Consider the following 54,987-nt stretch of genomic DNA (forward strand, 5'->3'; position numbering starts at 1 on the left):
TGGTTGTAATAAAAAACTCGATAAACATTACTTTATAAAAACGTTGGCGCTTTGATAAAGTGACAGTACAAATTTTTATTGTTACTTATCGTTGGTTAGATCTTGATACTTGCGTTAATTAATAATATCAAACAGTTTATTGGATATGAGTTTAACGAGCGCAACATTATAGCAGAACTCTTATGATTTGCACTTAGAGTTAAGAGTCAAAATCGTCTCATTGTTATGTGACGTAACGATGATGATTATGCTGAAAAATAAAAATAAAGTATTGTTATTTATCAAGACTTGAAGGGTTATTTAATATTGTCTTTAGACTGTAACATATTCTGTTGTGGTGAATAATTATCAAAGTAATTGATGAAATCACAATAATGGCTTTTGTGATCTGAATCTGAAAGACTGTAGATAAAACAAAAGGCAGAGAAGGATTAACCTTTTCTGCCTTTCTATGTTTGGTGGCCCCTCCCAGACTTGAACTGGGGACCAAGCGATTATGAGTCGCCTGCTCTAACCACTGAGCTAAGGGGCCAATATGGGGCAAATTATAGGGGATGGATTTGCCCTTGTCTAGCGATTAAGGCTAGGATTTTGTTTGCTTTTTCAACAGTTAGTCTTCTATTCGAAATATTTGCAGGATAAATCAAATAAGTGACTTTGTTATTTGATTGTATGCATTGTTTTAGATACAAAAAAGCGAGCGCTAGGCTCGCTTTTTTTAATGCTTAAGTTTACTCGTCGAGGAAACTGCGTAGCACATCAGAACGGCTTGGGTGGCGTAACTTACGTAACGCTTTTGCTTCAATCTGACGAATACGCTCACGCGTTACATCAAACTGTTTACCCACTTCTTCTAACGTGTGGTCAGTATTCATATCAATACCGAAACGCATACGTAGTACTTTAGCTTCACGTGGTGTTAAGCCTGCAAGTACATCGTTTGTCGCTGCACGTAGATTGGTTGCTGTTGCTGCATCCATTGGTAATTGAAGCGTGGTATCTTCAATGAAGTCACCAAGATGTGAATCTTCATCATCACCAATTGGGGTTTCCATTGAGATTGGCTCTTTAGCAATCTTCAATACCTTACGGATCTTGTCTTCCGGCATTTGCATGCGTTCAGCCAATTCTTCTGGTAATGGCTCACGCCCCATCTCCTGAAGCATCTGACGAGAGATACGGTTCAGTTTGTTGATGGTTTCAATCATGTGAACAGGGATACGAATGGTACGTGCCTGATCTGCGATTGAACGTGTGATTGCCTGACGGATCCACCATGTCGCATAAGTTGAGAATTTGTAACCACGACGGTATTCAAATTTATCAACGGCTTTCATCAAACCAATGTTACCTTCTTGGATTAGATCCAAGAACTGCAGACCACGGTTGGTGTACTTCTTCGCGATAGAAATAACCAGACGTAAGTTTGCTTCAACCATCTCTTTTTTCGCACGGCGCGCTTTTGCTTCACCGATAGACATACGACGGCTGATGTCTTTAATACGCTCGATAGAAAGACCCGTTTCTTCTTCTAGCATGCGTAGTTTAAGAGAAGAACGACGAAGATCTTCTTCGTATGCTTTTAAGCGCTCAGCATAAGGTTTGCCAGAATTTAGCGCTTCATCAATCCAATCTTGGCTTGACTCGTTACCTGCAAATAAGGAAACGAAAGTTTTCTTCGGCATTTTGCTGTTATCAACACACATACGCATGATAAGACGCTCGTTGGTGCGTACTTTATCCATAGAATCACGTAGTGAGCTAACCAAACGGTCAAACTGCTTAGGGATCAGACGGAACTGCTTGAATACTTCAGATAACTCTTCAACTGCAACTTCAGTCGTCGCATTTTGACGACCGTTTGTTTCAATTGCTAACGCCATTTTATCGTAGGCTTGGCGTAGCTCTAAGAATTTTTCACGAGCAAGTTCTGGATCGATGCTGCCGTCATCTTCTTCTTCATCGCTATCTTCAGCGTCTTCGTCATCTTCAAGATCTTTATCTTCGTCTTCAAGATCACTTTCGCTTAGCTCTGAACCAATGTGCGTTGCAGTTGGTGCAGCTGTTGCTTCTTCGTTAGGATCAACAAAGCCTGAAATAATATCAGTTAGGCGAAGCTCATCAGCTTCAACTTTATCGAATTGCTCAAGTAAGTGAGCAATTGCAGACGGGTATTCAGCGACAGAGCATTGAACTTGGTTAATACCATCTTCAATGCGTTTTGCGATATCAATTTCGCCTTCACGAGTAAGTAGTTCAACCGTACCCATCTCACGCATGTACATACGTACAGGGTCTGTCGTGCGGCCGATCTCGCTTTCTACGCTTGATAATGCTTGCGCCGCTGCTTCAATGGCGTCTTCGTCGGCATTATCTTCAGTCATCATGAGTTCATCGGCATCAGGGGCAGTTTCAACTACCTTAATACCCATGTCATTAATCATTTGAATAATGTCTTCTACCTGATCAGAATCAACAATATCTTCTGGTAGGTGGTCATTTACTTCGGCGTAGGTCAGATAGCCTTGTTCCTTGCCTTTCGCAACAAGTAACTTTAGCTGTGACTGCGGATTTTGCTCCATAGACGGTATCCAACTTCGGGTCTGAGTGATAATTTAGTATGCAGAGTTGCAAACCGTTAATTATAACAAATTTCTTAATTGTTGACTACTTATTAAACAGGACGATTCAGTAATAGTAACTGTAATTCCTGCTTTTCTTCGACTGATAAGCCGACAGTTCTCGATTTAGTCTGCAACTGTTCAATTTGTTGTTTGACGCACTGATCAATAATTTTGTCCATTGCGTCTAAAAATACATCTAAGCTGTTGTCTTCATCTTTCGACAACGGTAATACCCACGCAGCAAGACGAGCCATTGTGGCTTCATTCTTGGTACCGCGCCAGTGTTCTAAAAGCTGTCCAGTGCTAATATTGGGATTACTTCGGCATTTATCAACTATCGATAGCAATAAATTTAAGCCTGATAATTCAATATTTTCAAATGCACCCATGTCAAACTCAAGGTGAGTGACAAAATGAGGGTGCTGAATCAATAATGCGATCACTTCTCGCATTGGTGTTCGCTTGATTTGTACTTGGCCCACAGGTTTTGATGTTTTGCCATGCATTGATATTAGTTGCTGAAGCTGGGCTTCGTCAGGCAACCCTAAATTTTTGCCAAGCAGTTCACGTAAGTATAGCCTGAGCGTGCCACCAGGGACCTTATCGATCAGGGGAACGGCGAGGGTGCTAAGTTTCGCTTTCCCTTCGCGGCTGGTGGTATCGACTTGTCGCATTAAACTGTTGAAGAGAAACTCTGATAATGGCATCGCTTCATCAACACGTTGTTCAAAGGCGTCTTTGCCTTCAGCACGAATACATGAATCAGGATCTTCGCCGTCAGGCAAGAACATAAATTTAAGTTGGCGACCATCTGTTAAATACGGCAGCGCTTGCTCCATTGCTCGCCATGCAGCGTCTCGTCCTGCTCTGTCGCCATCATAACAACACACAACCGTGCTAGTTTGACGAAACAGACTTTGAATATGATCGCCTGTGGTTGATGTACCGAGTGACGCTACGGCGTAATCAACACCAAATTGCGCTAACGCGACGACATCCATATAGCCTTCAACCACCATGATTTTATTTGGTTCACGATGAGTTTGTAACACTTCATATAAGCCGTATAACTCACGACCTTTATGGAAAATATCGGTTTCTGGTGAATTGAGGTATTTTGGGGTGCCATCGCCTAACACACGACCGCCAAAACCAATGACTCGTCCACGTCGATCATGGATCGGAAACATCACTCGGCCACGGAAGCGATCATAACGACGACCATTATCGTTTTCGATCAGCATACCTGTGTTGACAAGTGCTTTTTGCGATTCATTATCTCTGCCAAAACGACTACGTACCATGTCCCATTGATCAGGAATAAACCCAATCGAGAATTTCTTTACGATTTCACCGGATAAGCCACGACCTTTGAGGTAATCGATAGCAATTTCACCTTCTTTGGTACGAAGTTGAGATTGGTAAAACTGTGAAACTTGGCCCATCAATTCATAATAATTACGTTTGTCAGCGGCTTTTGGACCACGTTGGGTGTTATTGCCATCGTTTTCACGTGGCACTTCCAAACCTAGCTGTGAAGCTAATTCTTCAATCGCATCAACAAAATCAAGGCGATCAAATTCCATGACAAAATCAAGGACGTTACCGTGCACACCACAACCGAAACAGTGGTAAAACTGCTTTTCTTGGCTGACAGAAAAAGAGGGTGTTTTTTCATTATGGAAAGGACAACAAGCACCAAAGTTTTTGCCTTGTTTTTTGAGTTTTACCCGCGCATCAATGACATCGACAATGTCATGTCGAGAAATAAGATCATCAATGAATGAACGTGGTATTTTTCCTGCCATAAGAAAGCAAATAACCTGATAGTGAAATGAAAGAAGATTGTTGTTGGAGTGTGTGGAGTTCTCGCTCAATCAGATACGAACAAGCCGTGCATCCCAAAAGGATAGCACGGCTTGTCGCTGAATAGGAGAGTGATTAACCTAGTTTAGTTTTCACTAACTTGCTAACAATCCCCATATCGGCACGACCCTGAATTTGCGGTTTCAGTACGCCCATCACTTTGCCCATGTCTTGCATAGTGGCAGCGCCAGTCGCAGCAATAGCTTCATCCATTAACGCAGAGATTTCCTCTTCAGTTAGTGGTTGAGGCATAAACTCGGCTAGAACACTGATTTCAGCATGCTCGACATCAGCTAAGTCTTGACGGCCTGCAGCTTCATATTGAGCTACAGAGTCACGACGTTGCTTAACCATTTTTGTTAATACAACCAACACGTCGTCGTCGTTAAGAGTGATCTTTTCGTCAACTTCACGTTGTTTAATTGCTGCAAGAACTAAACGGATAGCGCCAAGACGAGGTTTATCCTTCGCCTTCATCGCCGCTTTTTGTTCGTCTTTAAGACGTTCAATTAGAGTCATTACGCGATCCTTCTGTATTAAAATCTAAAGATTAGTACAGACGAACGCGACGCGCGTTTTCGCGAGCCAATTTCTTCAGGTGACGCTTAACTGCCGCTGCTTTAGCGCGCTTACGTACAGTTGTTGGCTTTTCGAAGTGCTCACGACGACGAACTTCAGAAAGGATACCTGCTTTTTCGCAAGAGCGCTTAAAACGACGTAGTGCTACGTCAAACGGTTCGTTTTCACGTACTTTGATTACTGGCATGTAATACTCACCTCAGAGTGATTCTATTTAAAGCTGACGTTCAAAGTGTCAGCTGATTAAAAATGGTGCGAAATTCTAATCTGATCTGGGGGCATTTGTAAAGCATTCTACGTCTATGAACTGGTTAATTTATGTCAACAACGGTAACATGCCCCTTAATTAGTACTTCCTAACCCTATTTGAGTTATCGGTTGTTATTGAAACTATACCGATTTTTCATTTAAACCCCCTAATAGTATAGAGGTTGTTATGCGTATACTGGGCATCGAGACTTCCTGTGATGAAACAGGTATTGCGATTTTCGATGATGAAAAAGGTCTCTTGGCACATGAACTTTACAGTCAAGTAAAGCTACATGCGGATTACGGTGGTGTTGTGCCTGAGTTGGCATCGCGTGATCACGTTAAGAAAACGATTCCATTGATTAAGGCTGCGCTTGCTTCTGCCGGACTGACTCATGACGATCTTGATGGTGTTGCTTATACCGCAGGCCCTGGTCTTGTTGGTGCATTATTAGTGGGTGCAACCATTGGACGCAGCCTAGCGTACGCGTGGGATTTACCTGCCGTTGCGGTGCACCATATGGAAGGACACCTTCTCGCGCCAATGTTAGAAGATAATGCACCTGAATTCCCATTCGTTGCCTTGCTGGTTTCTGGCGGTCATACCATGATGGTTGAAGTTAAAGGTATTGGTGAATACCAAATCCTAGGCGAGTCGATTGATGACGCGGCTGGTGAGGCTTTTGATAAAACAGCGAAGATGATGGGTCTTGATTACCCTGGCGGTCCATTACTGTCTAAAATGGCAGAAAAAGGGACTAAAGGACGTTTTAAATTCCCTCGTCCAATGACAGATCGTCCCGGTCTTGATTTTAGCTTTTCTGGTTTAAAAACATTCGCGGCGAATACCATTCGTGCTAACGACGACGATGAACAAACCAGAGCTGATATCGCGTTTGCATTCCAAGAGGCGGTAGTCGATACCTTAGCCATTAAATGTAAACGTGCACTAAAACAAACAGGTTTAAAGCGCTTAGTGATTGCTGGCGGCGTTAGTGCTAATAAGTACTTACGTCAAGAACTTGAAAGCATGATGAAGAATCTAAAAGGTGAAGTGTTCTATCCTCGTACAGAATTTTGTACAGATAACGGTGCAATGATCGCTTATGCAGGCATGCAGCGTTTGAAAAACAAAGAGACGATGGATTTAGGTGTTAAAGCCTTCCCACGCTGGCCGATTGATCAACTTAAACCGATTGCTGACTAATAAAAGCTGGCATAGCAATAGAAAAGCGAAGCAAAGAGCTTCGCTTTTTTTGTTTAAGCGTCTTTGTTTTTCTTGGAAAACTTATCCCAAATCTTAGTTTCTTGTCCATCGAGTAGGCGACGAATATTTTCGTGGTGTCGCAAAATGATTAAGCAAGAGAGCATGGAGACGGGCATGGTGTATTCAGGTTTTACCAGCCAAGTGAGCATCGGTGCAGCAAGGGCTGTGATAAGTGAAGCGAGTGAAGAGTAGCCAGTTACAACCAGTGTGAGTACCCATGTTGTAATGAGCATGCCGCTTAAATCCCATCCAATAGGCGCTAATGCCCCAAGGGCTGTTGCAACCCCTTTCCCACCTTGGAAATGAAAAAACAGCGGGTAGATGTGGCCTAGACAAGCCGCAATACCGATGATACCGAGTAAAAAAGGATTAATACCTAAAAAGTAGCTTAGCCACACAGGTAACATACCTTTTAGAATATCTGACACTAAGACTAACGCTGCTGCACTTTTTCCACCTAAACGAAGCACATTAGTGGCGCCAGGATTACCGGAACCACTTTTTCGAGGATCGGGAAGTCGATACAACCGTGAAATTAATACGGCGCTAGAAATAGACCCAAGTAAGTAGGCGGCAATGATCATCAGTAGCGCTAGTGGTGTCATGCATTTTTCCGGATATCTAAGGTAAGTGCCAGTCCAACAGGAATTGAAATGTTAACTGGATCTTATCTGCGTCAATATTACGGAACAGTAATTTTGACTCGTTCATGGCTGTGGTATAGTTCCAGCCAAGTTAACAGTGATTATGTTGCATTGTTACTAACAACACTCATGTTAACGAATATTACCTGATAATACGCGCTTTTGCTGACATTGGGTATCCGACCTCTAACAAAATTAGCGATTGAGCATGGATACGGTATTTATCGAAAAACTAGAAGTTATTGCCACTATTGGGGTATATGACTGGGAGCAAGAAATTAAGCAAAAATTAGTGCTTGATTTGGAAATGGCGCATGATAATCGACCTGCAGCTAACAGTGACGATGTTACTTATGCGTTGGATTATTCAACGGTAAGTACCGCTGTCACTAACTTGATTGAACAGGGACGATTTCTGTTAGTTGAGCGTGTAGCTGAAGATGTGGCAAATTTAATCATGACAGACTTTAATGTGCCTTGGATCAAAGTACGGGTGACTAAACCTGGTGCTGTGGTGAATGCGCGTGGCGTTGGAGTGCAAATAGAGCGAGGTAGTAAGTGATCACCGCGTATATCAGTATTGGTAGTAATATTGAACGTGAATATCATTTAAAAGCTGGCTTAGATGCGGTAAAGACACTGGCAAGCAAATGGCGAATGTCTCGCATTTTTGAAGCTGAGCCTGTGGGTTTTGATGGCGATAATTTTTTTAATGCAGTGATCGAAATACAGACATCGTTGTCGTTATCTGCATTACAATTTCAACTTAAAGAGATTGAACGCCAATTAGGGCGTCCGGCACATGCGGTTAAAAATCAAAGTCGTACAATTGACCTTGATTTGTTGTTGTATGGCGATGCTGTGAGTGATGCTTTACCGTCGTTACCACGTTCTGATATTTACCGTTTTGCTTTTGTTCTGTGGCCGCTCAGTGAGTTAAATCCTGATTTAGTGATACCACAAGAGACTCAAACATTAGCGCAACTTTGGCAAAATTTTTCTCAACAGCAAATATTATGGCCTGTTGAATGAGTCGTTTAGTAGAAAGTTAGTTATTACTCACTTTTTATGCTGTGTTTAATTAAGGACAATTAATGAGTCATTTTGAAGCATTTATGTTAGCCCTTATTCAAGGACTGACAGAGTTTTTACCCGTCTCTAGCTCCGCCCATTTAATATTACCGTCTGAGATCTTAGGTTGGCCTGATCAAGGCTTAGCGTTTGATGTCGCTGTACACGTCGGTACGTTGATGGCAGTTATTCTTTATTTTCGCAAAGAAGTGGTTTCATTATTAACCGCTTGGATTAACTCCATTTTTAAACGTGAACATAGCGCTGAATCGAAATTAGCATGGATGATTGTGATAGCAACAATTCCCGCCTGTATATTCGGTTTGGTGATGAAAGACTTTATCGAAATGTACTTGCGTTCAGCATGGGTGATTGCGTGCACCACGATTATCTTTGGTTTGTTGCTATGGTGGGTTGATAAACGCGCCAAGCAAACCGATAACGAGTATCAAGCGAATTGGAAGAGTGCGTTGTTTATTGGTCTAGCGCAGGCGGCGGCTATTATCCCTGGAACTTCTCGCTCTGGCGCGACGATGACAGCTGCACTGTATCTTGGCTTTACGCGTGAGGCTGCAGCGCGTTTTTCATTTTTAATGTCGATCCCGATTATTCTGCTTGCTGGTAGTTACCTTGGTTTAAAATTGGTGACGGGCACAGATCCAATTGATTTCGGTAATCTAAGCATTGGTATTGCTGTTTCGTTTATCAGTGCTTATGCGTGTATTCATGTGTTCTTGAAATTAGTAACGCGTTTGGGAATGACACCGTTTGTTATCTACCGCTTAATTTTGGGTATTGGTTTGTTCTTATTCTTGATGTCCAAGTAATTTTAACGCGCTATTTACGATCAAAAAAGCCGACATTAAGTCGGCTTTTTTGTGTCTTTTGTTTTAAAGCTAATACTTAGCTACTTTGGCGTGTCGCTGTTAAATGTAGAGCAACTGCCTCTATACGTTTTGCCGCTAATTGCTCTCTGATCTCTGCGCCTTTAAACCCTGCTGCAACAATTGCTTTTACATCCACTTGTTGTGCTATAGCAAATACAGTTTGGAAAATATCAGCTTGTTGGTACGGTGTTTGCTCAAAGTGGGTGCGTCCACGAGCATCAGCACGGCAGCACGTTGCTAGTTGAGCAACACGGTCGGGTTTTCGCCATGCGTCAATTTGATCAAAGATTTTAATAAAGGTATCAGCACGCATTTCTTCGGCATAATGGATTTTGGTGTGCTGTTCACAGACCAATAATGCCAGATCGCGATAGTCATTCGGTATACGTAAACGTTGGCACAGTGCTTTGATAGGTTTAATACCATCTCGACAGTGTGTCTTGTGATGAGGTAGATCCTCCTTTGGGGATAAGGCTTTCCCCAAATCATGTACCTGTGCGGCAAAACGAATGGTTTTATCGGTCGTTAACTCAGCGGCTTTTTTAGCCACTAATAAAGTATGGATACCGCAATCAATTTCAGGATGCCACTTTTCAGGTTGTGGTACCCCAAACAGCGCATCAATTTCAGGCATGACAACCGATAAAGCACCACATTGGCGCAGTACCGTAAGAAATACTTGTGGGTCATCACTAGAGAGTGATTTTTCCCACTCTTTCCATACCCGCTCAGGTGTGAGGCTTTCTAATTCACCACTGATCACCATCTCTTGCATTAACGCGATAGTTTCAGGCGCGACAGTAAAACCTAAATGGGCAAAACGTGCGGCAAAACGCGCGACACGTAAGACACGCAAAGGATCTTCACTAAATGCAGGGGAGACGTGACGTAAAATTTTATCGTGAAGATCTTGTTGTCCATGGTAAGGATCAATTAACTCACCCGTTGGTGATTGGGCCATCGCATTGATGGTAAGATCACGGCGCTGTAAATCTTGTTCAAGCGTTACATCAGGTGCAGAATAACAAGTAAAGCCAGTATAACCATGCCCGGATTTTCGCTCAGTTCGAGCTAGAGCATGTTCCTGTTTCGTCTTTGGGTGAAGAAAAACAGGAAAGTCACTGCCTATTTGTTCAAATCCTGCAGCTAGCATTGCTTCAGGTGTTGTGCCAACCACCACCCAGTCTTTATCTGTTACCGTAAGGTTTAATAAGGTGTCACGAACGGCACCACCAACAAGATAGGTTTGCAATGAAAGCTCCTTATATCTGAAACTAATGAGATGAATCTCTACCGATTTTAGTTAAAAACTGACCATAATACTGTATTCAGTGTGAACTTGGTCTATGCGCTACTGCTTGGCAGTATACAATAACCCAATCAATACCCATGATAATAAATACCGCAATGTTGACGGGTATTTTAGAACAAAAGAGCATTTAACCTCGTTAAACGGTTATCACTTATTTTAAGCACTAGAGTATTTCTATGTATCAAGACTTTTTCGGGATCACTGAAGCGCCTTTTTCTATCGTCCCTAGCGCACGTTTTTTATATCTCAGTGAACGACATCGAGAAGCATTGACACATATGTTGTCAGGATTAACCGATGGTGGTGGTTTTGGTTTATTAACGGGAGAGGTGGGTACTGGTAAAACCACCGTACTACGTGCGATGATTTCCCGGTTGTCACACCAAACACAAGTTGCTGTTATTTTAAATCCAGCGTTATCTGCTCATGATTTATTAGCTGCGATTTGTGATGAGTTAGGTTTACATTATCAATCTGACGCGAGCTTTAAACAGTTAACAGATATCATTTATCGCCACTTAATTGCGAATCATGCTGAAGGTCGACAAACATTGCTGCTGGTGGATGAAGCACAGCACCTTATGCCTGATGTATTAGAACAATTACGCTTATTGACCAATTTAGAAACGGACAGCAGAAAATTGCTTAAGGTCGTGTTAATTGGTCAGCCTGAATTACAGCAATTATTGCAACAAGAGCGTTTACGTCAGCTTGCTCAACGTATAACTTCTCGTTATCACCTGTTGCCCTTAACCGAAACTGAAGTGAGTGAGTATATTCACTACCGTTTAACTGCTGTCGATTGTTTATACCCTGTATTTGACGCAAGTAGCATCAAATATATTGCGAAAGCAACTCAAGGTATTCCGCGCTTAATTAATCTTGTGTGTGATAAGTCGATGCAATTGGCTTGTCAAGCCGGCACGCATCAAGTGACTAAAACAATGGCGGTTCAAGCGTGTGAAGATATTTTAAGTTGGCAAGTCCCTGTTCAGTCAAAAGCGCGCTTAAAAGGGGCTAAAACGGCGGCATCATGGCTCCCATGGGGAGTTGCTATGTCATTATGTTCAACATTAGTGATGGGGGTATGGCATTATTGGCCATTACCTGTCGCGCCAGTTGCATCACCGATAGCACCGAACCATTCGTCATACGCTGCGGTAAATTTGTCTGCCGTTGAGACATCGAGTGAGTTAAATAATCAGAAAATAACAACAGCCTTAAATCACCCAGAAAATACCCAAGAAAGGTTAGCGAAACTGATTGATGCGAGTCGTAAAGAGCGAACTTCGATGCAAACGTTATATCGTTTATGGGGCTTTGATACCGCATTAAATCAAGCAACATGTGCTACCAGTTCGCGGATCAGCTTGGCGTGTTTTAGTGGTAAAGCGACATTAGCAAAATTAGGCTTAATTAACCGTCCCGTGATCGTAACTTTAAAAGATGGCGCGCAGAAGCCTTTTTACGCGGTGTTATACGCGATCACCGATGATCGTATTGAATTACTCTTAGGGAAAGAGCGAATTTCGGTGACACCAAAATGGTTTGAATCACGTTGGGATGGACAATTTAGTTTATTGTGGCGTCCACCATTAGGTGATAAAACCAGTATTCGTTTTGGACAGAATGGTCCACGCGTTGCGTGGCTTGACCAACAATTGAATGATTTTCTTGGTGAAGAGTCGCCAAGAAAAGGCTATTTTGATCAATCAATATTAGATAAATTGCGTCGTTTCCAACGTTCACAAGATTTAGCGGCTGATGGGATAGCAGGGCCAATGACACTTATGGTGCTGGATTCTGCGATGAACCTACCTGGACCAACGTTACAGCCGGAGCACAGCTAATGTCTCAATTGCTAGATAGTTTAAAACAATCAGATAATAAAAATACGGATCAGTCTGAACGAGAAGCGGGTCAAGGAACCGTTAAAGTTGTGCATCCAATGCGAAGTGTTAAAGCTCAGAAAATGCCAACATCATGGGCATGGCCACTTGTTATTGCATTACTTCCTGCCGCTTCAATTGTTGGATATAAGTTTTATCAGCAAGCCAAATATGAGCAGGTTCAAACAACAGCGCTGAGTGCACCGTTAAAGCAAGTACCTCAATCGCAACCCTCGACATCAACATATGATCAGCGAGTATTGCAAGCGCCAGCAGAGAGCCGTCAGGCTACTGTATTATCACCAACCAAAGACGTTGTTTTTCTGGATTATCCTCAATTGGTGACAGAGCCTCTTCCTGTTGGTGATAGCCTGTATTCAGCCGCGCCTGCTTATCAAGATTATGAAGTCGCAACGCCGACTCAATCTTATTTAGCGAATGCTTCTGCAGACAGTTATGCTGCGGTATCTAAACCTGTTGCAAAACAATCTGAAGATCAAGATCCCTATCAACTAGATAATTTAGATCTTTCTGGATTATCACCTAAGTTAGCCGCTCAGCTTAAATCCGCGATTGTGGCAACAGATGGCGAAAGTTATCAAGACAATGAACTGGATCGCAGTGGGGATAAAGTTGATGCTCAACCTTCAGTTAAAGCGCCTAAACAATCACAAAGTAAAGTGATCCCTATTGGCTTGCTACCAGCATCGATTCAAAACCAATTACCTAAAATGAACTTTGAGCAGCATATCTATTCGTCAGCCCCTGCTAAACGTTGGGTTAAGGTCAATGGTAAGGAATTTCATGAAGGGGACAGTATTGCGCCAGGCGTCAAATTAGCCCGTATCGAGTCACGTGATGTGGTATTAAAATTTGATGGTTACGAAATCAGTATGCCAGCATTATCAGAGTGGTAAATGCACGCTAACAAGAGATAATAAAAAAGGCAGCTTAGCTGCCTTTTTTGATCCAGATGTCGAGACCTCTGCCTCTTTGGTCATTATGCCCAACCGTTATTACGTTTACGACGGCGTGGGATAAGGTGAGGTAGCACAAGACCAAATAATAAGCCTGCACCTGCAACAAGACCACCATAAGTGAACCACTTCATTAATAGGTCGTCTTTTTGAGTATCAATTTTTGCGCGAAGTTCACGGATTTGATCTTGAGATGAAGACAACTCGCTTTGCAGTTTATTATTGCGTGTTTCTAAATCATTAATCTGTGTATTACGTTGAGCTAGTGTGTTTTTAAGCCCAGCGTTTTGACTATCGCTTGAAGTAAGTGCTTCAGCAAGTTTAGCCTTAACTTCTGTTAATTCAGTTTGTAGCGCAGGAACACGCTCTTTTAGGCCAATTTCGGTTGAAACAAATTTTGAATCGACCCAACCACTACGACCACGGTCATCGGTTATTTGGGTAAAGCCTGCCGCTTTATTAGAGCTTAGTAGGGTAACTTTAGTACCTGCATCAACGCTACCAATTATACGGTATTGTGTGCCGGGGCCTGAATGCATATAGGTAAATAGGTTGTCGGAGATATAACGAACTTGTGCCGCATTTGCAATAGGCGCAATTGCCGCACAAATAAGTAAACAAAGACTAATGAGGTGCTTCACAATCTGATCCTTGGGGAGTCTTGATTTTGTTAAGGTCGTTGATAGTAAGAATTTTGGCAGGAAGGTGCAAGAAAAGAGGGAGGCTAAGCCTCCCTCTTTTGAACCTGTGCCACTATTTAACTAAATATGGCTTGCATAATGTAGAAGAAAATGACAGCAAGTAGTGCACCCGCTGGCAGAGTAACTACCCATGATGCAACGATGTTACGAACAACACCAAGATTCAATGCTGCAATACCACGAGCAAAACCCACACCTAAAACGGCACCAACAAGTGTTTGTGTCGTTGAGATAGGTAAACCTGTACCTGATGCCAGTACAACAGTCGATGCTGTTGCAAGCTGCGCAGCAAAACCACGGCTTGGGGTTAGTTCTGTGATACCTGTGCCTACGGTAGCCATTACTTTATGACCTAGAGTTGCGAGGCCGATAACAATACCGATACCACCTAGTGGAAGGATCCACCATGCAATTTCACTTTTATTTGCAATTTGGCCAGCATGCTCAACCGTAGAAACTACAGCAGACAAAGGACCAATCGCATTAGCTACGTCATTAGAGCCGTGAGCAAATGCCATTGCACAAGCGGTTACTACCATTAGTACGCTAAATACACTTTCAACACCGGCATAGCCATTACTATCAACAGAAGAGCCGTCGTCGGTGTATTTACGCTGAATGTATAAGTAACCTGCTACCATCACAAGTAGTGATACAACAAGTGATGCAACCCAAGCTTCACTGGTTGTTAAATGCAAACCAACGTGCTTTAGACCTTTCTTAATTGTTACTAGTGCAATGACCATCGCAGTAATAAACATGTAGACAGGAACAAAGCGCTTTGCATTTTTCAGTGGAGTATCAGTGTCAAAAATTAATTTTTGGGCGCTGATAAATATTAGGTAAGCAAAAATACCTGCAATAAGAGGGGTAATTAACCAGCTACCAACAATACCTTGGATTGAATGCCAATCCACTGCATTAGTACCAACAGACACACACGCAAAACCGATAATTGCACCGATAATTGAGTGAGTTGTTGATACTGGCCAGCCCATATAAGAAGCGAGCAGTAGCCATGTACCAGCAGCAAGTAACGCTGACATCATGCCGTATACCAGTACTTCAGGTTGGGCTGCATAGAGTGAGGTATCGATAACACCTTTACGGATTGTATCTGTTACTTCACCACCAGCAAGATAAGCACCTGCGAACTCAAAAATCATCGCAATGATGATTGCTTGCTTCACAGTCAGTGCTTTTGAACCTACTGAAGTACCCATGGCATTGGCAACATCATTTGCACCAATACCAATCGCCATTAAAAGACCAAAAATAGCTGCCACTCCAATAATTAGAGTGCCGTAGTTAGCCAGGATTTCCATTGTAAAACCTTGTTTTGTTAATTCTCGTTATTAAGAACGCGAAAGCATAATCTCTAAACGCGAGCCTACACGCTGTGCTTGATCAGCAATCGCGCCTACCCACTCGAGAATCTTATACAGGAACATGACATCCACCGGGCTGTGTTGGTCTTCGATGGACATTAATTGTTGACGTAGAACAATCTGCATAGAATCAGTATCATCTTCGATAACATCTAGCTGATTAATCATTTCGGCAACAAGCGTCACTTCTCTGCCTTTGAAACCAGTCTCAAGAAGCTCATCCAATTCGTTAATTACACGGCGTGCTTGATCAGCAGCGTCTAAACATCGTTGAACGTAAGCGACAAAGTCTGGGTACATGATCGCAGGGATTTGTAGCTTACGACCTAAGACACGACCTGCGATATCTTTAGAGAGGTTAGCGAGTTTATCCTGCTGGGTTAACAGTCCTAACATATCAGTACGATCTACTGGCATGAAAAGACCACGAGGAAGCTTCAGACGGATCTCACGCTTAAGCACATCCGCATCTTTTTCAAGTTGCGAGATCTGTTCGCGTAAAGCAGCCGCCTTTTCCCAGTCTCCAGCATTACATGCTTCAAAGAATGGGATAAGCAAGTTACAACATTCAGTTACTCGAATAACGTGACGTTGCAGTGGTTTGATTGGGGATTTTGCAAAGAGCCCCATAATTGTATTTACTGGCATAGCCGATCAACCTAGAGAGCGCCCGAAAAAGGCTAAATCTTGAGCGATGGTCATTGAAGCGCGCATGTTAACGTATATATGAGTATAGTGGAACTAATTTTGATCAAGGTTTTATCGATATTTCTGACTTGCCCTTAAGCGCAGAAGCAAATATCCTTGGATTGCCACTGTTTATAGGTATAACTATGGAAACCGAGATAGAACTGAAGTTTATCGTCTCACCAGAATTTTCTAGTCAATTATTGAACAAAATAACTGAAGCGAAAATTCTGCAGCAGAGCAGTCGAGAATTAGGCAATATTTACTTTGATACGCCAGACCAATTATTGCGTCAGCATGATATTGGCCTTCGGATACGTCGTTTTGACGATGTTTATGTACAAACATTAAAAACTGCAGGTCGGGTCGTTGCGGGTTTACACCAGCGTCCTGAATATAATGTAGAAATTGATGGTGATGCGCCCATTTTGGCTTTACATCCAGCGGATGCGTGGCCAGAAGGTTTTGATGTTGATCTCGCTCAACAGCAAATTAAACCTTTATTCTCAACCGATTTCACCCGTCAGCAATGGTTAGTCGCCATGCCGGATGGAAGCCAGATTGAATTGGCCTATGATCATGGTGATGTCCATACTAATGGTAAATCATCGCCAATTTGTGAAGTTGAGTTAGAGCTTAAATCGGGTCAAACCGATGCTTTATTTACGCTTGCCCGTGCACTTTGTGCGGATGGTGGTATGCGATTAGGTAATTTGAGTAAAGCGGCTCGTGGCTACCGCTTAGCAGCAGATTATCAAGGTGATACACCAAAGCCTTTAACGCTGGTGGCAACGACTGAGCAAGATACGGTTGAATCGACGTTTATTAAAACGTTAGAGCACGCATTAGAGCATTGGTTATACCACGAACAAATTTATACTGAATCGCAAGATCAGCAAGCGTTAGTTCAAATCTCCCAATCATTAAGCTTATTGCGCCAAACCTTTGCAACGTTCGGCGGTATTATCCCGCGTCGTGCCAGTGCTTTGTTACGCCAAGAATTACAATGGTTAGAAGGTGAGTTAGCGTGGTTAGAGGATGCCAATAGTATTCAAGCGCTAACGGACGATAAATCTTATGTGTTGCGTAAGTTAAATGTCCGAAAATCACTACAACAGCAGTTAGATACGCGCTATGAACAGCTACCCGATAGCGAAGATATGTTGCGTTTGATGAACTCTGCACGTTATTGCGGTTTATTGCTTGATTTAAGTCGTTGGATATTAAGCCGTGGTTGGCAGCCGTTTTTAGATGATAAATCACGCGCAAAACTTGCTGGTGCGATTAAACCTTTTGCCGATAATATCTTATCTCGTTCATGGCGTGAGCTAATGGATGCTTTTCCTGCTGAGCGCCAATTAACCCGTTCTGATTACATTGATCAGAAACCACGTTTGCAACGAAATTTAATGTGTGGTTTATCTTTTGCTGCGCTTTACGATCCTGAATTACGTCAATCTTTCCGTATGCCATGGTTTGATTTATTGCAAGGCATTGACGACCTTTATGCCTTAGAGCCAATACGTCAGTTATTGCCGTTATTTGAAGGTGATGACTTTGTACAAATTGAGAAATGGTTGCAGCGTCAAAATGAATCATTGATCCATGCAATGGATCAAACACGTAAGATGAGTATTGAACTCGCGCCATATTGGCCTTAAGTGCTAGAGAGAAAATAAAAGCCTTGCTCAAGCAAGGCTTTTTTATAGCGATATATTTTTGTTTTCTTAATGCTGGCTTGGTGTATTGGTGCTTTTCTCTTGTGATAGTTGATCAAGTTTTGTTTCCAAGCGATCTAATTTAGCCAGTAAGACTTGTTGATTGGCTAGCATTTCTCGCCATTCTTTTCGATGTGCTTTTTCGAGTAAGTCTTTTTCATGTTGTGGATCTGAAATGATTGAGCTTACCAAACCAGCCACCATACCAAATAAACCCACACCACAGATGATGATCCCGACAGCAATGATTCGACCTAATGTTGTAACCGGATAATAATCGCCATAACCCACGGTTGAGATAGTGACAAATACCCACCATAGTGCATCCCCTGCAGTATGAATGTTCGCTTCAGGGACATTGCCTTCTACAAATAAGATAGAACTTGCGCCAATAGTGATAAGGACCGTCAATAATAAGAAGATCGAAGCCAAAGTGGTTTCTCGGCGATTGTTTTGTAGCTGAAAGTAAATGTGTTTACTCGAACGTAATAAGCGAATAACGCGCAGAACTTGTAAAATACGCATAAAACGTAACGGTTCGATAGCGGGAATACTGGCGATAAAATCAGGCCAGTGGTGCTTTAGGTAGGCAGCTTTACTTTCACTTCTAAATAAATCTATCAGCAGTTGGCACCAGAAAATCAGGCAGATAAAAGTGTCTATGGCAATAAAAATACGAAACGTTGGACTGTGTTTATTGAGAAAAAGTGTGCTGGTCACAATGATAAGCGAGGTGATAGAGAGAACCAATGCCATCAAACTCATGGGATGTAGCTCATACTTTACGTCATCAATTACTTTCATCACTAAGGTCTTTGTGGTTATTGTCGATATATTGCTATTAAGAAAGACGATAGCAAAATTCATTGATAGTTATTGTGCTTCATCTTCATTTATTTGACTTGAAAATTGAAGGGCAATAAGGAGGATCCAAATGGCAACGATGCACTTTTCATCATGGGAAAAAGGACTAACAAATATCCGTCTTGTGCCCAAATTGATCCTATTAATGGTATTTAGTACGGTACTGCTACTTGGAAAGCAGTTATGGGATGCCCAAACATTTTATTCTGCAGTCTCACAAATCCAAAAAGATCGTGCTAAAGAACAAGCGGTTTCATATTCTAATTTATTGAAAGGTAATGATAAATCAGGTGTCGATATAGCAAAATCCTTTTTTAACCAAGTTTCTGCTCAAGACGCGTATGTTTATATCATTGATCGTAAAAGTGGCAAGGTTGTTGGGCATCCATCTGTAACGCAACTGGATCAACTCAGTGCAACAACGTCAGAAAATCAACCCTTGTCAGCTTTACTCTCTCAATTAACGATCTCTTCTCCACTAACGTTAGATCAAGGGCGTTATGAATATGCAGAATTACTCCCCCAGCGTGATTTAGTGGTCGTGGGCTCTCAGTCAAGCCAAGTTGCTAATAACTATTACCATCAATACTTATGGCAAATTGCATGGCAAACAGGGGTTATGATCCTTGCCTTTATGGTGCTACTACTGGGTGGTTCAAGGATAATGCTACGTCAAATTAATTACTTAAAACTAAGTATTAAAAATTTGGCACAACGTAATTTAATTGAGCCGATTGAGATGGATTGCCGTGATGAATTTGGTGATTTAGCACGTGAGCTAGAAACCGCACGTTTTCAGTTACAGGAAGTATTGCAAGCTCAACGTACAGTGGCGAGTGAGCTTTCGAGCCTGTCCGATATTATGTCAATTAGTATGGTAGAGACGAAAGCGTCGGCACAAGAAGAGTTTGCAGAGATTGATCAATTAGCTTCTGCGATGTCAGAAATGACCTCTACGGTACAAACCGTCGCTGAACATGCAAGGCAAGCTTCTGATGCCACAGTGGGAACATCAGAGCAAGCAGCGCAAGGACAAGAGTTTGTAGGCAAAACAATGAGCACAATTAATCAGCTTTCTGGCGATATTCGTCAATCTGCTGATGCGGTTAATCAGGTCGAAGCACGCGTTGAGAAGATCAGCACAGTTATTGTGACAATCCAAAGTATTTCAGAGCAAACCAATCTACTGGCATTGAATGCTGCGATTGAAGCTGCACGCGCAGGCGATGCTGGACGCGGTTTTGCTGTTGTTGCCGATGAAGTACGTAATTTGGCGCAACGGACACAAACTGCAACGGTTGAAATTCAAGAGATGATCAGTCAATTACAACAAAGTGCCCAGCAAGCCGTGGGTTTGATGGAGCAAAGTGTTGAAGAGGCGGCTGAAGGGGTTGACTTGGTGACCAATGCTGGGGATGAATTAGAAAAAATTGTTGCACAAGTAAAGCTAATTAATGATATGAATTTCCATATTGCCACCGCAGCAGAGCAGCAAACAACGGTTGCTGATGAGATGAACCAGAATTTAACCAATGTACGAGAGCTGGTAGAAGCGTCGGTGACAGTGGTGACTGAGCTTGCTGAAACGTCAGATACCATGCACCAACATGCTAATGATTTAGAAACAAAAATTAAGGCATTTCAGGTGTAACTCATCGCCTCGTGTAATGAGATAATCAGTAATGTATAAAATTATAACGCCCATCATTTGATGGGCGTTTTTCTATGCTAATGTAGAAACAATTCTGTCAGATTACTTGTTCAAGGAAAGCACATGACTGTAGAAAAGAGCGCTTTTTTTCCTAATATTTCTCGTTTTACTTCTCTGGCTGATGCCGCTGATCTTGCTATTCATAAACTTGCCGAACATCACCCTGAAGCGTTAGCGCAATGGCAAGGGCAAGATAGAGAAGAGCTGCGTTCAGTTTTAGGCTTAAGTGATTTTATTTTTTCGTCATTAGTGCAAGATCCTGAATGGCTAACTTGGCTACTGCATCATCGTCAGCATCTTGAATCGATTGATTACCGCCAGTGCTTATCTGAGCAGTTAAATGATGTGAAAGATGAAAACCAATTAATGCATGTGTTAAGGCAATTTCGTCGTCGACAAATGTGCCTTATTGCTTGGCATGACTTTACTAATGTTGTCCCGTTAAAGCAGAGTTTAGAGTCTTTATCGCAGCTTGCTGAAGCGTTGATCATGGAAGCCTACCATTGGTTATATCGTCAATGTTGTGCTGATTGGGGCACACCAATGAACGCAAGCGGTGAAGCTCAACCTATGTTGGTATTAGGAATGGGTAAACTGGGTGGTGGAGAGCTAAACTTTTCTTCTGATATCGATCTTATTTTTACCTATCCAGAAAATGGTGAAACGCAAGGTGGGCGTCGAAGTCTTGCCAATGCGCAGTTCTTTACCCGTCTAGGACAGAAGTTGATTAAAGCGTTAGATCAACAAACTTATGATGGCTTTTGTTATCGCGTTGATATGCGTTTACGTCCTTTTGGCGACAGTGGCCCATTAGTGATGAGCTATGCTGCCCTTGAAGATTATTACCAAGAGCAAGGACGTGATTGGGAACGTTATGCGATGATCAAAGCGCGCGTGATGGGCAAAGAAAGCTTTAGCCAGTATCAAGAATTACGTCAAATGCTACGGCCCTTTGTTTTTCGTCGTTATATCGACTTCAGTGCTGTACAAGCTTTGCGTCGCATGAAAGCGATGATCAGCAGTGAAGTAAGACGTCGAGGACTTAGCAATAATATTAAATTAGGCGCTGGTGGGATCCGAGAGGTTGAATTTATCGCGCAGTCATTTCAGTTGATCCGTGGTGGACGTGAACCGAGTCTGCGAGGACGAGGATTACTGCCCACCTTATCAGCGATGAATGAATTAGGTTTATTGCCATCACAAGATGTGGCTGTGTTACAAGATGGCTATTGTTTCTTGCGCCGTTTAGAGAATTTACTCCAAGCAATCGATGATAAACAAACCCAAACGTTACCAGATAAAGCACTTGATCAAGCACGTTTAGCGTGTGCAATGGGATATGCTGATTGGGCTGCTTTACTGCAAGATGTCGAATCTCATATGTCTGCAATTCACTTGATTTTTGAAGATATCATCGGTGTGGAGGAGCAAGATGATCAAGCAAGTGTTGATGCTCAATATCATGAAATGTGGGCAATGGTGCTCAATTATGAAGTCTTACTCGCGATCCTTGCTGAATTAAATGAGCCAGCATCCATTGAGTTAGCAGAGCACTTAATTGGTTTTAAAGCTGAGCTATCTAAACGTACATTGGGCCCCCGTGGGCGCGAAGTGTTAGCTCGCCTAATGCCCGAAGTATTATCACAGGTTGTGATGCGAGATGATGCGACTCAACTGTTACCGCGTTTAACCAAACTGATCATTCGGATCGCAACACGTACCACTTATCTTGAGCTATTGGTTGAACACCCAGCCGCTTTACAGCAATTGATTCGACTTTGTGCAGCAAGCCCAATGGTTGCCGATCAGCTGGCGTTATATCCACTTTTATTAGATGAATTACTCGATCCACAGCACCTTTATAAGCCGACAGAGCTCACCAGTTATAAAGACGAATTGCGTGAATATCTTGCTCGTATTCCAGAAGAAGATATGGAGCAGCAAATGGAGGCGATTCGACAGTTTAAACAAGTTCAGTTGTTGAAAATTGCAGCGGCTGACATTGCTGGTATTTTACCTGTGATGAAGGTTAGTGATCACTTAACTTATTTAGCTGAAGCGATTGTTGCAGCTGTAGTGAACCAAGCATGGTTACAAATCGCTCAGAAATATGGTGAGCCGAGCCACTTAGTTGAACGACAGGGGAAAGGGTTTGGTGTTGTGGGCTATGGTAAAGTTGGTGGTTGGGAGCTTGGTTATGGCTCTGATCTTGATTTGGTTTTTATGCATGATTGCCCTGATAATGTTTACACCAACGGCCTTAAAGAAATAGATGGCCGTCAATTTTATTTACGTCTAGCGCAACGGATCATTCACCTATTTTCAACTCGAACCGCATCAGGCGTGTTATATGAGGTTGATATGCGGTTACGTCCATCTGGTGCATCAGGGTTATTGGTCAGTACCGTCACCGCGTTTGCTGATTATCAGCAGCAAGAGGCGTGGACATGGGAGCATCAGGCGCTTGTTCGTGCTCGCATGATTTATGGTGACCAACAATTGCAGCATGCCTTTGCCGATGTTCGCCAGCAGATATTATCAATTCCTCGCAAACGAAATGAATTAGCCAAAGCCGTTGTCGAGATGCGCCATAAAATGCGTGATCATTTAGGTAAGAAAAAAGCGGGAATGTTTGGTTTAAAACAAGATAAAGGTGGGATCACCGATATTGAATTTCTCGCCCAATTTCTTGTGTTAGCGAATGCTGCTGAGCAACCTGACGTAACTCGTTGGTCTGATAATATCCGTATATTTTCATCAATGACGCAAGAAGGCATCATTTCTGCTGAGGATGCAAAATTACTCCAGCATGCTTACTGTGAAATGCGTAATGAAACCCATAAGCTTAATTTATTAGGATCAGATGCGTATGTATCTGATAAACAATTTGTTGAGCTACGAGAAAATGTTGAAGCGATCTGGCTGCAAATTTTAGAGCCAATCAATAGTGATGATAATTAACGGAATAACATTGTCCTGATGCATCTTGATTTTAGTTTATGCTAGTATTTGAGCGTTTTCATATTCCCGGAGAAAAAAATGAAACTGACCCTTCCTGATTATAACCAAGCAGGTGTCTTGATTGTTGGTGATGTCATGCTAGACCGTTATTGGACAGGTCCTACAGGGCGAATTTCACCAGAAGCGCCAGTACCTGTTGTTAAGGTTGATCAGATTGAAGAGCGCCCGGGCGGTGCCGCTAACGTTGCAATGAATATTGCAGCATTAGGCGGGCATGCAAAATTGATTGGTTTAACGGGCATTGACGAGCAAGCGAAAGCGCTGACTGAAAAGTTATCTTCACTGAACGTTTATTGTGATTTTGTTTCACTGCCTAACTATCCGACAATTACCAAACTTCGTGTAATGAGTCGTGGGCAACAGTTGATCCGTTTAGACTTTGAAGAAGGTTTTCATAACGTTGATCCCGCACCGATCATTGCGCGCATGAAGCAATCCTTAACGGATGTGAAAGCCGTCATTTTATCTGATTATGCGAAAGGTGTATTAGAGCACGTTCAAGGTATGATCCAATTAGCGCGCGAAGCAAATGTGCCTGTGTTAATTGATCCAAAAGGTTCGGATTTTGAACGTTACCGTGGCGCCACACTGCTTACACCAAACTTATCTGAGTTTGAAGCGGTTGTTGGTAAAGTCACGTCAGACGAAGACTTAGTTGAGAAAGGGTTAGCCCTTATTGAAAAGTTTGATTTTGAAGCCTTGTTAGTCACTCGCTCTGAGCATGGCATGACGTTACTTGAAAAAGGCAGTGAGCCTTTACATATGCCAACGCAAGCGCAAGAAGTGTATGACGTAACAGGTGCTGGTGACACGGTGATCTCAGTGCTTGCCGCTTCATTATCTGCAGGTAAATCGTTATCAGATGCGTGTAAATTAGCCAATGCTGCGGCTGGTGTCGTTGTCGCGAAGTTGGGTACATCAACCTTATCTACTATTGAATTAACAGATGCCATTCATGGTAGTCAAGACAGTGGTTTTGGTGTTATTTCTGAGCCTCAATTAATTCAAGCCGTAAAGTCAGCACGTGCGCGTGGTGAGACGGTAGTTATGACAAATGGTTGTTTTGATATTTTACATGCTGGTCATGTTGCTTATTTAACTGAAGCGGCAAAATTAGGCGATCGTTTAATTGTTGCGGTGAACTCTGATAGCTCAGTTAAAGGTTTAAAAGGCCCTGGTCGTCCAGTCAACCCAGAAGATCGTCGTATGGCGGTATTGGCAGGTCTTGGTGCAGTTGATTGGGTGGTACCGTTTACCGAGGAAACACCACAACGTTTGATCAGTGAAGTGCTTCCGAGCCTTTTGGTGAAAGGTGGCGATTATAAACCTGAAGAAATTGCGGGTGGTAAAGAAGTTGTGGCAGCTGGTGGTCAAGTACTGGTACTTAACTTTGAAGACGGCTGCTCTACATCCAAAATTATTGAAGCGATCCGTGGTGGTCGTGGCTAATAAATTATAGCGACAAAAATCGCAGATAATAAAAAAGCGCCTTTGGGCGCTTTTTTATTTTTGATGATTAAAACTTATTGTTTAATTAAGCCTTTATTTATATCAACAATATCTTGCTCACTCAGGGTACCTACCGCTTGTTTTAGCTGTAGTTGTGCAAGAATATAATTATAACGAGCATTAGCTAATAGGCTATTTGCTGAATAGAGGCTCTTTGTTGAGTCAAGAACATCAACAATAGTACGCGTACCCACATCAAAGCCCGCTTCTGTTGCTTCTAAAGCTGATTTAGCTGAAATAACGAGCTGTTTGTATGCTTTTATTGAACCAGCAGCGGCATGAATGTTGTTGTAATAGTTACGTACATCTTTCACAACTGTGCGGTATTGGCCTTCAAGCTCTTCACTAGAGGCAACATATGCGTATTGCGCTTGTTTTACTTGAGAGCTGATATTACCACCAGAGTAGACTGGAAGGTTTAACTGAATTCCTGCAGTCAAAGAACCTTGATCTGGATCTGGAGTGCCCGGTCCTGACTTATTATATTGATAACCTGAAGTGAACGATAAGGTTGGTAGATGGCCTGATTCTGCAAGTGAAATATTGTCTCTTGCGATATCTTGACCAATTCTTGACGCCAATAATGATAGGTTGTCAGTCTCAGCTGTTTTTACAAACGTATCAGGTGATTGTTGTAATGGCGTTACGGAGAAAGTCTTGGTGTTCAAGGCATCCAGAGAGGTGTACTCACGGCCTGTAATTTCACGCAGTTCTTCGTAGCTATTTGCGACTGCATTTTCTTTTAGAATCACATCAGCTGCAACTTTATCGTATTGTGCTTGGGCGTCATGGACATCCGTAATGGCAGATAGACCCACTTCAAAGCGCTGTTTCATCTGTTCTAGTTGTCGGCCTACAGCTTTCTTTTCGGCCTCACCAAAACTCAGATCGTCTTTGGCTTCTAAAACATTAAAGTAAGCCTGTGCGACACGAAGAATTAAGCCTTGTTGCTCAGCTGAGTATGCAGCATCACTTTGACGGGCTTTTTTTTCTGATACATCTAAACCAATCCAGCTTGAGCGATTATAAATCTCTTGGTCAAGCTGAAGACCGCCAACAAATCCATCTGTATTTTTGTCTTTGGCATCTAAATGGTAAGTATTGTAGCCCGCGCTTAAGTTAATCTGCGGTAGTAACGTACTTCGAGATGAGTTAATTGCTTCAAATGCTGCATCTTTATCTGCTGCAGCTTTTAGAAGTTGTGGATCATTTTGTTTTGCTTGCTGATAAATTTGAGCGAGATCATCAGCAAGAGCTGATTGACTTAGTGAGCCAAATGCAAGGCTGATAACGATTGGAAGCAATTTTTTCATGGATGCCTTTCCTGGTCTTGCTGACAAAATGGGAGCTAAAAATATAATTACAAATTGTAGTTTACCTCAACATGCCTTGCTTGAAACTGATCATTGCAAAAATTTACCTAAATATGATGGTTTATTTTTTATTTATGGTGGTGGAAATTTAAACTCTTATCAATTTGGTTTAAAAAAAAATGTAATATTTATTAATTTTGTTGAAGTTAAACGTTGCTGATAATCTGATTGAATGAAAAGATAGCTAACCTTCTCTGTTTGTTATGATTATCTGTTAATTATTGCGAGCTAGCGCACTTTATTTATACAAGGGAATAATGATGAGCCAAAATGAGAAAAGTCCACTGCAGTTTGGTGTGGATGATGTAAAAGTTGAGGCGAAAGATATTGTCTACAATGGCTTTTTTAAAATGGTGAAATACCGTTTTCGTCATAAACTTTTTGCAGGCGGATGGAGCGATACGGTCAATCGAGAAATGTTTGAACGTGGGCATGCCGCCGCCTTATTACCTTATGATCCAGTCACTGATGAGGTTGTTTTAATTGAACAATTTCGTGTCGGTGCGATGGCGGCTGGCTGTGAGCCTTGGCAGTTAGAAATTGTCGCGGGCATGATTGATCACCAAGGTGAATCTGCAGAAGAGGTCGTTAAACGAGAAGCTGTTGAAGAGGCGGGGCTAACCGTCACTGAACTTCAAAAAGTGACGCGTTATTTATCAAGCTCAGGTGGTTGTTCTGAAATGCTGGATATATTCGTTGGCACTGTTGATAGCACAACAGCGAGTGGTATTCATGGTTTAGCTGAAGAAAGTGAAGATATTCGGGTGCATGTTGTGTCAAGAACACAGGCCTATCAGTGGGTAGAATCTGGTAAAATTGAAAATGCAGCCTCGATTATTGCCTTACAATGGTTACAGCTTCATTATTTACAGTTACAGCAATAGGCCAATAAAAGGTTGTAACTATTTAAAGGATTTTGTCATTGAACTCTCGATACTCTGTCGATTTATCAAGCCTAATGCGCTTGTATGAAACCAATTATGCTAAGTTGCTCCCGTTATTACCTCGTAGTGACGAAGTGGGTGATGAAAGGTTTTATCGAGTGTGTGATGATATATATCGCTTAAAAATAATAGAATCCACACGCTATACTACGATGATTTCTCTAGGGTTAAAGAGTGATCAAGATGTTGTCGATTATTTATCGCCAGCGTTAACAGTAAGGCTTTATCATGATGCTAGAGTCGCAGAAGTGTGTTCCGCTCAACAGATTTCTCGTTTAAAGCCAATATATGATTATCCTAACTTGCGTATGCATCAGAAAGATGAGAAACATCAAGTAAATCGTTTTTTAGGCGATTGGTTAAACCATTGTTTACGCCGTGGGATCAGTAACCAATCTGTTTGTTAACTGTTTTTGATTGATTAAAAGACAAGGTTTTTGACGTTTTGCAGACCTATTCGCTGCCACAGACGAACCCTGATAGTGTGGTTCTTCTTCAAATTACAGACACTCATTTGTTTGCCAATGAATCAGGCGCTCTGCTTGGTGTGGCAACTCAACAGAGCTTTCATGCCGTCCTTAATGCGGTAGATGCTTCTACGCGTAAATTTGATGCAATTGTTGCAACGGGAGATATTTCCCAAGATCACACTCCTGATTCCTACCAACGTTTTGCTGAAGGCATTGCTCGTTGGGAACAACCGTGTTTTTGGTTACCGGGCAATCACGATTACCAACCAACCATGGCATCAATATTACCTTCTGAACAAATTAAAGATAGTGAACAAATATTGGTCGGTGATCATTGGCAAGTTGTCCTACTTGATAGCCAAGTGGCTGGTGTTCCACATGGCGAATTATCTCATCATCAATTAGCACTACTTGATCATGCTTTATCGCTACACCCTGAGCGACATGCGTTGGTATTACTTCATCACCATCCGTTACCCGCGGGGAGCGCATGGCTTGATCAGCATCAGTTACACAATAGTGATGCGCTGTGGCAGGTCATTGATAAACATCCTCAAGTAAAAGCTATTTTATGCGGTCATATTCATCAAGAGTTGGATCGTATTCATCGTGATGTCAGAGTGCTAGCGACACCTTCGACGTGTATTCAATTTCTACCCGATTCTGATGATTTTGCATTAGATCAAGTAACCCCAGGTTGGCGTTATTTAGAATTAACCGCGACAGGGGATATTATTACTCACGTTGAACGTCTTGAAGGTGATGTATTCCAACCAACTTTTGATTCAGCAGGGTATTAATGGCATCACTATTGATTTATTTGCACGGTTTTAATAGCTCGCCACAATCATTAAAAGCGCAGCAAATGGCGCAGTATTGTGCAAACCATCGACCTGATATTAAGGTTGTGATGCCGCAACTACCGAGCTACCCTGAAGAAGCGCAGGTTTATCTTGAACAGTTGATCCTTCGCTGCAAAGACGAGTACAAGATAGGTTTAGTAGGGAGTTCATTAGGTGGGTATTTATGTACTTGGTTAAGTGAACGGTTTGCTTTACCTGCGGTATTAATTAACCCAGCAGTAAAACCTTATGAGTTGTTAGTTGATTATTTAGGACCCCAGCAGAATCCATATAGTGGCGAAAATTATGTACTTGTTCCCCAGCATATGGCGCAATTGCAGCAACTAGATGTGGCGACATTACATGCTCCACAACGTTTTTGGGTGCTATTGCAAGAAGGTGATGAAGTATTAGATTATCGCCAATCCATAATGAAATATGCTGAATCAAAATTGACCGTTGAACCTAATGGGGATCATAGTTTTGTCAATTTTGAACGATTTCCTGCATCAATTATCCAATTCTTAGAATTATAACTGGTAGAATGCTGCCATGTTTAGCATTCGCGAGTGACTCTGTGTCGCGATATGTTTTCTGATATTACTTATATTTCTATGACATGTTCTATCTGATGTTCTTGTAAATAACATCATTACTCACAGTCATGAGCCTTCATGTGTCCCAGAACTTGACATATAGCGCTGGGTTACTGACTATTATTTTCAAAACTTTCCCGTAAATTTCCGTGATATGACAGATCAAAGCTATAACGCTGGAGCCATTGAGGTTCTTAATGGCCTTGAGCCAGTACGCCGCCGTCCCGGTATGTATACCGACACGGCTCGACCTAACCACTTAGGTCAAGAAGTTATCGATAACAGTGTCGATGAAGCATTGGCTGGACATGCCCGTAAAGTTGAAGTGATCCTTCATGCCGATCAATCATTAGAGGTGGTTGATGATGGTCGTGGTATGCCTGTTGATATTCACCCTGAAGAAGGTGTATCAGGGGTTGAACTTATTTTATGTAAGCTTCACGCCGGTGGTAAGTTTTCTGGTAAAAACTACCAATTTTCAGGTGGTTTACACGGGGTAGGTATCTCGGTTGTAAACGCCCTTTCTAAGCGTGTTGAAGTCACGGTAAAACGTGATGGTCAAGTGTATCAAATTGCCTTTGAAAATGGCGATAAGGTCTCAGAGCTTGAGGTGATAGGCACTTGTGGCCGTCGCGCAAAAGGCACACGTGTTCACTTTTGGCCAGATCCAAAATATTTCGACAGTGCCAAGTTCTCAGTTTCCCGCCTGAAGAGCAATCTAAAAGCTAAAGCAGTGTTATGCCCTGGTTTAGAAATTGTATTCACCAATAAAATTACTGATGAAACGATTCGTTGGTGCTATGAAGATGGCTTAAAAGACTACCTTGCTGAAGGTGTAAAAGGGTATACATTACTGCCAGAAGAACCATTTACTGGTGTGTTCAGTTCGCAAACAGAAGCCGCTGATTGGGCGCTGTTATGGCTACCTGAAGGTGGCGAATTGATCACTGAAAGTTATGTTAACTTGATCCCAACAGCGCAAGGGGGGACTCACGTTAATGGTCTGCGTCAGGGCTTGTTAGATGCGATGCGTGAATTCTGTGAGTTCCGTAATTTATTGCCACGAGGCGTGAAATTAACGGCTGATGATATTTGGGATCGTTGTGCGTATGTCTTGTCGGTAAAAATCCAAGATCCACAATTTGCCGGTCAAACCAAAGAACGTTTATCGTCACGTCAATGTGCGGCGTTTGTTTCTGGTGTGGTAAAAGATGCCTTTAGCTTATGGCTTAATGAGCGTCCACAACTGGCAGAGCAATTAGCAGAAGTCTGTATTGCAAATGCGCACCGTCGTATGCGTGCAAGCAAAAAAGTGGTACGTAAGAAAATTGCATCAGGCCCAGCACTGCCTGGTAAGTTAGCAGACTGTTCACAACAAGATCTTAATCGCACTGAATTATTCCTTGTCGAGGGTGACTCGGCGGGCGGCTCGGCGAAACAAGCTCGTGATCGTATGTTCCAAGCGATCATGCCACTTCGCGGTAAAATTTTAAATACGTGGGAGGTGTCAGCCGATCAAGTCCTTGCCTCTCAAGAAGTCCATGATATTTCGGTCGCACTTGGTATTGATCCAGATAGTGATGATTTAAGTGGGCTACGTTACGGTAAGATCTGCGTCCTTGCGGATGCGGACTCCGATGGTCTTCACATTGCTACCTTGTTGTGTGCGTTATTTATGAAGCACTTTGAAACCTTAGTACGTGCCGGACATGTGTTTATTGCAATGCCTCCTTTGTACCGTATCGATTTGGGTAAAGAAGTGTACTACGCCCTCGATGAAGCTGAGAAAAACAGTATTCTTGATCGCCTAAAAGGTAAGCGTGGCAAGGTTAATGTTCAGCGATTCAAAGGTCTGGGTGAGATGAACCCATTGCAATTGCGTGAAACGACCATGGATCCGAATACTCGCCGTTTAGTGCAGTTAACGATTGATGACGACAGTGAAACCAACGAAATGATGGATATGCTACTTGGTAAGAAGCGTGCTGAAGATCGTCGTCACTGGTTGCAAAGCAAAGGCGATATGGCTGAAGTGTGATCAGCTTTTTACTCTATTTCATCTGCTAGTAATAACTGGCAGATAAGCAAAATTAAAGACGGATTATCTAACGATGACTGATGTCTCAATGGATGGCGTTGAACAGCTTCCTCTTAGGAAGTTTACTGAAGACGCTTATTTAAATTACTCCATGTATGTAATCATGGATCGTGCCTTACCGTTTATCGGTGATGGCCTTAAACCCGTACAGCGCCGTATTATTTATGCGATGTCTGAGCTGGGTTTAAGTGCAACGGCAAAATATAAAAAGTCAGCCCGTACGGTGGGTGATGTATTAGGTAAATATCACCCTCATGGTGATTCTGCCTGTTATGAAGCCATGGTATTAATGGCACAGCCTTTCTCTTACCGCTACCCACTGGTTGACGGTCAAGGTAACTGGGGTGCTCCGGATGATCCGAAATCATTCGCGGCGATGCGTTATACCGAATCACGTTTGTCTCGATTTTCTGAAGTGTTGCTGTCTGAATTAGGCCAAGGCACCGCAGATTGGGTACCAAACTTTGACGGTACAATGCAAGAGCCTAAGATGTTACCTGCACGTCTGCCGCATATTTTGCTTAATGGCGTAACGGGTATTGCTGTTGGTATGGCAACTGATATTCCACCGCACAATGCGCGTGAAGTTGCCAATGCAGCAGTACACATGATTGAAAATCCAAAGGCAGATCTTGATGCGCTAATGGAGTTTGTTCAAGGCCCTGATTACCCAACTGAAGCGGAAATCATTACCTCTAAAGCTGACTTAAAGAAAGTCTATAAGAGTGGCCGAGGCAGTATTAGAATGCGCGCGGTTTGGCACAAAGAAAACGGTGATATTGTTATTACCGCATTGCCACACCAAACGTCAGGTGCAAAACTGCTTGAGCAAATCGCTAGCCAAATGCGTGCGAAGAAATTGCCAATGGTTGAGGATTTACGTGACGAATCCGATCACGAAAACCCAACTCGCATTGTGATTGTGCCACGCTCTAACCGTATTGATTGCGAGCAGTTGATGAATCACTTGTTTGCTTCAACGGATCTTGAAAAGAGCTTCCGTGCGAACTTGAACATGTTGGGTCTAGATGGTCGTCCACAAGTTAAAGGTTTAGTGGAGATTATTGCTGAATGGCTGGAATATCGCCGTACAACAGTACGTCGTCGTTTACAGTACCGTTTAGATAAAGTGAATGCACGCCTACATATCTTAGAAGGTTTACTGGCCGCTTACCTTAACATTGATGAAGTGATTGAGATCATCCGTAATGAGGAAGATCCAAAAGCAGAATTCATGTCACGTTTTGGTTTATCAGCGATTCAAGCAGACGCAATTTTAGAAATTAAACTGCGTCAGTTAGCCAAGCTTGAAGAAATTAAGATCCGTGCAGAGCAAGACGAATTAGCCAAAGAGCGTGAGCAACTAGAAAAGTTACTTGGCTCTGAGCGTCGCTTAAATACTTTAATTAAGAAAGAAATTCTCGCTGATGCTGAGAAGTACGGTGATGATCGCCGCTCGCCATTAGTTGAACGAGAAGAAGCGAAAGCATTAACTGAACGTGACTTGATCCCAAGTGAGGCGATCACCGTTGTACTATCAGAGAAAGGCTGGATCCGTCATGCTAAAGGGCATGAGGTAGATCCGAGCACGCTAAACTATAAGTCGGGTGACAGTTACCTTGCGCATGCTCGCGGTAAGAGTAATCAGCCTGCGATTTTCTTAGGCTCTGATGGACGTAGCTATGCGTTAGAATCACATAGCTTGCCATCTGCGCGTAGCCAAGGTGAACCTATCACGGGGCGTTTAAATTTAACTCCAGGCACAAATATGCGCCAAGTGTTAATGGCAGAAGACGATCAAATTTGGTTAATGGCATCGGATGCAGGTTACGGATTTATCTGTAAGAGCACAGATATGGTATCGAAAAATAAGAGTGGTAAAGCCTTATTAACGGTACCTGAAAATGCTGCTGTGCTGCCGCCACAGCCTGTTGCTGATATTGAGAATGATCAGATATTAGCCATTACCAATGAAGGTCGAATGTTACTGTTCCCAATTAAAGATTTACCGCAACTGGGGAAAGGTAAGGGTAACAAGATCATCAACATTCCATCTGCACGTTCAAAAGCGCGTGAAGAATTCTTATCCTACTTAACGGTAATTAGTGCAGATACCCATGTCACTCTTTATGCGGGCAAACGTAAACTAGGATTGAAACCGTCGGATCTCGATAATTTCCGTGGTGAGCGTGGACGTCGAGGAGCGATGTTACCTCGAGGCTTACAGCGAGTAACACGGATGGAGATTGATTCACCAAACGAGCAATCTTCTGACGTTCCATCGGAATAGTTATTTCTGATGCGCTATTCAAAGCCCTCAAGTTGAGGGCTTTTTTGATCTAAGCTGTGCGTATCGTTTCTATTGATAAGCGAATAACAAGTGAGTAAAGAATACACATAAAACGTGTATTTTCTCTTGCTGTGAGTATACTAGCGAACGCTTGTACGCTGAGGAGAGCTAGAATGATTTTTGTTTTGCGGATATTTGCTATCGCAATTTTTGCTATCGTGACGTTTATTTTTGGTTGCGGATATTGTTTATTAAGCCCACGTAACCCTAAACACGTTTATACCTTTGGACGTTTGTTTAGCAAAATGTCACGTGTACTAGGGATCAAATTAGAGTTCCGATACGCAGAGGGTGCTGAAAAAGTAGGCTCTGCTATTTATATTGCGAACCACCAGAATAATTATGATCTTTTTACGGTTTCTGGTGCAATCATGCCTCGTACCGTTACAGTGGGTAAAAAAAGTTTAGTATGGTTACCGTTATTTGGTCAGCTATACTGGATCACGGGTAACATCTTAATTGATCGTGCAAACCGCAGCAAAGCAGTGGGTACCATAGGTCAAGTTGTCGATAAAATTAAGCAAAACAAAGTTTCAGTGTGGATGTTCCCTGAAGGCACTCGCTCTCGTGGTCGTGGTTTATTACCGTTTAAAACCGGTGCTTTTCATGCTGCAATTGGTGCGAATGTTCCCGTTGTACCGATTGTTTGTAGCTCAACGGATCATGTTAGCTTAAATCGTTGGAATAACGGTGTAGTGATTGTTGAAGTGATGAAGCCGATTTCAACTGATGGCTTAACAAAAGAAGATGTTCGCAGTCTCTCTAGCCGTTGTCATGATGTCATGGAAGAAAAATTAGCAGAGCTTAATGCAGAAGCGAGTGAACGTAGTAAACGCTAATTTATTTGTTTCGTAAGTATTAATAAACAAGGACATGTTTATCACATGTCCTTGTTTTATTTTAATCCCTGAATATCAGGGGGTAATTTATAACAGTAGTAAAGAGTGATGACTGAAGAATATGTAGTCTTGGTTGATAGCCAAGGTGAATTTCAAGGCTTACAAGAGAAAATGGCAGCACATAAACAAGGTGCTTTGCATTTGGCTTTTTCGGTTTTGTTATATCGAAATACCACGTCTGGTCGTGAATACTTACTTCATCAACGCGCGTTGCACAAATATCATAGTGGTGGGTTGTGGACTAACACGTGTTGTTCACACCCTCGCCAATATGAGTCGATAGAGCAAGCAGGGATACGACGATTAGCTGAAGAAATGGGGATCACGCAAGTGACTTCATTATCTGATATTGGTCACTTCTGTTATTACGCAGAGCTTGATAACCAATTATTTGAGCATGAGCTCGATCATGTGCTGGTGGCTGATGCTGGCGAGATAGAGGTTGTTCCTAACGCTGATGAAGTGATGGATTATCGCTGGTGGTCTGAAGAGACGATTAAACAAACGCTAAAGACTCAGCCTGAGTTATTTACGGCATGGTTTAGTCAAGTGTTTGCTTTTGCCACTAAGTAATTAGTGTTGTTTTAAGAATAAAAAAGCTGCCAACGAGATCCCGTTAGCAGCTTTTTTTATGGCAAATTAAGATGCAATGAAACGTTTATTAGCAACGATTATTTACGAACAGCAATCGCTTCGATTTCAATTTTTACATCTTTTGGTAAACGTGCAACTTCAACACAAGAGCGTGCTGGGTAAGGTGCGTTATGCTCATCAAAGAAGTTACCATACACTTCGTTAACGGCAGCGAAGTCATTTAGATCTTTAACAAAAACAGTCATCTTAACAATGTCAGAAACCTGAAGACCTGAAGATTCCACTACCGCCTTTACATTGTCTAAAGATTGGCGAGCTTGCGCTGCAATTGCTTCCGGTACTTCACCTGTTGCAGGGTTTACAGGGATTTGACCGGAAGTTAGCACCATATTACCAAGATCAACACCTTGTACGTATGGACCGATTGCTGCAGGAGCTTGCTCTGTATGAAGAACCTTAGTCATTGTTTACCCTTACTTATATTTTTTTGATTGTTATAGCGTAAGTGACACGTCACGCTATCTGATTGATGGTGTTATGGGGGCTAAGTCAGGAAGATTCAAGCTGATTAGAACGTTTTTATATCATCCCAAGACTTAGACAAACGGCTTGTTCACAATCACGGATCCGATCAATATTGCGAGGTGCAACCATAATAGTGTCATTGCCAGCTATGGTGCCTAAAATTTCTTGATGGGGATTAAGGTCAATAATTCTAGCGATGAGTTGTGCAGAGCCCGGATGGGTTTTTACTACAATCACTAATTTATTATGAGTAACAAATTCAATTTGTGAAGCGATCTCAGAATCAGTATATGTGGGATTGGTGGTTTCAGTAACACAATACACCCGTTTACCATAGACATTTGGTGCTTTTACTATTTTGAGTTTAGTGAGAAGACGTGAAACGGTAGATTGGCTGATATCATCAAACCCCTCTTTAATTAGCGCGTCGCGAATATGATCTTGAGTAGAAAAATGGTGCATTTGTAATAATTGTTTACAAACGGCTGTCATGTTTTTTTCGCAATAATGACTGATGATCCCGTGTGGTGATTCATGTCCATTCATGGACAGCTCCTTGTTGCTTTTTTATGCATTTTATTTGTTCTATATCGCAATAATAATCATTTTTCGTGATATTTAATGCAGATATGATAACAAGGAATAATCAGAAGAAACTTGATGGTTATCACTAAATAATACCTAGCTGGTATTTTGTGTTATTTTGTGGCTGAGATTTAATGAATAAAGCCCGCTATGAAGCTAACGGGCTGTTTATAACAAAGTTATGCATTGCACTCTGTCACGATTTCGCGAGAGAAAACTTTTTCGCAGTATTTACATTTAAGTTGAATATCTGCTTTTTTAGTCAGTACCTTAAAGCCACTATTTACCGGCTCACCGTGTGAAATACAGTTAGTATTTGGGCACTTAAATACCGCACTAATAAAGTCAGGTAATGATAAGTTAAGTTTCTTTACTACTTCATAATTTTCAATTTGGTTAACGGTTGCTTTCGGGGCATAGAGTGCGAGTTGGTTAGCTTGATCTTCATTGATAAAGACGTTTTCGATCTTGATCAGATCTTTGGCACCAAGTGCTGACGAAGGCAGATTCAAACCAATTGTCACTCGTTGGTTCGAGTTATCCATACTAAAGAGCTTAAGTACCTTGATACCCACATGCGCAGGAATATGGTCGATAACAGTGCCGTTTTTGATTGCTTCAACTTTTAGTTGGGTTTCTTTAGACATGATCATCGCTCCTGCTTATAAGGTTTCGTTAAGAACTAGGGCTAATAGCGCCTGACGTGCGTAAACACCATTTTCTGCTTGCTGGAAGAAGTAAGCATGTTTAGTTTTATCAACATCTATCGTAATTTCATCGACACGTGGTAGTGGATGCAGCACTTTTAAGTTGTCTCTTGCCCCTTCTAGCATCTTCGCCGTTAAGATATAAGCCGCTTTCATGTGGGCGTATTCTGATTCATCAAAACGCTCTTTTTGTACTCGCGTCATGTAAAGGATATCAAGCTCAGGGATCACATCTTCCATATCGCTGTGCAAGCTGTAAGCGATACCTGCATCATCTAATTCTTCACAAATATAGTCTGGCATTGCGAGTACTTCCGGGGCGATAAAGAAGAACTTCACGTTATCAAATTTAGATAATGCTTGGGTTAACGAGTGCACCGTACGACCGTATTTCAAGTCACCAACAAAGGCGATATTAATGTTATCTAACGTGCCTTGGGTTTCGTAAATGGTGAACAGATCTAACAGGGTCTGCGTTGGGTGTTGGTTTGCCCCATCCCCACCATTGATCACAGGAATACCGTTAGAAAATTCAGATGCCAGACGAGCAGCGCCTTCTTGAGGGTGACGCATAACGAAAGCGTCAACGTATGAAGTAATCACTTGAACGGAATCAGACAGGGTTTCGCCTTTATTTGCTAGAGACGTATTGCCAGCGCTATCAAACCCCACCACAGTCCCGCCTAAACGTTGAATAGCCGTTTCAAATGAGAGTCGGGTACGGGTTGATGGTTCAAAGAAGCAACTTGCAATCACTTTGTTTTTTAGCAGTTCAGGATTAGGATCAGCTTTCAATTGTCCTGCGGTTTGGATAATTAATTCAAGCTCTGCGCGACTAAGCTCTGGGATGGAAATAATATGCTTTTTAAACAGCGAATTAGCCATGGTTTCTTTCCCTCAAAATAAAATAAATAACGCTCAATACGGCATTCACCGTGATCCTTGCCGATTTACAGACAAAAAAAAGCCTCCTTAATAAAAGGAGGCTTTTTTTATAAAAATAGAAACACGAACCTGCGTTAAAAAGCGGTGACGATAATTCTGTAGTGGAGTTATTGTCAGGTTCATCTCTTAGCTCGTGTTCGACAAATTGGCAAGAATTATACCGTCATTTTTAAGTGACGCAAGCGTTTGCGAAAACTATCAACAGGCATTTATTAATGCCCTAGTGTTGCCACCATGACCGCTTTAATAGTGTGCATACGATTCTCTGCTTCATCAAAAACAATTGAATGTTTGGATTCAATGACCTCATCGGTGACTTCAACGCCTTGGGCCAGTTCAGGATATTCTTGCGCAAGCTCCTTACCAATTGTGGTGTCTTCACCATGAAAAGCGGGTAAGCAATGCATAAATTTCACATGTGGATTCCCTGTTGCTTTTAGTAAGTCCATATTGACTTGATAAGGGAGCATTAACTGAATACGCTCAGCCCATGCTTCTTTTGCTTCGCCCATTGAAACCCATACATCGGTATATAAAAAGTCACATCCTTGAACGCCTTCTTGCACATTTTCTGTGAGAGTGATTTTCGCGCCTGTTTCTAATGCAATTTCACGACACTGTGCCACTAACTCGTCTTCAGGCCAGAACGCTTTGGGCGCAACGAGACGAATATCCATCCCCATTTTCGCCGCCCCAACGAGCAATGAATTTCCCATGTTATTACGTGCATCACCTAAATAAGCAAAGGTGATTTCATTGAGTTGCTTGCCACGACCATGTTCTTGCATCGTTAGAAAATCAGCTAAGATTTGAGTCGGATGGAATTCATCGGTTAACCCATTCCAAACAGGTACGCCAGCGTATTGCCCCAACTCTTCAACAATGGCTTGACCAAAGCCGCGGTATTCAATGCCATCATACATACGACCCAATACGCGCGCGGTGTCTTTCATTGATTCTTTGTGGCCGATTTGTGAGCCTGATGGGCCAAGATATGTCACTTTTGCACCTTGATCAAAAGCTGCCACTTCAAATGCACAACGAGTACGGGTCGATGCTTTTTCAAAGATAAGCGCAATATTTTTTCCGCTTAAGCGTGGCTGCTCGTAACCATTGTATTTGGCTTTTTTTAATTCAGCAGATAAATCGAGAAGATGTTGAATTTCTCGTGGAGTAAAATCTAATAATTTAAGGAAGTTACGGTTACGAAGATTAAAAGCCATGATAGTTCCCTCTTGCATTTTATAATGTTTCTAACCGAATACCCCTTTGTTGTGACTAGGTTACTAGATATTCGTTATTGTTGCTTTATGTTTATCTTATTATTACTTCATTGTGAATAGCTGTGCGCTTATTATGCAAGATTATTTGGTTTCCTTGGTTTTTCCGACAGTAATAAGAATGTTGAATATGAACGCTAAAACTCAAGGCAATACTAATTATCGGTGCTTCTCACTAACAGGTGGTAATTGATGGCAAACCATGCGATATTTGCCAGCAAATTGATTCCACAGTCGGAGTGAACCCATGCCTTATGCAGAACTGATCGAAGAGCAAAAAGAAGAAACACGCGAAATTATTGCCGCGTTACTTGAAGATGGCAGTGAGCCAGATGCTCTTTATACGATTGAGCACCACTTTTCAGCGGATACGTTTGAAGAGTTAGAAGGTGCTGCTGTAGAAGCCTTTAAACTTGGTTTTGAAGTTTTAGAAGCAGAAGAACTTGAACTAGCGCCAGAAGATGGCGGCGGTAAAGTTGTTTGTTTCGATGCTGTAATGGAATCAGCACTGAACGCTGAGTTGATTGACGAACAAGCTGAGAAGTTGATCAAACTTGCTGAAAAACACAATATCGATTACGACGGTTGGGGCACTTACTTCGAGTCTGGTGAAGACGACGATGAAGAGTACGACGACGAAGAATAATCGTTAAAATAGACGAATAATAAAAAAGCCGGCATATTTGCTGGCTTTTTCGCCTTTTAGCTGTGGGGACTCGCACTTTTTATTCTGCTTAATGATCAAAGTTTAATAATGATCACAGTGCGTTATTGAAAAACTGCGTAGATATACCTTTTTTATTATCAAGCTTACTGAGTGTACTCAGTGCTGGAGTTATGATGACAATTTCGCTTAATGGTCAATGGCAATTAACCTGTGTTCAGCGAGCGGCTTTACAAGATCTGCATATTGATTTACCAGGTGATGTTCATTCTGCGCTTTTTGCTGCAGGTGAGATCCCTGATCCTTACTGGGCTACCAATGAAAAGAAAGTCCAATGGGTTGGGGAGTGTGATTGGATCGTAAGTCGACAGTTCGACTTAACCGAAGCGCAGTTAGCCTGTAATGCGATGGATTTAGTGATGGATCACCTTGATACCGTGGCTGAAATTCGTTTAAACGGCCACACTGTGGCTGATTTCAATAATATGTTTATGCGTCACAAAGTAGATGTATTAAGTTGTCTGCAAGTAGGCTGCAACAGAATTGAAATCGTATTACACCGTGCTGATCTTGCAGCTAAAAAGCGTGCTGATAAATTGCCATTTCCAGTGCCATGGGCTGAAGGGAATAACCAAATTCCTCACATGAATACCTTGCGTAAAACCCAATGTCATGCGGGTTGGGACTGGGGTATTTGTTTATCTGTATTAGGGGTATATGGCGATATTGAATTACAGCCAATTGAGCATGTTCGAATCAGTCATGTGAGTACGAAACAAAAGTGGCTAGATCAAGAGTGCGAATTATCTGTCACGCTCAATTATGAAGTGGTATCAGAGAAAGGATTAGCAAACGCAGCTGTCACGTTTAACGATCAAACCTTCCACTTGACGCTTGATCGTGACGCAACGAAAACATCTGTCTTGTTCCGTATTGCAGAGCCTCGTCGTTGGTGGCCCGCTGGGTATGGTAAACCACGTTTATATGATCTTAAAATTGAAGCTGACGGCAGTTATATCAATAAGAAGATTGGTCTGCGCAAGCTTGAGTTGATCACTGAAGATGATGAACTTGGCCAAAGTATGGTCTTTAAAGTTAATGATGTTGAGATCTCGGCATTAGGTGCCAATTGGATTCCGATGGATGCGATGCCTTCACGCATGACGGATCAACGCTATCGTTCTTTGCTTGAAGATGCGTTAGCTGCCAATATGAACATGCTACGTGTTTGGGGCGGAGGCATGTATGAAAAAGATATCTTCTATGAGTTATGTGATGAGTTAGGGATCATGGTATGGCAAGATTTGATGTTTGCTTGTGCGCTGTACCCTTCAACACCTGATTTTGTAGCAGAAGTAAAACAGGAAGTTGAATACCAAGTCCGCCGTCTAAAAGATCATGCAAGCCTAGCCTTATGGTGTGGTGACAATGAAGTGATAGGTGCGATTAGTTGGTATCCTGAATCCCGTCAAAACCGAGAAAAATATCTTGTTAACTATGATCGTTTAAACCGAGCATTAGCAGAAGTAGTTGAAAAAGAAGATCCTTCTCGTCGTTTTTGGGCGAGTTCGCCGTGTAATGGTGAGTTAGATTTTGGCGATGCGTGGCACGATGATAAACGTGGCGACATGCATTTTTGGGATGTATGGCATTCAGGTAAAGATTTTGAAGCCTACCAAACCGTTACGCCACGTTTTTGCTCAGAGTTTGGTTTCCAATCATGGCCGTCACTGCCGACAGTGAAGACGTTTGCTCCTGAGCAAGATTGGAATATCACGTCACCAAGTTTTGAATGTCATCAGAAAAATAGCCGTGGTAACTCGATTATCACTGAAATGTTTACCCGTTATTTCCGTTTCCCTAATGGTTTCGTCAATATGTTGTACCTATCGCAAGTACAACAAGCGATGGCGATTAAAACGGCAGCAGAATATTGGCGTGCACATAAGCCGACAAACCGTGGCATTTTATTCTGGCAATTGAATGATTGCTGGCCAGTAAGCTCATGGTCTTCGCTAGAATATAGTGGTCGTTGGAAACAGTTGCACTATCATACTCGACGTTTCTTTGCGCCACAGATGGCGACCTTTATTCGCGATGAGCAAGGGGTAAAACTTCACTTGATTAATGATGGTCGCAATAGTGCTGAGTTAAAAGGTGAAGTGGTATGGCAGAGTTGGGAAGGTGAGATTTTATATCGTGAACCTATTTTAGAGTTCCTTGATCCTGATTGCACGAAAGTGGTGTGGGAATGGTTAAACGAGGATCTTGATGGTCACGAGACTGAAGGCTTCTTCCATGTGCATTTACGTAACGGCGATAAACTAATTGAAAACACATGGTTCCCTGCTAAACCTAAAGAATGTGAATTAGAAGATCCTGATTTACGTTTTGAAGTTGCTGAAATGAACGGTGAAATATCAGTAATGCTGAGTAGCAGCAAACCTGCTTTCTATGTTCATTTGGAATTTGAAGGGGAAGGTCGCTTTGAAGATTCAAGCTTCACGCTCGTCCCTGAGCACCAACGCCAAGTGAAATACATTGGCTCAGCCAGTTACGATGAAGTTGTGCAAGGCTTACGTGTTTACCATTTAAAGCAAAGCTATTAATACAGTATATCGTTTAAAAAAGCCTGCTGAGAGAGTCTCTGAGCAGGCTTTTTATTATCAATTAATATGTTAGAAGGTTTTAAGCATGTGAATTTCACAAGCGTTGTGCCCTGTATTACCAAGCGCAGCTGGAATATCGACAAAACCTAAAGATTGATAGAGTTTCACCGCTTCTTTTAATACCTCTGTGGTTTCTAAATAGCACCCTTTAAAGCCATTTTCTCGGGCAAACTTTAATGCTTTAACGGTTAATACCCGTGCGAGTCCCTTACCTCTGAGCTCTGGTAAGAAGAAGACTTTTTGCAGTTCACTCCACTGCGCATCTCCTGTTAATGGCGCTATACCGCCACAGCCTAAAATACGATTGTTTTTTTCTATTACCCAATAACGGCTTGTCGGTAATTGGTAATGCTGGCAGAGATCATCAAGATGAGGATCCGCAACGCTAAAGCCTCTATCTGGGGTTAATCCATATTCTGCTGAAACACGACGAATGAGCGCAGCAACGGCGGCATTATCCAAAGGCGTGATTTCTCTTAGCACGTACCCCTGTTGATGCTCTGTGATTGTCAAAGCTTTATGATAACGGCGTAAACTTGTTTCTAACTGCTCTATTTCATCTTGATCCAGCTGATCTAAAATCGTTTGGGTATCTTGATCAAGCTGATGGTGAAGAGCGGTGAGTGTTTGAATACCCTTGGGTGTTAACTGGGAGAGTTGGCTACGTTTATCGCTAGGGTTAGCAATTGAATGGATCAATCCTTGATTGAGTAACATGGCTAAATTACGGCTGGCATTGGATTTATCGACCCGTAAACGCTCTGCCATTTGATTAACCGTACAAGGTCCTTGCTCGAGCTCAATCAAAGTGTGGGCTTGTACAGGGGTAAGGGCGAGTTGGCCACACTGACTATTTAGCATGCCGAGTTGACGGACTAATTGACGAGAAAGTTGGCGAAGTTGTTGGGGCAGCATGATCCATCCTTGAATTTAATTGCATTACGCAATTAAAATAGTTGCAGCCTGCAACAATGTCAATCTGTTTAATCTATCTTGGTGTTTATCAGTGTTGACAAGCCATTGCATCTAGCCAAGTTGGCTGATGTGTCTCTGCTTGGTTGTGATCTTTACGTTGCCATACACGCTCATGGAAATAGTAAGCCATGGTATTAATTGCAGGTTCGATCATTGCCATTAAGCTACCAATCAGTATGTCACCTGTAAGAAGGTAAACAACACTAAATGCGACACTGAAGTGCACAATTGCAAAGCTTACTGTTTTGCGACTTGGCGTATTAAAGTGTGATTGTTTGAGTGTTTTGCTTTGCCACACTTTTTCATGGAAATAAAAGGCAACGGTATTAACCATCGGCTCAATCATTGCAATTAAACTACCAATAATGATATCGCCTGTAAGAAGGTAAGCCACTGTAAAAGCAATAGTAAAATGGATGGCGGCAAAACTGACTGTCTTTTTCATAAGGTGATCCTCAATTCGATGAGGTCATTATCATTGAATATTATTAAGAACTAAATTTGTTATTTTTTATATTACTAATAGGTAAAAGCTATTGTTTGAAAAGAGATGCCAGATTTGAGATATAAAAAAACCGACAGTATGTGACTGTCGGTTTTTATTAATCAAGAATGATTGGTGAGATTATAGCGCAGCAATCGTTGCTTTTTGCTCAATAAGCTTCACTAATGTTTCTTCATAACCGGCTAGCTTTTCACGCTCTTTAGTGATCACGATTTCAGGCGCTTTAGCAACGAAGCCTTCGTTACTTAGCTTGCCAGAAGTACGTTTGATTTCGCCTTCCATCTTCGCGATTTCTTTGTCTAAACGAGCCAGCTCAGCATCTTTATCGATTAAGCCCGCCATAGGGATCATCAATTCAGATTTACCAACCAGTGCTGTTGCACAAGCTGGGGTTGCTTCGCCATCAGCCAAAATCTTCACATCTTCTAATTTCGCTAAAGATTGAAGAACCGCTAGGTTCGCTTCAATGCGAGCAGCATCTGCTGCATCAGCCACTTTCAACATGACAGACAACGGCTTGCTTGGTGCAATGTCGTATTCTGCACGTAAGTTACGGATACTGGTGATGAAGGCTTTTACCCACTCAAGATCAGCCACTACATTTTCGTCGTATTGGCTTTCATCAAACTGAGGCAATGCCTGAGTCATGATGGTTTCGCCTTCGACGCCAGCCACTAATGGCTTCACACTTTGCCAGATGGACTCAGTGATGTACGGCAGAACAGGATGCGCAAGACGTAATGTCTTCTCTAGCACTGTGATTAGAGTATGACGCGTTGCACGTTGCTGTGCTTCTGTACCTTTCCATAGAACAGGTTTAGTTAGCTCTAGGTACCAGTCACAGAATTGGTTCCAGATGAACTCATAAAGTACACCTGCCGCCATATCCAAACGGAAGTTTTCAATGTGTGCATTGAATTCTTTCGCTGCTAACTGGAATTGAGATTGAATCCAGCGATCCGCGAGTGAGTACTCTAGATTTGCGATTTCATCTGCTGTTAAGCTCATGCCGCAATCTTGATCTTCTGTGTTCATCAGTACGTAACGGCTGGCGTTCCATAGCTTGTTACAGAAGTTACGGTAACCCTCAAGACGTTTCATGTCCCAGTTGATGTCACGACCTGTTGAAGCCATGGCAGCAAGAGTAAAACGTAATGCATCCGTACCGTAAGGTTCGATGCCGTTTTCAAAGGTTTTACGTGTTGCTTTTTCGATCTTCGCTGCCAGCTGAGGTTGCATCATATTGCCACAACGCTTCTCAACAAGAGACTCAAGATCAATACCGTCGATCATGTCGATAGGGTCGATAACGTTACCCTTAGATTTTGACATCTTATCGCCGTTTTCGTCACGGATCAGACCCGTTACATAAACAGTTTTGAACGGAACTTGTGGTTTGCCGTCTTCATCTTTACAGAAGTGCATGGTCATCATGATCATACGCGCAACCCAGAAGAAGATAATATCAAAACCTGTTACCAACACATCAGATGGGTGGAAGGTTTGAAGATCAGCGGTGTTTTCTGGCCAGCCTTGCGTACCGAATGTCCATAGCGCGGAAGAGAACCATGTATCAAGTACATCATCGTCTTGGCGTAATACGACAACCGGTGCTAGGCTATGTTTTTCACGTACTTCAGCTTCGTTACGACCAACGTAAACATTACCGTCGTTGTCGTACCAAGCAGGAATACGGTGACCCCACCATAGCTGACGTGAAATACACCAGTCTTGAATGTCACGCATCCAAGCGAAGTACATGTTTTCGTACTGCTTAGGTACGAATTGAATATCACCGTTTTCAACCGCTTCAACAGCAGGTTTTGCTAGCGGAGCTGCACGAACGTACCATTGGTCAGTTAGCATTGGTTCAATAACCACGCCGCCACGGTCACCGTAAGGGATCGTTAGGTCGTGATCTTTGATTTCTTCTAGTAGACCTAGTTCATCAAATTCAGCAACAATCGCTTTACGTGCAGCAAAACGTTCCATGCCATGGTATTTCTCTGGCAGCGCTGTGCTGTATGCATCACTTGGCTCGCCATTGGTTGTGAAGACTTCAGCAGTATCACGAATATCAGCATTGAACGTTAGGATGTTGATCATAGGCAGGCTATGACGTTTACCTACTTCGTAGTCATTGAAATCATGTGCAGGAGTGATTTTTACACAACCGGTGCCTTTTTCCATATCAGCGTGTTCATCACCTACGATAGGGATGCGACGGCCAACGATTGGAAGAATGATTTCTTTACCGATCAGATCTTTGTAACGTGGATCTTCAGGGTTAACGGCAACACCAGTATCGCCCAGCATAGTTTCAGGACGTGTAGTTGCAACAACGATGTAGTCTTTACCTTCCGCTGTTTGTACGCCATCAGCTAATGGGTAACGGAAGTGCCACATGTGGCCTTTTTTATCTTTGTTTTCAACTTCTAGATCTGAGATCGCAGTGTGTAGTTTAGGATCCCAGTTAACTAGACGCTTACCGCGGTAAAGAAGATCTTCTTGGTATAGACGAACGAAAACTTCTTGAACGGCATTTGATAGACCATCATCCATCGTGAAGCGCTCACGATCCCAGTCTACTGATGCGCCAAGGCGACGAAGCTGCTTAGTGATCGTGCCACCAGATTCGCCTTTCCATTCCCAGATCTTATCGATGAAAGCATCACGACCGTAATCGTGCTTTGTTTTGCCTTCTTCAGCAGCAATCTTACGTTCCACAACCATTTGGGTAGCAATACCTGCGTGGTCAGTACCAACCTGCCATAAGGTGTTTTTGCCTTTCATACGCTCACAACGGATCAGGGTATCCATAATGGTATCCTGGAACGCGTGGCCCATGTGTAGGCTACCTGTGACGTTTGGTGGTGGGATCATAATGCTGTAAGCATCTTTAGATGTATCACCATGAGGCTTGAAGTAACCAGCCTCTTCCCAGCGCTGATATAGCGCTTGTTCAATTGATTGTGGGTTGTATGTCTTTTCCATAGCGCTCTTAGAAGGATTCTATGTGGAATTAGGGCGTCTCAGTAGCAGTGGCAGTCGTAATTTGAATGCCAGCAAGACGATATGCCTTGTAACGCTCGCGCGCTAACTGCTTGAGCTTTTCATCGCAAGGAACGAAGTCTACCACTTGTGCAAAGCTAACCGCAAAATTTGGTGCGTTTTCCGCTAAATTAATTAGCGTAGCACGGCGTCCAGTATGACGTAATGTTGACCATCCTATCTCAACGGGAGAGCCGCCATTAGGCCCTTCTCCGACAAGGTTGTGGGGCACAAAACTGTCAGGATCTTGCTGCCATAGATATTCATCTATTTGTTCTGCTTGCTGTTTATTTGCTGCGAGTAGGTAAACGCTGTTACCTTGCCGGTAACTCATTGCTGCTAAATGACAGGCAAAATGGCACTGAAAGTGACTATCAGCGCTCTCTTGCTTGTCATCGATTATATAAAACGTAGCATGAGTCATGGTTTTTTGTTCCTAAAGAAAAGGGCCTTGCGGCCCTTTTCGATGTCTTTTACTCGACGATCTCTTGGCCTGCTCTGTTTAATAAGAACTGGACAAGGAGAGGGACTGGTCGACCGGTAGAGCCTTTTGCTGCACCACCTTTCCAAGCGGTACCTGCAATATCAAGGTGCGCCCAGTTGTACTTTTTAGTAAAGCGAGATAAGAAACAACCAGCCGTTATAGTACCAGCGCCAGGCGTGCCTAAGTTTGCCATATCAGCAAATGGGCTCGCAATTTGCTCTTGGTATTCATCACTCATCGGTAGACGCCAAGCGCGATCACCGGATTGCTCTGACGCATTTATAATTTCATGCGACAGTGGATTATGGTTACTCATTAAACCACTAATGTGATTACCTAAAGCAACAACACAAGCACCTGTTAGTGTCGCAACGTCAATCACACATTCAGGTTCAAAACGCTCAACGTAAGTTAATGCATCACAAAGCACTAAACGACCTTCAGCATCGGTATTTAATACTTCAACTGTTTGACCTGACATGGTGGTTAAAATATCACCAGGACGATAAGCATTGCCGCCAGGCATATTTTCACAGCCCGCTAACACACCAACCACATTGATGGGTAAATTAAGCTTAGCTAATGCTTTCATGGTACCGAACACAGAAGCAGCACCACACATGTCGTACTTCATTTCGTCCATTTGAGCACCAGGTTTAATCGAAATACCACCTGAATCAAAAGTTAACCCTTTACCGACAAGCACGATAGGCTTAGCGTCTACATCGGGGTTACCTTTGTACTCAATAACCGACATCATGGCTTCATTTTTAGAGCCACGACCCACAGCAAGGTATGATGTCATCCCTAAAGATTGCATCTCTTGCTCACCAATGATTTTAGTGCTTACGGTCTCAAAGTCATCGGCTAGACGGCGTGCTTGTGAAGCAAGGTATGCCGGATTTGCCACGTTTGGTGGCATATTGCCCAAATCTTTACTTGCGCGAACACCAGATGCTATCGCTAGACCATGGCTGATAGCGCGTTCACCTAAAGAGAGCTCGCGACGAGTCGGTACATTAAAGACTAGTTTACGTAGTGGACGACGAGTCTCTGGTTTATTACTCTTAAACTGGTTGAAGGTATACAAGCTATCTTTAGTTGTTTCGACAGCTTGACGTACTTTCCAGTATGTATCACGACCTTTTACATGAAGCTCTGTTAAGAAGCACACAGCTTCCATAGAGCCAGTTTCATTTAAAGTACTGATCGTTTTTTTGATGATTTGCTTGTATTGGCGCTCATCTAATTCCCGTTCTTTACCACAACCGACCAGTAAAACACGTTCTGATAACACGTTTGGTACGTGGTGTAGTAAAAGCATTTGCCCAGGTTTACCTTCGAGGTCGCCACGACGCAGTAAGGAGCTGATATAACCATCACTGATTTTATCTAGCTGTTCCGCGATTGGAGAGAGGCGACGTGGTTCAAAGACGCCAACAACAATACAAGCACTACGCTGTTTTTCGGGGCTGCCGCTTTTTACACTGAACTCCATGCGTACTCCTAACATCCTAATTAAAGACAATTAACGCTAAATGTTGGATAATACCACACTGTTTGCTCTGCCGTGATTTCGGTATACGCTTAGAGTGCAGTCTTTCATTTAGCTGAAAGATAACAAAATAACTGATTTAACGAAAAACTATAGTGATTCCATCAAAAAAACAAGTTTTCTATGGGAATATAACGCGTGATTATTGTTAGGTATTTGACAAGAGAGACATTAAAGAGCCAATTAGCGGTACTTTTTGTACTTTTCCTTGTCTTTATTAGCCAAAAGTTTATTAGCATTTTAGCCGATGCAACCGATGGCTCGATCCCGAGTGATCTCATTCTAACCTTCATGGGATTATCTATCCCTTCGATGGCACTATTAATGCTCCCTCTAAGTTTATACATCGGGATCTTACTCACGTTCGGTAGATTATATGCTGAAAGTGAAATCACGGTGATGAATGCGACGGGGATGGGGAACAAATTATTACTCCAATCAGCATTAGCTTTGGCCATTATTACGGGGGCAATTGCCGCTGTGAATTCATTTTGGGTTGCACCTTGGTCGCAAGAGCATATAGAGCAGCTTAAAGAAGAGACAAAGGCTGGGCCAACGTTAAATATGTTGGTAAAGGGGACGTTTCAGCCGGCACCGAATGGAAGTGGGGTTATATTTATTGACAATATCACCGATAAAGGCTCAAAACTTCATAAGGTTTTTGTCGCGCAATTAAAAGCCTCTGGAACCTTGCAGCCTAGTGTGATTGTTGCAGACAATGGTACCGTCAAAGAGTTATCTGATGGTCGTCAAATGTTAGAATTAAATAACGGTGCTCGATATGAAGGCATTCCTACTCAGCTAAATTACTCCATTACTCATTTTCATGACTACCAAGCGCTAATAGGGCAACGTGAAGTTAAAGCTGGTAATCGTGATTGGGAAGCCCAGCCCACAATGACCTTAATAAAAGATCAAAGCTTAGCTGCAAAAGCTGAATTACAGTGGCGTTTCTCTTTAGTACTTTGTATTCCATTGTTAGTAATGATTGTTGTTCCGCTATCGGCTGTTAATCCACGTCAAGGACGATTTGCAAAATTAGCACCTGCTGTGTTGATTTATCTGGCTTATTTCTTAGCGATCTCATCCGCAAAATCAGCGATTGAGGATGGTATTATCCCATCAGCTATTGGCATGTGGCCAATTAATATTACAACCTTGTTAGTTGCTCTTGCTTTAAATAGCTGGGATTCTATGCCTGTGCGACGCCTTAAAGATAAATTACGGAGACGCAGTTAATGTTTAAAATTCTCGACTGGTATATAGGTCGAACGATCATTGCAACTTTCTCACTGACACTATCAACCTTAGTGGGCTTATCTGCGATTATTAAATACGTTGATCAACTAAGAAAAGTGGGACAAGGAAGCTACGATCTCCTCAAGGCGCTGTATTTTGTTTTATTATCAATGCCGCAAGACATCATTATGTTCTTTCCTATGGCGGTATTATTAGGCGCATTGATTGGTTTAGGAATGCTGGCATCAAGCTCTGAGCTGGTGGTAATGCAAGCGGCAGGCTTTTCTAAACTTGATATTGGTTTATCGACCTTAAAAACGGCAGTCCCTATGATGATAGTAGTTGTATTACTGGGACAGTGGGGAGCACCGCAAGCGCAGAAAATGGCACGTGAGTATCGTTCGATATGGGTTTATGGCGGTAGTATGATTTCTGCACAAAGTGGCGTATGGGCTAAAAATGATAATAGCTTCATTTATATGGGACGTGTTCATGATCTCAATAAAGTGGATGTTGTTAATATTTGGCAGTTTGACAACAAAGGCCAGTTGGAAGATGTAACATCTGCAAAACGCGCGTCTTACGATAAAGCGACGGGTTGGACAATGCATGATGTAACCATAACAGACATGACAGGTAGTAGTCAGTTAACCAATAGCCATATAGCAAGTAAGCATTGGGAAACAACATTAACACCAGATAAATTAGCGGTTGTGACGGTGAAACCTGAAGAATTATCGTTGTCTGGCTTATATCATTATGTGAATTATCTCAAAGAGACCAAGCAAGATGCTTCTCGTTATGAGTTAGCATTCTGGCGTAAAGCGCTTCAGCCTATATCCATTGCTGTTATGATGCTATTAGCATTATCTTTTGTATTTGGCCCTCTTCGCTCTGTTACTATGGGGGCTCGTGTCCTTTCAGGTGTCATTTTTGGTTTTGCATTTTATATTTCAGACCAAGTGTTTGGACCGATGATTTTAGTGTACCGATTACCGCCTATTTTAGGGGCATTAGGTCCAAGTTTAGCGTTCTTGTTTATCACGATATATTTGCTAAGACGCAAACTATAAAATGGAAAAAGGAGCCTAAAGGCTCCTTTTTTATTAGCGAATATCTTTTGTCACTATCATTTCACATTCAGCCATTACGTCTTGTAATGCTCGACGTTTAGTGTTGTATGCGAGCAAATTCCCTAACCCTAAGGCTGCCGTTGCAGCGCGGATCAATGCTTGAGTGATAGTAATTGGGCGTCCATCTTTATTTTGTACTTTTAATTTCCATGCTCGCATACCTAACGTTTGGCCACCATGAGTCCAAAAGTAAGTGTAGAATCCAATAATTACGGCGCCTAAGTAACTAGAGTAAAGTAAATTAGCTTGTGGATGATGTGTTAAATAAGCACTTACATCTTCATAGTGAGCTAAATCGAGAATATTAAAATGAAGTAAAAGCGCTATTCCTGCCATTGCTATACCGCCTGCTAGCATAAGAATCGCAGCGACAATTATAGCATCATAAAACCAAGCGGCTAAACGCCGAAATAAGGTTGGATATTGTGGGGAAGTGGTTTTTTTTATTATTGCTGATTTTGACATAAAACATCCGATTTATCTGACTGTATCCATATGTGCTGAGTGTAACAGTAAACAATAAGTCAGAGAACGCTTGATATTGCTACAGAATGTGTAAGGGGGTTGGTGTTATTATCACCAACAAAGAGGTAAATAGGATGAAAAAATAGCGGTCAAAGAGATTGGTTGAATATCTTAACGATAAAGGCTTGCCTCACTGCATTGGATACGTATAATAGCCGCTATAAGCCCGAGTGGTGAAATTGGTATACACGACGGATTCAAAATCCGTTTCCTTCGGGAGTGACGGTTCAAGTCCGTCCTCGGGCACCAAATTTCAAACAAAGCCTCAATCGAAAGATTGGGGCTTTGTTGTTTTTAGATAGTAAGCTCACCAACACCTCCTTGACATTCATATCATATTTATTGTTACACTAAACAGACGTTATCTGACTTGATTGCAGCATTGCGTCGAATCAATCGAATAACGTAGCTATTCAAGTATTTAGTTTATAATCAAATATGTCATCTCATTTACTCATATATAACAAAAAGATAGATATGATTGTTCTAAATGAATATATAGTCTCTCATTTTTATTTATAATAATTTATGTGAAGGTCTTATCTGAAATGAGAAGGATACTTTGATTATAAAAAAACTGTGTAATAATTATTTCTGGTTCATTTTTGAGTTTTGATCTCGTGGTTAAAAATAATTTTGATGTATTACGAATTTTCCTCGCTGTACTTGTTTTCTATTTCCATATAGGGATAGAAACTCAAAATGAATACCTCATGTATGTACCAGGCGGCTTAGCAGTGCATTGCTTCTTCGTTATTAGTGGCTATTTGATAGTAAAAAGCTACTTAAAAAGAAAGTCTTTATCAACTTATGTAAAGTCACGTTTCTTACGTATTTACCCACTGTATTTTATTGTTATTACAACGGCGTTTATTTTTGGATATTTTCATTACTCCGGTAGTTTTATTGACGACATAAATAATGGTGCCGGTAAATACTTAGCGTCTAATTATGTGTTCGCTAACTTCTTGCATCCGACGTTACCCGGTTTATTTGAAAATAATTTTCAACCTTTTGTTAATGCAGCATTATGGACCATTAAAATTGAAGTCATGTTCTATATTTGTGTACCTATTATCTATGGTGTACTGAATAAAAAGTTAGATAATAAAAAGCTGACAATACTACTAGGTTTAGTATCGATTTGCTGTTTTTATACAGTGCAGTATTTCATTGAGTATCATGGTTTACCAGCAAGCATTAATCGACAATTACCATCTATGTTAGTGTTCTTCATGCTAGGGGCATATTGGAATTTTGCGGAGCCTAAGTTTTTAAGGCTTTGGCATCTACTGATCTTGATCCCGATAGTATTCTTTTTACAAAGCTGGTTTGTGATTTATGCGTTCGCGGTGAGTTTTATAGTGTACGTTATTGTTTTTAAGTTAAAGCCAATAGCGGTTAGCAAGCGTATTGGTGATATATCATACGGTATCTATATTTGGCATTTTCCAATCTTACAAACATTAATCATGTATGGTTTTTTCAAGAATATTTATCAAGGTACAGCAATTGCAACTGTACTTGTTTTCTTATTTGCAATGATTAGCTGGCACTTCATCGAGTCCAAATTAGTCGTTAGACATTAATTGATTGAAGTTGAGTTGTTATATGGCAAGACGTTTTGAAGCCCTTGATGCCTTTCGCGGGTTATGTGCATTATCTGTTGTGTTATTTCACTTTCGTGCAGTTGGGAGTGTGACTGAGTTACCTTTTTTTAGAGGCAGCGAATTATTTGTAGAGTTTTTCTTTGCCCTAAGTGGCTTTGTGCTCGCCCATAGTTATGGTTTTAGGGACAACCTACACTTTAAATCTTATATAGCATCGCGTTTTTTTCGACTATATCCATTGTATGTTTGCATGCTGATGGTATTCATTGGGTTAGAGGTGGTGAAATATATTGCGTATAAAACCGTTGGTTTTAGTTTTAATACTTTGCCCTTTACAGGCCATGGATCTCTGTCTGAAATACTCCCTAACCTATTAATGGTGCAATCATGGACATCATTAACCGATCCTTTATCGTTCAACTATCCATCGTGGAGTATAAGCATTGAGTTTTATCTCTATGTTTTACTCTTCCTGACGCTATATCTATTTGGTCGTTACAAGGTATGGAGCTGGTTGACGATAGCCGTTATGATTTTAGGCTTAATGGGGAACAATTCAACACTACTTCAACCATATGTATTTAATGGATTATCATGTTTTTTTGGTGGTGCATTCACGTATGTTGTATTTACCAAAGTAAAGCACATATCGATTCCATTTATTGCAGGCTCTATTATTGAAGTCGCGCTTTTAAGTGCTGTAGTTTATTTGGTTTCAAATGAAATAAGCTACAGATATATATACGCAACGCTATTGTTCTATCTTGTTGTATTGTTTTTTGCTTTTGAGTCTGGTGCGATTTCAAAACTGTTAAATAGAAGTATATTTCAAGTCTTAGGTAAATGGTCCTATTCTATCTATTTAACACATGCCGCTATTCTCTTTATGGTTACATCGGTCGCATTAGTAGGACAAAAAGTGCTAGGTAAAGCAATCGCTCCAATGATAGAGGGTGCACGGTTTATCGATTTAGGTTCGACGTTTTATAATAATGTACTTGTTGTTTCTGTTCTTTTGATCGTTATCCTTGTGTCGAAGACGACATATAAATATATAGAGCTTAAAGGACAAGCATTAGGAAAACGGGTTATGGGCTTTAAATAGATATGAAATGTCAGACGTTCAGTGTGTAAAATATACGATTATTATGTTCGTGATTAGATGTTGAGCTATCGCATTTTTGTGGTGTTTTTTATTGAAAAAAAAAGCTTGCCAATGTGATCTGAATCTCTATAATGCGGCCTCACTGACACGGAGCAAGCCACTGGCAAGCGACAAAATCAGTATTGTTCTTTAACAATTTGACCATGCAATCTGTGTGGGCACTCGTTGAAAAGTTAAGTCGAAAGATTTATCAATGATACTAGTGACCAATTGATACGTAAGTATCAGCACAGTCAATTC

At 41.9% G+C, this 54,987-nt stretch carries 47 protein-coding genes and 2 tRNA genes; 26 read left to right on the forward strand and 23 right to left on the reverse strand.

Translation table 11 applies throughout. The features are described 5' to 3' along the window. Window positions 1–456 precede the first annotated feature (456 nt). The 5 genes from C9J38_RS14135 to rpsU all read right to left on the reverse strand — a co-directional run bounded on the left by C9J38_RS14135 (window position 457) and on the right by rpsU (window position 5,256). A tRNA-Ile gene (locus tag C9J38_RS14135) sits at window positions 457–532 on the reverse strand. A 199-nt stretch (window positions 533–731) separates the two neighbouring features. Further along, window positions 732–2,582: an RNA polymerase sigma factor RpoD gene (gene rpoD, locus C9J38_RS14140; protein ID WP_005369841.1), complete on the reverse strand. Its 1,851-nt coding sequence runs from the start codon at window positions 2,580–2,582 to the stop codon at window positions 732–734. 92 nt (window positions 2,583–2,674) lie between these two features. Continuing rightward, the gene (gene dnaG, locus C9J38_RS14145) at window positions 2,675–4,432 is read right to left on the reverse strand and encodes a DNA primase (protein ID WP_107207650.1); all 1,758 of its coding nucleotides are present in this window, start codon (window positions 4,430–4,432) and stop codon (window positions 2,675–2,677) included. 133 nt (window positions 4,433–4,565) lie between these two features. Then, entirely contained in the window at window positions 4,566–5,009 is a 444-nt protein-coding gene (locus C9J38_RS14150) for a GatB/YqeY domain-containing protein (RefSeq protein ID WP_005369839.1), read from the reverse strand. A gap of 31 nt (window positions 5,010–5,040) precedes the next feature. Further along, complete coding sequence (gene rpsU / locus C9J38_RS14155; RefSeq protein ID WP_005301411.1) at window positions 5,041–5,256, reverse strand: 30S ribosomal protein S21; 216 nt, start codon at window positions 5,254–5,256, stop codon at window positions 5,041–5,043. Between the two features lie 249 nt (window positions 5,257–5,505). Here rpsU and tsaD point away from each other — a divergent pair, with 249 nt between their 5' ends. Further along, window positions 5,506–6,525: a tRNA (adenosine(37)-N6)-threonylcarbamoyltransferase complex transferase subunit TsaD gene (gene tsaD, locus C9J38_RS14160; protein ID WP_107207651.1), complete on the forward strand. Its 1,020-nt coding sequence runs from the start codon at window positions 5,506–5,508 to the stop codon at window positions 6,523–6,525. 53 nt (window positions 6,526–6,578) lie between these two features. Here the strand turns inward: tsaD and plsY are convergent, their stop codons facing one another. Continuing rightward, on the reverse strand, window positions 6,579–7,190 hold the full coding sequence (gene plsY, locus C9J38_RS14165) for a glycerol-3-phosphate 1-O-acyltransferase PlsY (protein ID WP_005369836.1): 612 nt from the start codon (window positions 7,188–7,190) through the stop codon (window positions 6,579–6,581). A gap of 247 nt (window positions 7,191–7,437) precedes the next feature. Here plsY and folB point away from each other — a divergent pair, with 247 nt between their 5' ends. The 3 genes from folB (at window position 7,438) to C9J38_RS14180 (ending at window position 9,127) form a co-directional block, all read left to right on the forward strand. Then, entirely contained in the window at window positions 7,438–7,791 is a 354-nt protein-coding gene (gene folB / locus C9J38_RS14170; protein ID WP_045130746.1) for a dihydroneopterin aldolase, read from the forward strand. Beyond that, window positions 7,788–8,261 carry a 2-amino-4-hydroxy-6-hydroxymethyldihydropteridine diphosphokinase gene (gene folK, locus C9J38_RS14175; protein WP_105059439.1) on the forward strand — a complete coding sequence of 158 codons (474 nt, stop codon included), beginning with the start codon at window positions 7,788–7,790 and terminating at the stop codon, window positions 8,259–8,261. Before folB ends, folK begins: the two co-directional genes overlap by 4 nt. A 62-nt stretch (window positions 8,262–8,323) precedes the next feature. Beyond that, window positions 8,324–9,127, forward strand: a complete 804-nt coding sequence (locus C9J38_RS14180; protein ID WP_107207652.1) for an undecaprenyl-diphosphate phosphatase — start codon at window positions 8,324–8,326, stop codon at window positions 9,125–9,127. A gap of 76 nt (window positions 9,128–9,203) precedes the next feature. On the opposite strand, the gene C9J38_RS14185 is transcribed toward C9J38_RS14180, so the two are convergent. Further along, on the reverse strand, window positions 9,204–10,439 hold the full coding sequence (locus tag C9J38_RS14185) for a multifunctional CCA addition/repair protein (RefSeq protein WP_107207653.1): 1,236 nt from the start codon (window positions 10,437–10,439) through the stop codon (window positions 9,204–9,206). Between the two features lie 236 nt (window positions 10,440–10,675). On the opposite strand from C9J38_RS14185, the gene C9J38_RS14190 reads away from it, so the two are divergent. Next, the gene (locus C9J38_RS14190) at window positions 10,676–12,349 is read left to right on the forward strand and encodes an AAA family ATPase (protein WP_199195420.1); all 1,674 of its coding nucleotides are present in this window, start codon (window positions 10,676–10,678) and stop codon (window positions 12,347–12,349) included. After that, entirely contained in the window at window positions 12,349–13,305 is a 957-nt protein-coding gene (locus C9J38_RS14195; protein ID WP_107207654.1) for a general secretion pathway protein GspB, read from the forward strand. Before C9J38_RS14190 ends, C9J38_RS14195 begins: the two co-directional genes overlap by 1 nt. An 83-nt stretch (window positions 13,306–13,388) precedes the next feature. Here C9J38_RS14195 and C9J38_RS14200 read toward each other — a convergent pair whose 3' ends face one another. From C9J38_RS14200 to C9J38_RS14210, 3 genes are all read right to left on the reverse strand, one after another. Continuing rightward, the gene (locus C9J38_RS14200) at window positions 13,389–14,006 is read right to left on the reverse strand and encodes a TIGR04211 family SH3 domain-containing protein (protein WP_107207655.1); all 618 of its coding nucleotides are present in this window, start codon (window positions 14,004–14,006) and stop codon (window positions 13,389–13,391) included. Between the two features lie 116 nt (window positions 14,007–14,122). Continuing rightward, complete coding sequence (locus C9J38_RS14205; protein ID WP_107207656.1) at window positions 14,123–15,391, reverse strand: inorganic phosphate transporter; 1,269 nt, start codon at window positions 15,389–15,391, stop codon at window positions 14,123–14,125. Between the two features lie 30 nt (window positions 15,392–15,421). Next, window positions 15,422–16,102, reverse strand: coding sequence for a TIGR00153 family protein (locus C9J38_RS14210; protein WP_107207657.1), 681 nt, complete (start codon window positions 16,100–16,102; stop codon window positions 15,422–15,424). 185 nt (window positions 16,103–16,287) lie between these two features. On the opposite strand from C9J38_RS14210, the gene C9J38_RS14215 reads away from it, so the two are divergent. Then, window positions 16,288–17,802 carry an inorganic triphosphatase gene (locus C9J38_RS14215; RefSeq protein ID WP_107207658.1) on the forward strand — a complete coding sequence of 505 codons (1,515 nt, stop codon included), beginning with the start codon at window positions 16,288–16,290 and terminating at the stop codon, window positions 17,800–17,802. 66 nt (window positions 17,803–17,868) lie between these two features. On the opposite strand, the gene C9J38_RS14220 is transcribed toward C9J38_RS14215, so the two are convergent. Beyond that, entirely contained in the window at window positions 17,869–18,663 is a 795-nt protein-coding gene (locus tag C9J38_RS14220) for a potassium channel family protein (RefSeq protein ID WP_107207659.1), read from the reverse strand. 130 nt (window positions 18,664–18,793) lie between these two features. On the opposite strand from C9J38_RS14220, the gene C9J38_RS14225 reads away from it, so the two are divergent. From C9J38_RS14225 to hldE, 3 genes are all read left to right on the forward strand, one after another. Continuing rightward, on the forward strand, window positions 18,794–20,374 hold the full coding sequence (locus tag C9J38_RS14225; RefSeq protein WP_107207660.1) for a methyl-accepting chemotaxis protein: 1,581 nt from the start codon (window positions 18,794–18,796) through the stop codon (window positions 20,372–20,374). A 123-nt stretch (window positions 20,375–20,497) separates the two neighbouring features. Further along, window positions 20,498–23,395, forward strand: coding sequence for a bifunctional [glutamate--ammonia ligase]-adenylyl-L-tyrosine phosphorylase/[glutamate--ammonia-ligase] adenylyltransferase (gene glnE, locus C9J38_RS14230; protein WP_107207661.1), 2,898 nt, complete (start codon window positions 20,498–20,500; stop codon window positions 23,393–23,395). A 78-nt stretch (window positions 23,396–23,473) separates the two neighbouring features. Then, window positions 23,474–24,904, forward strand: a complete 1,431-nt coding sequence (gene hldE / locus C9J38_RS14235; protein ID WP_045083504.1) for a bifunctional D-glycero-beta-D-manno-heptose-7-phosphate kinase/D-glycero-beta-D-manno-heptose 1-phosphate adenylyltransferase HldE — start codon at window positions 23,474–23,476, stop codon at window positions 24,902–24,904. 74 nt (window positions 24,905–24,978) lie between these two features. Here the strand turns inward: hldE and tolC are convergent, their stop codons facing one another. Next, the gene (gene tolC, locus C9J38_RS14240) at window positions 24,979–26,277 is read right to left on the reverse strand and encodes an outer membrane channel protein TolC (protein ID WP_107207662.1); all 1,299 of its coding nucleotides are present in this window, start codon (window positions 26,275–26,277) and stop codon (window positions 24,979–24,981) included. Between tolC and C9J38_RS14245 the strand changes: the two genes are divergently transcribed. From C9J38_RS14245 to idi, 9 genes are all read left to right on the forward strand, one after another. Next, window positions 26,276–26,497, forward strand: a complete 222-nt coding sequence (locus C9J38_RS14245) for a hypothetical protein (protein ID WP_107207663.1) — start codon at window positions 26,276–26,278, stop codon at window positions 26,495–26,497. The genes tolC and C9J38_RS14245 overlap by 2 nt on opposite strands. A gap of 100 nt (window positions 26,498–26,597) precedes the next feature. After that, entirely contained in the window at window positions 26,598–27,221 is a 624-nt protein-coding gene (gene nudF, locus C9J38_RS14250; protein WP_107207664.1) for an ADP-ribose diphosphatase, read from the forward strand. A gap of 38 nt (window positions 27,222–27,259) precedes the next feature. Then, window positions 27,260–27,688: a DUF1249 family protein gene (locus C9J38_RS14255; RefSeq protein WP_107207665.1), complete on the forward strand. Its 429-nt coding sequence runs from the start codon at window positions 27,260–27,262 to the stop codon at window positions 27,686–27,688. 38 nt (window positions 27,689–27,726) lie between these two features. Continuing rightward, window positions 27,727–28,551, forward strand: a complete 825-nt coding sequence (gene cpdA / locus C9J38_RS14260) for a 3',5'-cyclic-AMP phosphodiesterase (protein WP_107207666.1) — start codon at window positions 27,727–27,729, stop codon at window positions 28,549–28,551. Continuing rightward, a complete protein-coding gene (gene yqiA / locus C9J38_RS14265; protein ID WP_107207667.1) occupies window positions 28,551–29,129 on the forward strand; it encodes an esterase YqiA in 579 nt (192 codons plus the stop codon). Before cpdA ends, yqiA begins: the two co-directional genes overlap by 1 nt. A gap of 214 nt (window positions 29,130–29,343) precedes the next feature. Further along, window positions 29,344–31,227 carry a DNA topoisomerase IV subunit B gene (gene parE / locus C9J38_RS14270; protein WP_105059453.1) on the forward strand — a complete coding sequence of 628 codons (1,884 nt, stop codon included), beginning with the start codon at window positions 29,344–29,346 and terminating at the stop codon, window positions 31,225–31,227. Window positions 31,228–31,300: 73 nt separating this feature from the next. Continuing rightward, complete coding sequence (parC, locus tag C9J38_RS14275; RefSeq protein ID WP_107207668.1) at window positions 31,301–33,577, forward strand: DNA topoisomerase IV subunit A; 2,277 nt, start codon at window positions 31,301–31,303, stop codon at window positions 33,575–33,577. Window positions 33,578–33,750: 173 nt separating this feature from the next. Then, entirely contained in the window at window positions 33,751–34,476 is a 726-nt protein-coding gene (locus C9J38_RS14280; protein ID WP_107207669.1) for a 1-acylglycerol-3-phosphate O-acyltransferase, read from the forward strand. Window positions 34,477–34,584: 108 nt separating this feature from the next. Then, on the forward strand, window positions 34,585–35,109 hold the full coding sequence (gene idi / locus C9J38_RS14285; RefSeq protein ID WP_107207670.1) for an isopentenyl-diphosphate Delta-isomerase: 525 nt from the start codon (window positions 34,585–34,587) through the stop codon (window positions 35,107–35,109). Window positions 35,110–35,207: 98 nt separating this feature from the next. On the opposite strand, the gene C9J38_RS14290 is transcribed toward idi, so the two are convergent. The 5 genes from C9J38_RS14290 to C9J38_RS14310 all read right to left on the reverse strand — a co-directional run bounded on the left by C9J38_RS14290 (window position 35,208) and on the right by C9J38_RS14310 (window position 39,115). Continuing rightward, entirely contained in the window at window positions 35,208–35,594 is a 387-nt protein-coding gene (locus C9J38_RS14290; protein ID WP_107207671.1) for a RidA family protein, read from the reverse strand. A gap of 115 nt (window positions 35,595–35,709) precedes the next feature. Beyond that, complete coding sequence (locus C9J38_RS14295; RefSeq protein WP_107207672.1) at window positions 35,710–36,201, reverse strand: arginine repressor; 492 nt, start codon at window positions 36,199–36,201, stop codon at window positions 35,710–35,712. A 218-nt stretch (window positions 36,202–36,419) separates the two neighbouring features. Next, a complete protein-coding gene (pyrI, locus tag C9J38_RS14300; protein ID WP_107207673.1) occupies window positions 36,420–36,887 on the reverse strand; it encodes an aspartate carbamoyltransferase regulatory subunit in 468 nt (155 codons plus the stop codon). 15 nt (window positions 36,888–36,902) lie between these two features. After that, a complete protein-coding gene (gene pyrB / locus C9J38_RS14305; RefSeq protein ID WP_107207674.1) occupies window positions 36,903–37,832 on the reverse strand; it encodes an aspartate carbamoyltransferase in 930 nt (309 codons plus the stop codon). A 272-nt stretch (window positions 37,833–38,104) separates the two neighbouring features. Next, the gene (locus C9J38_RS14310; protein ID WP_107207675.1) at window positions 38,105–39,115 is read right to left on the reverse strand and encodes an ornithine carbamoyltransferase; all 1,011 of its coding nucleotides are present in this window, start codon (window positions 39,113–39,115) and stop codon (window positions 38,105–38,107) included. Between the two features lie 304 nt (window positions 39,116–39,419). Between C9J38_RS14310 and rraB the strand changes: the two genes are divergently transcribed. Then, a complete protein-coding gene (gene rraB / locus C9J38_RS14315; protein WP_107207676.1) occupies window positions 39,420–39,818 on the forward strand; it encodes a ribonuclease E inhibitor RraB in 399 nt (132 codons plus the stop codon). Between the two features lie 194 nt (window positions 39,819–40,012). Then, window positions 40,013–42,445 carry a glycoside hydrolase family 2 protein gene (locus C9J38_RS14320; protein ID WP_107207677.1) on the forward strand — a complete coding sequence of 811 codons (2,433 nt, stop codon included), beginning with the start codon at window positions 40,013–40,015 and terminating at the stop codon, window positions 42,443–42,445. Between the two features lie 69 nt (window positions 42,446–42,514). Here the strand turns inward: C9J38_RS14320 and C9J38_RS14325 are convergent, their stop codons facing one another. The 5 genes from C9J38_RS14325 to pepA all read right to left on the reverse strand — a co-directional run bounded on the left by C9J38_RS14325 (window position 42,515) and on the right by pepA (window position 49,018). Then, window positions 42,515–43,420 (reverse strand): helix-turn-helix domain-containing GNAT family N-acetyltransferase, encoded by a 906-nt coding sequence (locus C9J38_RS14325; RefSeq protein WP_107207678.1) that lies wholly within the window; start codon window positions 43,418–43,420, stop codon window positions 42,515–42,517. An 88-nt stretch (window positions 43,421–43,508) separates the two neighbouring features. Then, window positions 43,509–43,925 carry a DUF2061 domain-containing protein gene (locus C9J38_RS14330; protein ID WP_107207679.1) on the reverse strand — a complete coding sequence of 139 codons (417 nt, stop codon included), beginning with the start codon at window positions 43,923–43,925 and terminating at the stop codon, window positions 43,509–43,511. 180 nt (window positions 43,926–44,105) lie between these two features. Beyond that, the gene (locus C9J38_RS14335) at window positions 44,106–46,979 is read right to left on the reverse strand and encodes a valine--tRNA ligase (protein ID WP_107207680.1); all 2,874 of its coding nucleotides are present in this window, start codon (window positions 46,977–46,979) and stop codon (window positions 44,106–44,108) included. Window positions 46,980–47,007: 28 nt separating this feature from the next. Next, a complete protein-coding gene (locus tag C9J38_RS14340) occupies window positions 47,008–47,460 on the reverse strand; it encodes a DNA polymerase III subunit chi (RefSeq protein ID WP_107207681.1) in 453 nt (150 codons plus the stop codon). 49 nt (window positions 47,461–47,509) lie between these two features. Continuing rightward, entirely contained in the window at window positions 47,510–49,018 is a 1,509-nt protein-coding gene (pepA, locus tag C9J38_RS14345) for a leucyl aminopeptidase (protein WP_107207682.1), read from the reverse strand. A 195-nt stretch (window positions 49,019–49,213) separates the two neighbouring features. On the opposite strand from pepA, the gene lptF reads away from it, so the two are divergent. Next, entirely contained in the window at window positions 49,214–50,314 is a 1,101-nt protein-coding gene (lptF, locus tag C9J38_RS14350) for an LPS export ABC transporter permease LptF (protein WP_107207683.1), read from the forward strand. Further along, window positions 50,314–51,387 carry an LPS export ABC transporter permease LptG gene (gene lptG / locus C9J38_RS14355; protein WP_107207684.1) on the forward strand — a complete coding sequence of 358 codons (1,074 nt, stop codon included), beginning with the start codon at window positions 50,314–50,316 and terminating at the stop codon, window positions 51,385–51,387. Before lptF ends, lptG begins: the two co-directional genes overlap by 1 nt. 33 nt (window positions 51,388–51,420) lie before the next feature. Here the strand turns inward: lptG and C9J38_RS14360 are convergent, their stop codons facing one another. Then, window positions 51,421–51,912: an RDD family protein gene (locus tag C9J38_RS14360; RefSeq protein WP_107207685.1), complete on the reverse strand. Its 492-nt coding sequence runs from the start codon at window positions 51,910–51,912 to the stop codon at window positions 51,421–51,423. 224 nt (window positions 51,913–52,136) lie between these two features. Between C9J38_RS14360 and C9J38_RS14365 the strand changes: the two genes are divergently transcribed. The 3 genes from C9J38_RS14365 to C9J38_RS14375 all read left to right on the forward strand — a co-directional run bounded on the left by C9J38_RS14365 (window position 52,137) and on the right by C9J38_RS14375 (window position 54,687). Beyond that, a tRNA-Leu gene (locus tag C9J38_RS14365) sits at window positions 52,137–52,221 on the forward strand. Window positions 52,222–52,577: 356 nt separating this feature from the next. Then, window positions 52,578–53,561, forward strand: a complete 984-nt coding sequence (locus tag C9J38_RS14370) for an acyltransferase (RefSeq protein ID WP_233218511.1) — start codon at window positions 52,578–52,580, stop codon at window positions 53,559–53,561. A 22-nt stretch (window positions 53,562–53,583) separates the two neighbouring features. After that, the gene (locus C9J38_RS14375; protein WP_107207686.1) at window positions 53,584–54,687 is read left to right on the forward strand and encodes an acyltransferase; all 1,104 of its coding nucleotides are present in this window, start codon (window positions 53,584–53,586) and stop codon (window positions 54,685–54,687) included. The last annotated feature ends 300 nt before the right edge of the window (window positions 54,688–54,987 follow it).

The sequence above is a fragment of the Photobacterium sp. GB-210 genome, assembly GCF_003026075.1.
Classification (GTDB): domain Bacteria; phylum Pseudomonadota; class Gammaproteobacteria; order Enterobacterales; family Vibrionaceae; genus Photobacterium.

Coding starts and splice junctions, on each gene's coding strand:
- rpoD (WP_005369841.1), bottom strand. CDS start 2,582: ATGGAGCAAAATCCGCAGTCACAGCTAAAGTTACTTGTTGCGAAAGGC.
- dnaG (WP_107207650.1), bottom strand. CDS start 4,432: ATGGCAGGAAAAATACCACGTTCATTCATTGATGATCTTATTTCTCGA.
- C9J38_RS14150 (WP_005369839.1), bottom strand. CDS start 5,009: ATGACTCTAATTGAACGTCTTAAAGACGAACAAAAAGCGGCGATGAAG.
- rpsU (WP_005301411.1), bottom strand. CDS start 5,256: ATGCCAGTAATCAAAGTACGTGAAAACGAACCGTTTGACGTAGCACTA.
- tsaD (WP_107207651.1), top strand. CDS start 5,506: ATGCGTATACTGGGCATCGAGACTTCCTGTGATGAAACAGGTATTGCG.
- plsY (WP_005369836.1), bottom strand. CDS start 7,190: ATGACACCACTAGCGCTACTGATGATCATTGCCGCCTACTTACTTGGG.
- folB (WP_045130746.1), top strand. CDS start 7,438: ATGGATACGGTATTTATCGAAAAACTAGAAGTTATTGCCACTATTGGG.
- C9J38_RS14180 (WP_107207652.1), top strand. CDS start 8,324: ATGAGTCATTTTGAAGCATTTATGTTAGCCCTTATTCAAGGACTGACA.
- C9J38_RS14190 (WP_199195420.1), top strand. CDS start 10,676: ATGTATCAAGACTTTTTCGGGATCACTGAAGCGCCTTTTTCTATCGTC.
- C9J38_RS14195 (WP_107207654.1), top strand. CDS start 12,349: ATGTCTCAATTGCTAGATAGTTTAAAACAATCAGATAATAAAAATACG.
- C9J38_RS14205 (WP_107207656.1), bottom strand. CDS start 15,391: ATGGAAATCCTGGCTAACTACGGCACTCTAATTATTGGAGTGGCAGCT.
- C9J38_RS14210 (WP_107207657.1), bottom strand. CDS start 16,102: ATGCCAGTAAATACAATTATGGGGCTCTTTGCAAAATCCCCAATCAAA.
- C9J38_RS14215 (WP_107207658.1), top strand. CDS start 16,288: ATGGAAACCGAGATAGAACTGAAGTTTATCGTCTCACCAGAATTTTCT.
- C9J38_RS14220 (WP_107207659.1), bottom strand. CDS start 18,663: ATGAAAGTAATTGATGACGTAAAGTATGAGCTACATCCCATGAGTTTG.
- C9J38_RS14225 (WP_107207660.1), top strand. CDS start 18,794: ATGGCAACGATGCACTTTTCATCATGGGAAAAAGGACTAACAAATATC.
- glnE (WP_107207661.1), top strand. CDS start 20,498: ATGACTGTAGAAAAGAGCGCTTTTTTTCCTAATATTTCTCGTTTTACT.
- hldE (WP_045083504.1), top strand. CDS start 23,474: ATGAAACTGACCCTTCCTGATTATAACCAAGCAGGTGTCTTGATTGTT.
- C9J38_RS14245 (WP_107207663.1), top strand. CDS start 26,276: ATGGATGCCTTTCCTGGTCTTGCTGACAAAATGGGAGCTAAAAATATA.
- tolC (WP_107207662.1), bottom strand. CDS start 26,277: ATGAAAAAATTGCTTCCAATCGTTATCAGCCTTGCATTTGGCTCACTA.
- nudF (WP_107207664.1), top strand. CDS start 26,598: ATGAGCCAAAATGAGAAAAGTCCACTGCAGTTTGGTGTGGATGATGTA.
- yqiA (WP_107207667.1), top strand. CDS start 28,551: ATGGCATCACTATTGATTTATTTGCACGGTTTTAATAGCTCGCCACAA.
- parE (WP_105059453.1), top strand. CDS start 29,344: ATGACAGATCAAAGCTATAACGCTGGAGCCATTGAGGTTCTTAATGGC.
- parC (WP_107207668.1), top strand. CDS start 31,301: ATGACTGATGTCTCAATGGATGGCGTTGAACAGCTTCCTCTTAGGAAG.
- C9J38_RS14280 (WP_107207669.1), top strand. CDS start 33,751: ATGATTTTTGTTTTGCGGATATTTGCTATCGCAATTTTTGCTATCGTG.
- idi (WP_107207670.1), top strand. CDS start 34,585: ATGACTGAAGAATATGTAGTCTTGGTTGATAGCCAAGGTGAATTTCAA.
- C9J38_RS14290 (WP_107207671.1), bottom strand. CDS start 35,594: ATGACTAAGGTTCTTCATACAGAGCAAGCTCCTGCAGCAATCGGTCCA.
- C9J38_RS14295 (WP_107207672.1), bottom strand. CDS start 36,201: ATGAATGGACATGAATCACCACACGGGATCATCAGTCATTATTGCGAA.
- pyrI (WP_107207673.1), bottom strand. CDS start 36,887: ATGTCTAAAGAAACCCAACTAAAAGTTGAAGCAATCAAAAACGGCACT.
- pyrB (WP_107207674.1), bottom strand. CDS start 37,832: ATGGCTAATTCGCTGTTTAAAAAGCATATTATTTCCATCCCAGAGCTT.
- C9J38_RS14310 (WP_107207675.1), bottom strand. CDS start 39,115: ATGGCTTTTAATCTTCGTAACCGTAACTTCCTTAAATTATTAGATTTT.
- rraB (WP_107207676.1), top strand. CDS start 39,420: ATGCCTTATGCAGAACTGATCGAAGAGCAAAAAGAAGAAACACGCGAA.
- C9J38_RS14320 (WP_107207677.1), top strand. CDS start 40,013: ATGACAATTTCGCTTAATGGTCAATGGCAATTAACCTGTGTTCAGCGA.
- C9J38_RS14325 (WP_107207678.1), bottom strand. CDS start 43,420: ATGCTGCCCCAACAACTTCGCCAACTTTCTCGTCAATTAGTCCGTCAA.
- C9J38_RS14330 (WP_107207679.1), bottom strand. CDS start 43,925: ATGAAAAAGACAGTCAGTTTTGCCGCCATCCATTTTACTATTGCTTTT.
- C9J38_RS14335 (WP_107207680.1), bottom strand. CDS start 46,979: ATGGAAAAGACATACAACCCACAATCAATTGAACAAGCGCTATATCAG.
- C9J38_RS14340 (WP_107207681.1), bottom strand. CDS start 47,460: ATGACTCATGCTACGTTTTATATAATCGATGACAAGCAAGAGAGCGCT.
- pepA (WP_107207682.1), bottom strand. CDS start 49,018: ATGGAGTTCAGTGTAAAAAGCGGCAGCCCCGAAAAACAGCGTAGTGCT.
- lptG (WP_107207684.1), top strand. CDS start 50,314: ATGTTTAAAATTCTCGACTGGTATATAGGTCGAACGATCATTGCAACT.
- C9J38_RS14360 (WP_107207685.1), bottom strand. CDS start 51,912: ATGTCAAAATCAGCAATAATAAAAAAAACCACTTCCCCACAATATCCA.
- C9J38_RS14375 (WP_107207686.1), top strand. CDS start 53,584: ATGGCAAGACGTTTTGAAGCCCTTGATGCCTTTCGCGGGTTATGTGCA.